At 36.8% G+C, this 56184-nt stretch carries 47 protein-coding genes and 1 tRNA gene; 16 read left to right on the plus strand and 32 right to left on the minus strand.

Annotation, left to right across the window (positions count from 1 at the left end; genetic code table 11):
- Nucleotides 1-110 precede the first annotated feature (110 nt).
- The 10 genes from MR062_RS16395 to MR062_RS16440 all read right to left on the minus strand — a co-directional run bounded on the left by MR062_RS16395 (nt 111) and on the right by MR062_RS16440 (nt 8484).
- Nucleotides 111-184 (minus strand) — tRNA-Thr (locus MR062_RS16395).
- Between the two features lie 100 nt (nt 185-284).
- Nucleotides 285-587 carry a ribosome hibernation-promoting factor, HPF/YfiA family gene (gene hpf, locus MR062_RS16400; protein ID WP_242206261.1) on the minus strand — a complete coding sequence of 101 codons (303 nt, stop codon included), beginning with the start codon at nt 585-587 and terminating at the stop codon, nt 285-287.
- A gap of 37 nt (nt 588-624) precedes the next feature.
- The gene (locus tag MR062_RS16405; protein WP_242206263.1) at nt 625-1518 is read right to left on the minus strand and encodes a tyrosine-type recombinase/integrase; all 894 of its coding nucleotides are present in this window, start codon (nt 1516-1518) and stop codon (nt 625-627) included.
- 131 nt (nt 1519-1649) lie between these two features.
- Entirely contained in the window at nt 1650-1844 is a 195-nt protein-coding gene (rpsU, locus tag MR062_RS16410; protein ID WP_242206265.1) for a 30S ribosomal protein S21, read from the minus strand.
- Nucleotides 1845-2033: 189 nt separating this feature from the next.
- The gene (locus MR062_RS16415) at nt 2034-3197 is read right to left on the minus strand and encodes an acyl-CoA dehydrogenase family protein (RefSeq protein ID WP_242206267.1); all 1164 of its coding nucleotides are present in this window, start codon (nt 3195-3197) and stop codon (nt 2034-2036) included.
- 5 nt (nt 3198-3202) lie between these two features.
- Complete coding sequence (locus tag MR062_RS16420; RefSeq protein ID WP_242206269.1) at nt 3203-4084, minus strand: ComEA family DNA-binding protein; 882 nt, start codon at nt 4082-4084, stop codon at nt 3203-3205.
- An 8-nt stretch (nt 4085-4092) separates the two neighbouring features.
- Nucleotides 4093-5793 (minus strand): alanine/glycine:cation symporter family protein, encoded by a 1701-nt coding sequence (locus MR062_RS16425; RefSeq protein WP_242206272.1) that lies wholly within the window; start codon nt 5791-5793, stop codon nt 4093-4095.
- Nucleotides 5794-5898: 105 nt separating this feature from the next.
- Nucleotides 5899-6921 (minus strand): potassium channel family protein, encoded by a 1023-nt coding sequence (locus MR062_RS16430; protein ID WP_242206273.1) that lies wholly within the window; start codon nt 6919-6921, stop codon nt 5899-5901.
- A 4-nt stretch (nt 6922-6925) separates the two neighbouring features.
- Complete coding sequence (locus tag MR062_RS16435) at nt 6926-7150, minus strand: PspC domain-containing protein (RefSeq protein ID WP_242206276.1); 225 nt, start codon at nt 7148-7150, stop codon at nt 6926-6928.
- Between the two features lie 50 nt (nt 7151-7200).
- Nucleotides 7201-8484 (minus strand): DUF2851 family protein, encoded by a 1284-nt coding sequence (locus MR062_RS16440; RefSeq protein ID WP_242206277.1) that lies wholly within the window; start codon nt 8482-8484, stop codon nt 7201-7203.
- A gap of 187 nt (nt 8485-8671) precedes the next feature.
- Between MR062_RS16440 and MR062_RS16445 the strand changes: the two genes are divergently transcribed.
- Nucleotides 8672-9067 (plus strand): DUF2721 domain-containing protein, encoded by a 396-nt coding sequence (locus tag MR062_RS16445; RefSeq protein ID WP_242206279.1) that lies wholly within the window; start codon nt 8672-8674, stop codon nt 9065-9067.
- Between the two features lie 43 nt (nt 9068-9110).
- On the opposite strand, the gene MR062_RS16450 is transcribed toward MR062_RS16445, so the two are convergent.
- Entirely contained in the window at nt 9111-11750 is a 2640-nt protein-coding gene (locus MR062_RS16450) for a valine--tRNA ligase (protein WP_242206281.1), read from the minus strand.
- 275 nt (nt 11751-12025) lie between these two features.
- On the opposite strand from MR062_RS16450, the gene MR062_RS16455 reads away from it, so the two are divergent.
- Nucleotides 12026-12445, plus strand: a complete 420-nt coding sequence (locus tag MR062_RS16455; RefSeq protein ID WP_242206283.1) for a DUF1573 domain-containing protein — start codon at nt 12026-12028, stop codon at nt 12443-12445.
- A gap of 235 nt (nt 12446-12680) precedes the next feature.
- Here MR062_RS16455 and MR062_RS16460 read toward each other — a convergent pair whose 3' ends face one another.
- The 5 genes from MR062_RS16460 to MR062_RS16480 form a co-directional block, all read right to left on the minus strand.
- A complete protein-coding gene (locus MR062_RS16460; RefSeq protein WP_242206286.1) occupies nt 12681-14216 on the minus strand; it encodes a sulfatase in 1536 nt (511 codons plus the stop codon).
- A 32-nt stretch (nt 14217-14248) separates the two neighbouring features.
- Nucleotides 14249-17554: a VCBS repeat-containing protein gene (locus MR062_RS16465; protein ID WP_242206288.1), complete on the minus strand. Its 3306-nt coding sequence runs from the start codon at nt 17552-17554 to the stop codon at nt 14249-14251.
- A 193-nt stretch (nt 17555-17747) separates the two neighbouring features.
- A complete protein-coding gene (locus MR062_RS16470) occupies nt 17748-19220 on the minus strand; it encodes a RagB/SusD family nutrient uptake outer membrane protein (RefSeq protein ID WP_242206290.1) in 1473 nt (490 codons plus the stop codon).
- Between the two features lie 11 nt (nt 19221-19231).
- A complete protein-coding gene (locus MR062_RS16475) occupies nt 19232-22507 on the minus strand; it encodes a SusC/RagA family TonB-linked outer membrane protein (protein ID WP_242206292.1) in 3276 nt (1091 codons plus the stop codon).
- 272 nt (nt 22508-22779) lie between these two features.
- A complete protein-coding gene (locus tag MR062_RS16480; protein WP_242206293.1) occupies nt 22780-23943 on the minus strand; it encodes a FecR family protein in 1164 nt (387 codons plus the stop codon).
- 126 nt (nt 23944-24069) lie between these two features.
- On the opposite strand from MR062_RS16480, the gene MR062_RS16485 reads away from it, so the two are divergent.
- Nucleotides 24070-24663 (plus strand): RNA polymerase sigma factor, encoded by a 594-nt coding sequence (locus MR062_RS16485; RefSeq protein ID WP_242206295.1) that lies wholly within the window; start codon nt 24070-24072, stop codon nt 24661-24663.
- A 75-nt stretch (nt 24664-24738) separates the two neighbouring features.
- On the opposite strand, the gene MR062_RS16490 is transcribed toward MR062_RS16485, so the two are convergent.
- Nucleotides 24739-26085, minus strand: a complete 1347-nt coding sequence (locus tag MR062_RS16490; protein ID WP_242206297.1) for a retropepsin-like aspartic protease — start codon at nt 26083-26085, stop codon at nt 24739-24741.
- A 127-nt stretch (nt 26086-26212) separates the two neighbouring features.
- Here MR062_RS16490 and MR062_RS16495 point away from each other — a divergent pair, with 127 nt between their 5' ends.
- The 5 genes from MR062_RS16495 to MR062_RS16515 all read left to right on the plus strand — a co-directional run bounded on the left by MR062_RS16495 (nt 26213) and on the right by MR062_RS16515 (nt 30650).
- On the plus strand, nt 26213-27403 hold the full coding sequence (locus tag MR062_RS16495; protein ID WP_242206299.1) for a pyridoxal phosphate-dependent aminotransferase: 1191 nt from the start codon (nt 26213-26215) through the stop codon (nt 27401-27403).
- The gene (gene murB / locus MR062_RS16500; RefSeq protein WP_242206300.1) at nt 27403-28416 is read left to right on the plus strand and encodes a UDP-N-acetylmuramate dehydrogenase; all 1014 of its coding nucleotides are present in this window, start codon (nt 27403-27405) and stop codon (nt 28414-28416) included. Before MR062_RS16495 ends, murB begins: the two co-directional genes overlap by 1 nt.
- 79 nt (nt 28417-28495) lie before the next feature.
- Nucleotides 28496-29029, plus strand: a complete 534-nt coding sequence (locus MR062_RS16505; RefSeq protein WP_242206302.1) for an RNA polymerase sigma factor — start codon at nt 28496-28498, stop codon at nt 29027-29029.
- An 8-nt stretch (nt 29030-29037) separates the two neighbouring features.
- Entirely contained in the window at nt 29038-29847 is an 810-nt protein-coding gene (locus MR062_RS16510; protein WP_242206304.1) for an anti-sigma factor, read from the plus strand.
- A gap of 245 nt (nt 29848-30092) precedes the next feature.
- Nucleotides 30093-30650 carry a thioredoxin family protein gene (locus tag MR062_RS16515; protein ID WP_242206306.1) on the plus strand — a complete coding sequence of 186 codons (558 nt, stop codon included), beginning with the start codon at nt 30093-30095 and terminating at the stop codon, nt 30648-30650.
- A gap of 21 nt (nt 30651-30671) precedes the next feature.
- On the opposite strand, the gene MR062_RS16520 is transcribed toward MR062_RS16515, so the two are convergent.
- The 5 genes from MR062_RS16520 to MR062_RS16540 all read right to left on the minus strand — a co-directional run bounded on the left by MR062_RS16520 (nt 30672) and on the right by MR062_RS16540 (nt 33785).
- Nucleotides 30672-31022: a HepT-like ribonuclease domain-containing protein gene (locus MR062_RS16520; protein WP_242206308.1), complete on the minus strand. Its 351-nt coding sequence runs from the start codon at nt 31020-31022 to the stop codon at nt 30672-30674.
- Complete coding sequence (locus tag MR062_RS16525; RefSeq protein ID WP_242206310.1) at nt 31015-31314, minus strand: nucleotidyltransferase family protein; 300 nt, start codon at nt 31312-31314, stop codon at nt 31015-31017. Before MR062_RS16525 ends, MR062_RS16520 begins: the two co-directional genes overlap by 8 nt.
- 91 nt (nt 31315-31405) lie before the next feature.
- Nucleotides 31406-31891 (minus strand): GNAT family N-acetyltransferase, encoded by a 486-nt coding sequence (locus MR062_RS16530; protein WP_242206312.1) that lies wholly within the window; start codon nt 31889-31891, stop codon nt 31406-31408.
- On the minus strand, nt 31892-32437 hold the full coding sequence (locus MR062_RS16535) for a YfiT family bacillithiol transferase (RefSeq protein WP_242206314.1): 546 nt from the start codon (nt 32435-32437) through the stop codon (nt 31892-31894).
- Between the two features lie 415 nt (nt 32438-32852).
- Complete coding sequence (locus MR062_RS16540; protein ID WP_242206317.1) at nt 32853-33785, minus strand: peptidylprolyl isomerase; 933 nt, start codon at nt 33783-33785, stop codon at nt 32853-32855.
- Nucleotides 33786-33931: 146 nt separating this feature from the next.
- Between MR062_RS16540 and MR062_RS16545 the strand changes: the two genes are divergently transcribed.
- Nucleotides 33932-35542, plus strand: a complete 1611-nt coding sequence (locus MR062_RS16545; protein ID WP_242206319.1) for a sulfatase family protein — start codon at nt 33932-33934, stop codon at nt 35540-35542.
- A gap of 38 nt (nt 35543-35580) precedes the next feature.
- Here the strand turns inward: MR062_RS16545 and MR062_RS16550 are convergent, their stop codons facing one another.
- Complete coding sequence (locus MR062_RS16550; protein ID WP_242206321.1) at nt 35581-37785, minus strand: ATP-dependent DNA helicase RecQ; 2205 nt, start codon at nt 37783-37785, stop codon at nt 35581-35583.
- Nucleotides 37786-38171: 386 nt separating this feature from the next.
- Between MR062_RS16550 and MR062_RS16555 the strand changes: the two genes are divergently transcribed.
- From MR062_RS16555 to MR062_RS16575, 5 genes are all read left to right on the plus strand, one after another.
- Nucleotides 38172-39089 carry a KpsF/GutQ family sugar-phosphate isomerase gene (locus MR062_RS16555; protein ID WP_394800549.1) on the plus strand — a complete coding sequence of 306 codons (918 nt, stop codon included), beginning with the start codon at nt 38172-38174 and terminating at the stop codon, nt 39087-39089.
- A complete protein-coding gene (tatC, locus tag MR062_RS16560) occupies nt 39089-39919 on the plus strand; it encodes a twin-arginine translocase subunit TatC (protein WP_242206325.1) in 831 nt (276 codons plus the stop codon). The genes MR062_RS16555 and tatC overlap by 1 nt, the downstream gene beginning before the upstream one ends.
- Nucleotides 39912-40262 carry a carboxymuconolactone decarboxylase family protein gene (locus tag MR062_RS16565; protein WP_242206327.1) on the plus strand — a complete coding sequence of 117 codons (351 nt, stop codon included), beginning with the start codon at nt 39912-39914 and terminating at the stop codon, nt 40260-40262. Before tatC ends, MR062_RS16565 begins: the two co-directional genes overlap by 8 nt.
- Nucleotides 40263-40353: 91 nt before the next feature.
- On the plus strand, nt 40354-41094 hold the full coding sequence (gene lptB / locus MR062_RS16570) for an LPS export ABC transporter ATP-binding protein (RefSeq protein WP_242206328.1): 741 nt from the start codon (nt 40354-40356) through the stop codon (nt 41092-41094).
- 795 nt (nt 41095-41889) lie between these two features.
- Nucleotides 41890-42201 (plus strand): GIY-YIG nuclease family protein, encoded by a 312-nt coding sequence (locus MR062_RS16575; RefSeq protein WP_242206330.1) that lies wholly within the window; start codon nt 41890-41892, stop codon nt 42199-42201.
- A gap of 41 nt (nt 42202-42242) precedes the next feature.
- Here the strand turns inward: MR062_RS16575 and MR062_RS16580 are convergent, their stop codons facing one another.
- Together MR062_RS16580 and MR062_RS16585 are read right to left on the minus strand one after the other, a co-directional pair.
- On the minus strand, nt 42243-43133 hold the full coding sequence (locus tag MR062_RS16580) for a DUF808 domain-containing protein (protein WP_242206333.1): 891 nt from the start codon (nt 43131-43133) through the stop codon (nt 42243-42245).
- 10 nt (nt 43134-43143) lie between these two features.
- Nucleotides 43144-43875 (minus strand): CDP-alcohol phosphatidyltransferase family protein, encoded by a 732-nt coding sequence (locus MR062_RS16585; RefSeq protein ID WP_242206335.1) that lies wholly within the window; start codon nt 43873-43875, stop codon nt 43144-43146.
- A 333-nt stretch (nt 43876-44208) separates the two neighbouring features.
- On the opposite strand from MR062_RS16585, the gene MR062_RS16590 reads away from it, so the two are divergent.
- Nucleotides 44209-45279, plus strand: a complete 1071-nt coding sequence (locus MR062_RS16590) for a putative type IX sorting system protein PorV2 (RefSeq protein ID WP_394800548.1) — start codon at nt 44209-44211, stop codon at nt 45277-45279.
- Nucleotides 45280-45435: 156 nt separating this feature from the next.
- Nucleotides 45436-46635 (plus strand): lipoprotein N-acyltransferase Lnb domain-containing protein, encoded by a 1200-nt coding sequence (locus MR062_RS16595; protein WP_242206336.1) that lies wholly within the window; start codon nt 45436-45438, stop codon nt 46633-46635.
- A gap of 423 nt (nt 46636-47058) precedes the next feature.
- On the opposite strand, the gene MR062_RS16600 is transcribed toward MR062_RS16595, so the two are convergent.
- From MR062_RS16600 to MR062_RS16630, 7 genes are all read right to left on the minus strand, one after another.
- On the minus strand, nt 47059-48450 hold the full coding sequence (locus tag MR062_RS16600) for an exopolysaccharide biosynthesis polyprenyl glycosylphosphotransferase (protein WP_242206338.1): 1392 nt from the start codon (nt 48448-48450) through the stop codon (nt 47059-47061).
- Nucleotides 48451-48509: 59 nt separating this feature from the next.
- Nucleotides 48510-49523 carry a glycosyltransferase family 4 protein gene (locus MR062_RS16605; RefSeq protein ID WP_242206340.1) on the minus strand — a complete coding sequence of 338 codons (1014 nt, stop codon included), beginning with the start codon at nt 49521-49523 and terminating at the stop codon, nt 48510-48512.
- A complete protein-coding gene (locus MR062_RS16610; RefSeq protein WP_242206342.1) occupies nt 49483-50838 on the minus strand; it encodes an O-antigen ligase family protein in 1356 nt (451 codons plus the stop codon). The genes MR062_RS16605 and MR062_RS16610 overlap by 41 nt, the downstream gene beginning before the upstream one ends.
- A 97-nt stretch (nt 50839-50935) precedes the next feature.
- Nucleotides 50936-51742, minus strand: a complete 807-nt coding sequence (locus tag MR062_RS16615) for a transglutaminase-like domain-containing protein (RefSeq protein ID WP_242206344.1) — start codon at nt 51740-51742, stop codon at nt 50936-50938.
- 53 nt (nt 51743-51795) lie between these two features.
- The gene (locus MR062_RS16620) at nt 51796-52932 is read right to left on the minus strand and encodes a glycosyltransferase family 4 protein (RefSeq protein ID WP_242206347.1); all 1137 of its coding nucleotides are present in this window, start codon (nt 52930-52932) and stop codon (nt 51796-51798) included.
- Between the two features lie 519 nt (nt 52933-53451).
- Complete coding sequence (locus MR062_RS16625; protein WP_242206349.1) at nt 53452-54582, minus strand: glycosyltransferase family 4 protein; 1131 nt, start codon at nt 54580-54582, stop codon at nt 53452-53454.
- The gene (locus MR062_RS16630) at nt 54575-55906 is read right to left on the minus strand and encodes a glycosyltransferase family 2 protein (protein ID WP_242206352.1); all 1332 of its coding nucleotides are present in this window, start codon (nt 55904-55906) and stop codon (nt 54575-54577) included. Before MR062_RS16630 ends, MR062_RS16625 begins: the two co-directional genes overlap by 8 nt.
- Nucleotides 55907-56184: the final 278 nt, after the last annotated feature.

Genomic DNA, 56184 nt, shown 5'->3' on the forward strand with positions numbered 1-56184 from the left:
CTCCAGAGGGACTCCCTTCGACTACGCTCAGGATAAACTTCTCGTCCTAGTTACTTTAATTTCTATATTTAACTAAGCCATCCTTCCAACTCTATCTTCAAAATTTCAAGAGCCTCCAGAGGGACTCGAACCCACGACCTGCTGATTACAAATCAGCTGCTCTAGCCAGCTGAGCTATGGAGGCTTTTCATTACTTTTTTCTCACAAAAAAAGCCCGCTATTTCTAACGGACTGCAAATGTATATATTTATTTTTTTATTCAAAACATTTTTCGTAAAATTTTATCAGGAATGTGTCCTTAGTTTTTCTTTTCGTTTTATAAGCTGTCTTTCTAATGACGAAACAGCCATGTCTGCACCTTCCTCAAAGCTTTTACATTGCTTTTTTACCACAAAACTGTCCCCCGGGACACTAACTCTAGCTTCAAAAATTTTGTTTTCCTTGTCACTTGTATTTTCTACCTTTAAATACACGTCCGATTTTATGACCTTATCATAAAATAATTCTAACTTATCCATGCGTTTTTGAATAAAATCCAACAATTTTTTGTCAGCATTAAAATTTACCGATTGCGTGTTTACTTTCATACTTCTACTTTTTTTGGTTAGACAATAAATGTGAATGCTATTTTTTGCTCCTTGGGTGCGCTTTAATGTGTACCTTCTTCAACTCTGAAATGCTATTATGAGTGTACACTTGAGTCGCAGCTAAACTAGAATGTCCAAGAAGTTCTTTAACAGCATTTAGATCGGCACCTTGGTTTAATAAGTGGGTTGCAAAAGAGTGCCTTAATATGTGTGGACTCTTTTTTACTTTAGAAGATGCTTTACTAAAATAATCATTTATTATTCTGTACACAAGTGTTTCATAAATTTTTGCTCCTTTTTTTGTCAAAAATAAGATGTCTTCATCGACAATTTGCTCTAAACCTTTTCTATAGCTTAAGTATTCGCTTAATGTTTTTAAAGTAGAATCCAATAACGGAACAATGCGCTCTTTATTTCTTTTACCTAATACCTTTAAGGTTTTATTTTGAAAGTTTACACTGCTCAACTTTAAATTGACAAGCTCTATTCTACGAATGCCCGTTGAATAAAACAGCTCTATAATTAGTTTATCCCTAACACCTTCAAAACTTTGATCAAAAACGAAATCGTCCAATACGGCATTAACCTCGGTTTTTGAAAACGGCACTTGCACTTTTTTTGATGTCTTTAAGGCTTTATGCTTAGCTAATGGATTTGTTTTTAGCGCTCCTATTTTAAGCAAGAACTTATAATAAGTGTTTAGCGCAGAAATTTTCCTGTTAATGCTTCGATTGGAAAGCCCCTGTTCTACAAGTGCGACAATCCAGTTTCTAATCTGAACATAAACAACCTGGTTGATGTTTTCAGAATCAAATTCTATTTTAATAAACTCCGAAAAACTTTCAATATCTTTAGTGTATGCTTTTACTGTTAAAGCCGAATAGTTTTTTTCTAACAACAAATAATCTGTAAAGGCCTTTAAGGAGTTCAAAAGTGTAACATTTAAAATTGAAGGTTCAAGTTAGGAAAAACAACGCTTAAAAACCAACATTATAAAACGTTGTTATATTTTGGGCAAAAAAAATCCCGCTGTTAGCGGGATTATATATGGTCTTATATGCATTAAATCTCTTCTGCATCTCTTAAGCTTTGGATATATTGCGCTTTTTGTATTTGCGCTCTACGCTCCACAGAAGGCTTTGTAAATTGCTTACGTTGCTGCAACTGACGCTTAACTCCTGTTCTGTCGAACTTACGCTTAAAACGCTTTAACGCTCTATCTATATTCTCTCCTTCTTTAATTGGAATTATTAACATAGTGTCTTAACCTCCTCTCTTTTAGATTTTGTGGGTGCAAATATAATTAATAATTGAAAATGAACAATTAAAAATTTAATAATTATTTTAATCCTAAATTCCCATCTTAACTTCTATCCTATAATACATTACTTCAACTCCACTTAGTGATTACAGAACAACTTATTACCCAGCAACCATTAACTTAAACTAAGTCATTGGCTTATACTCCTTTTTATCAAAAATAATCTTAGCTAAAATCTCCCGAAGTATTTCCGAGGTACCTCCTCCTATAGGCCCTAGCCTACTATCGCGCAACAAACGCGCCATAGGGTAATCTTCCATATAACCATAACCTCCTAAAAACTGCAGGCACTGGTAAATCACTTTATCGGCCATTTTAGTCGATTTTAATTTGGATATGGTCGCTTCTTTCACGACATATTCCCCTTTGTTCAATCGAGAGGCCACCATATAGTTGTAGTTTTTGCACAACTCTATATCGGCATACAATTCTACAGCATTATGACGCAAGGCCTGAAATTGGTCTATGGCTTTCCCAAACGCTTTGCGCTCGGACATATATTGCAAGGCATAATCCAAAGCATATTCGGCACGGGCATGGGCATTAACCCCCATAACCAAGCGCTCTAATGAAAAGTGTTGTACAATATAACCAAAGCCTTTATTTTCTTCGCCCAACAAATTAGCTACAGGTACTTTTACATTATCGAAAGCAATTTCTCCAGTATCTGAAGCACGCCATCCCAGTTTATCCAATTTGGTAGCCGACACGCCTTTTGTATCTCTATCTATAACAAACATACTCAAGCCTTTATTACCCAATTCAGGGTTGGTCTTTGCCGCTACAACAAGATAGTCACTGTAAACCCCATTGGTAATAAAAGTTTTGGAACCATTAATAATATAATGGTCTCCTTCTTTTACGGCTGTTGTTCGCATACCCGCCACATCACTACCACCAAAAGGTTCTGTTATACACAAGCAACCTATTTTATCGCCCGTAATACTTGGCGCTAAGTAATTTTGTTTTATCGTTTCGCTACCCTCTGCATTAAGGTGCGTCATGGATAAATACACATGTGCCCAAATGGCTGCCGCAAAACCTCCCGAATTTATTTTCTGAAGCTCTTCCAACAAAATAACCGTATAGAACACATCTAAATTTAAACCACCATAAGCTTCGGGATAATTAATTCCAAAAAATCCCATATCTCCAAACTTCTTCCAGATAAACCGATCTATGGTTCCTGTCTTTTCCCAAGTTTCTATATGCGGAACGACTTCTTTCTTTAAAAAATCCTGAAGGCTCTTTCTAAAGAGGCTATGCTCTTCTGTGAAGTAATTACTCATCTGTTCTAATTTTCGAGCGACAAATATAATTTAATTATATCGAATTTATTAACTGGAAAGTCCTTAACTTTTTGTAATTCTTCTAGGTTTTGAAAACCATCCTTTAAGGTTCGCTCCTCTATAATAGCAGAAGCCAAATCGTAATCGATATGTTGTACGGTAACCAATTGCGCTACCGTAGCCTTATTTAAATCTATTCTTTCTATGGATCTTGGTGTTTTTACCGTAAAGCGATTTGTAATGCGGGAAATAACTTCTGGGGAGAGGCCATACACATCCTGTAGCTGTACATCTGCAATAAAACCACCAACAAACTTATTTCTAAATTTAATGATACGTTCAGACAGCACTTTACCAACACCGTTTACCTTTTGCAATTGTTTTGCCGTAGCGGTATTTAAATCTTCTTTTTGGGCGGTACTTTTGTATTGGTCTTTATACCCTTTATTATCATTAAGTGAAGTTTTGGGATTTGTTATCCATTCCGGAAATTTAAAATAAGGTGACATGGCTGCCAACAGCGAATCGGATATCTTGGTTACCTCCTGGAATTGCTTTGCAGAATTAATCCACCTATTAGCTTTTCTAAAAGCCAATAGCCTATCAATTTCTTCATTGCTCATTCCTAAAGTGCTCCCTTTATAATCGGTAATATAATTGGGATTGAATGGATACATCTTAGAAGCTATAGCTGTTTTTTCAATTTGCCTAAGCGAATCGATTTCCTTTGAAAACACATCATAGGCTTCTTGATTGTATGCAACTGCTTCGGGGTGTAAATCAATAAAGTAGTAACTCACTTGAAGTGTCACTATAAGCAATACCAATAAAAAAATCCCATTCCGCTGTTGTTTTGTTAACGTGAAATGGGATTTTAAATTGTTCATATTAAAAATTAGCTTTTTAAAGCTTCTCTTTTCAATTTAATAGCATCGGTATAACGCTTTAATTGCTTCTTAACAACTGGCATTAACAGGTACAATCCTACCATATTAGGGAATACCATCGCAAAAATCATCGCATCGGAGAAGTCCCAAATAGACTTCATACTAGCCGCTGCCCCTATTACAACAAACGTTAAGAATAAAACCTTATAGGTTAAATCTGCTTTTTTACCTCTTCCAAAAAGAAACTTCCATGATTGCAATCCGTAATAACTCCATGAAATCATCGTTGAAACGGCAAACAGGAATACCGCCACAGTTAAGAACACATTTGAAAACGGAATATACTCTGCAAAAGCTTTAGCCGTAATACCAGCACCTTCATAAGACACTCCATCTATTAATACTGCTCCCAGGCCATCACCGCCATACTGGAAATAGCCTCCAAAATTAAAAATGATAATCACCAAAGCTGTCATGGTACAAATAACCACGGTATCTATAAAAGGCTCTAATAAAGCCACTAGACCTTCACTAGCCGAATATTTTGTTTTTACAGCCGAGTGCGCAATAGATGCCGAACCTGCCCCTGCTTCATTAGAAAAAGCAGCTCTTTTAAACCCAACCAATAAAACTCCAATAAAACCGCCTACTCCAATAGCTTTAGGATTAAACGCCTCTTCTACTATTAACCCAATAGCATCATCTATTAAACTAAAGTTTGCAAAAATGATATATAGACAGCACAAAATATATAGCACCGCCATAAAAGGCACTATTTTTTCAGTAACTGAGGCAATCCTTTTGATTCCTCCAATAATTATAATACCTACTAAAAAGGCTATAACCAATCCTATTACGGTACCTGCCATAGTGCTTTCCAAACCTAAAAGTTCCTTTACAACAATGGTTGCTTGGTTAGATTGTGCCGCATTACCGCCACCAAAAGAACCTCCAATACAGAATATTGCAAACAAAACCGCAGCAAGCTTTCCTAATCTCTTAAAGCCCTTTTCCTTTAAACCTTTGGTTAGGTAATACATAGGTCCGCCGTAAACCGTTCCATCTTCTCCAACATCCCTGTAGTGCACCCCTAAAGTACATTCAACAAATTTGGTTGACATTCCTAAAAGCCCACAGACAATCATCCAAAAGGTAGCTCCTGGCCCTCCTAAAGCTATTGCTAGTGCCACACCTGCTATATTACCATTGCCTACGGTACCAGATACCGCAGTTGCTAATGCTTGAAAGTGGGACACCTCGCCGTGCGAACTTTCATCCCTTATGGTCTTTTTTATGTCGCCATCGATTTCTAAATCACTATGTAAACTTTCTATATTTTCAATATGCTCTTCAATATCGTCTACCTTATTAATGTCTACACCTTGAGCAACACCCTCTTCGCCATATAAAATTTTTGCACCATGTTTTTCTATATCCTCGTACTTTCCTCTAACCACACTTATCGCCGTCCAAAAGTGTCTAATATTGGGAAACTTAAAATATAAGGTAAAAAATGCCGCACTAAAAACTAATAATATCAGTACAAATGGAGTTTCCCCAATCTGAAAAAAGATTACGTTAGAGAAAAAATCGGAAACAGGCTTAAAGGCTTCATCTATTTGTTGGTCTATTCCTTTTTCTACTGCTTCTTGTGCGAATGTTATTAATGGTAAAATGATTGCTAGTATGGAAAGAAGATACTTCTTCATATGAAATTAAAATTAGTTAGTGTATGAAACTTTTGATTTTAAAAAACGGCAAGATGGTAAAAATTATTGATTTTTTAAAACATAAGCTGTTAAAATGAGAAAAAGCTAATCTATATTATAAACAGCATTTAAAGCTTCTATCTGTTCTGGACGCCCTAAAACAATTAATCTAGAGTTTGGAGCCAACTCCAGCTCTGCTTCTGGGTTAACGATATATTCGCCTTTTTCATCTTTATAGCCAATAACCGTGCAGCCCGTCTTTTTTCGTAAATCTAAATCTTTAATGGTTTTCCCGGATGTATCGGTGTGGAGCTTTTCTACAGCCACTTCTTCTATATTGATATTATTTTTACCTACAATATTAAGATTATCCACAAACTCCATTAAGCCAGGGACCACCACCAGGGATGCCATGTGGTTACCTCCTATATTATCGGGAAGGATAACATTATTGGCTCCTGCGAATTTAAGTTTATCGTAAGATGATTCGCTTGAAGCACGACTTATAATATTTATGGTTTTATTTAATTGCCTGGCAGAAAGCACTACAAATAAATTATCGGCATCACTAGGTAATGCCGAGATAAAATTGGAAGCTCGATCTACCCCTGCCTGCACGAGCACTTCATCTTCATTGGCATTCCCTATAATATAAGGTACACCATCTATTTGCAGCCGCTCTTCCATTTCCCTGTTCTTCTCAATGACCACAAACGCTTTTTTATGTGTCATTAATTTTTTTACAGCCTGTCTTCCGTTTCTTCCATAGCCGCAAACCACTACATGTTTTTTAAAGCCATCAATTTGTTTTTGCATCCTTCTATGTTTTAATTCTTCAATTCCATTTCTACTTAAAATATATTCTGTTATTACAGACAAAGCATACCCCACAATAACCATACTGGCCAATATTAAAAAAATAGTAAAAATTTTAGATTCATCATCTAACGGTACTACTTCTCCAAAACCAACGGTAGTCATGGTTATTACAGTCATATAAAAGGCATCGACCCAAGAATAGCCCGATATCATAACATATCCCGCCACACCAATTAACATAATAACACCCAATAAAAATAAGGCAGTATATATCTTAGTCCTAAAAAAACGAATTAATGGATTGGTCATAAATTTACAGATCGAAAACCGATGAGCGTTTGGTATAAATTAAATCTTTAATACGCATCCAAAATGCCAAAAACAAATATAATGCAAAACCAAACCCCAAGGTTACAAACGTTAGGTACATAAAAGATGTACGCACTACCTTGGCCCTAATACCCAAGCGGTCTGCAATACGCTGGCACACATAATAGCCATGCTTTTGGAAAAACAATAATGGTTTGTAAACATTCATGTCGCAATTTACTGTTTCCTTTTTTAGTTTAAAAGTTATTATGTAAGAAGTTAATAGGCTATTGCTTTATTTAAAAGACTATTCCCAACGGCGCAACCTAGACACCTATTTTTATCGCAATACGATTTTTTTAACTCAATGAATGCTTGGGAATGCAAAGCCGATGTCGCTATTGGATTCAACTTATGAAAGGCCTCAACAACACTATTCTTTTCCAATTTTATTTCTGATATGAGATTTAAAATTACCTCATCTGCAGATACACCTTGCTGTTTAGCGTAGCAATGTTTTATAGGGATAATGGTGTTAATGAGCAATAAATCTACAAATCCCCTTGAAACGGTTTTTATAGATGATCTTGATTCCTTTTGAAACGTATAATGGTTTTCCCAAAATGAGGACGCAGAGATATTGAACAGCTCATAAAAGGCATCCAAGGTTTGTAGTTCTATAATTTTAGAAAATAAGTTTTGATACTGATGGTATATGCCTGCCAATTGCGACAAACGAATGGTTGGAAAATTTAAAGGGCGCAACCTAAAAAATTGCAATGACAACACCTTTGTATTATCCAGTTTAAACTTTTGCTTAAGTAACCGATACTCTATAACCAAGTTATAGTAATATCCATTTTCGATAATGTCTTCCAACAAACCAGATTGACCAAAAAACAAAGCTTCCAAACATAGCCTATTCGATTGTACTTTTCTAACTATAGAAAAATCGATAGTATTGGCCATACTTAAAAAGGCCTCACCATTAACCTTCAATCCAAAATTTTTGGACAACATTTTAAACAACACAGCTTCCCAATCATTTTTTGAAGCTTCGAGCAATGCTTCAATAGCCGCCGTCTTTTGTTCCAAACGTTCAAAATACAAACGTTCCAACCAGTTATTCAGTATAAAATTATCGACATAGGGAAAATCACTTTCACAATTAATCCAATTTCCTTGACTACCTAGTAACGCTTTGTAATTATCTAAAACTGCTTCTGATGTATAATCCTTAAGCTCCAATGTAGGTATTATGGTTTTATCGTTTCTAAATACTTCGGTATCATGCTCCCAGACCACATGTAAAATAACATTGTCGTAATTTTTATCCTGCTCGTGGTTATGCAAAAACCAATCGGATGACTTTACATGGATTTCTACATTACCGGCCCAAAGTTGCTCCCCAACAATTAATTGGGCATTAAAAAAATCGGGGCCCGCATTATGGTTATGTTGTCCCACCGATTTTATAATAATAGCCTCTCCCCCAGCGGTTCTTAAATTGGTAAGTTCAAACTTTTTATGCCTCCAAATGTAGTGTAAATATTTTTCTTGCATACCGCAAGATAATACTTACTTTAAAGATTTGCAAGTTCGTTTTTTAAAAGAGTAAAAATCTTTAACTGTCCTTCTGGTGACAAGGCGGCTTCATGTGCATTCGACCTTACATTATACAACCTTAGTTGTTTGTTCCTTAACTTTAGCCTTAATTGACAATATTGCTAAATTTGCAAAAACTTATTTTATGGAACAGCTTACCTTAACCACACCGGCCTTACTTTTTTCTGCCATCTCATTAATTATGCTGGCTTATACCAACAGATTTTTAGCCTATGCTACAGTAATTAGAAGTTTGCATGACAAATACGTTCAAAAAAAGGATTCTGTTTTAATTGCCCAAATAGAAAACATAAAACAACGCTTATACCTAACCCGTTCTATGCAAATTTTTGGAATCACCAGCTTACTGCTTTGCGTACTAACTATGTTTTTAATTTACATACAGCAACACACCATAGCTATTTGGGTATTTGGACTGGCTTTGCTTTTGCTTATCTTATCCCTTGTACTTTTAATTGTTGAAATCCAAATTTCGGTAAAAGCACTAGAGTACCATATTAGTGATATTGAGAATAATTAAGGTTTGGTGTCTTCGACAACCTTAGACACCAAACTATACTTATTTAGCTTAAACTCGCCAAACTTGCTTTAAGAGTTTCTATTTTTGCCAAAGCATCGGCTTCTTTTTTGCGCTCTCCAGCTACAACTTGTTCTGGCGCATTATTTACAAAGCGCTCATTAGCCAATTTCTTTTGTACCGACTTTAAGAACCCTTCGGTATAATTAAGCTCCTCGGTTAACTTATTAATTTCTTCTTCAACATTTATGGTGTCTAATGAAATGGGGACAAAATATTCATTGGATTTTACACGGAAACTCATTGCCCCGTCTATTTTGTCTTCAGAATATGATAGGTTTTCTACATGCCCCAACTTTTTGATGACCTCATCAAAACCGTTTGTAGCGTTTTCATTATTAATAACAACCAAATCTATCGCATCCTTAAACGGCATATTTTTTTCTTTCCGAATCGTCCTTATACCCGAAACCACTTCCGAAGCAAAATCGAATTGATTGACAAGCGCTTCGTTGGCCTCTTCTATCTTAGGGTACTTAGCAATGATCAAAGCATTTTCTGGCGTACGCTCCTTTATGGTTTGCCAAATCTCTTCAGTAATAAATGGCATAAAAGGATGTAATATTTTTAAGTTATCTTCAAAAATGGCAATAAGTTGATGGTATGTCTTGGCATCAATAGGTTGCCCGTAAGCTGGTTTTACGATCTCCAATAACCAGCCACAGAAATCATCATAAATCAATTTATAGATAGCCATTAATGCATCACTTAAACGGTACTTGCTATAATGGTCTTCAATTTCTGCCAAAACTTGGTTAAACCTAGCCTTATACCATGCTAAAGCAATCGTACTGTGTTCTGGTTGTTCGATTTCTTCAGACGCCTCCCAAAGCGTGGTTAAATAAAATGCGCTCCATACTTTGTTGCCCAATCCCCTACCTTGCTGGCAAAGCGCTTCATCGAACAACAAATCGTTACCTGCCGCCGAACTCAACAATAAGCCTACACGAACACCATCTGCTCCATAGTCTTCAATCAATTTCAGGGCATCTGGAGAATTACCTAAAGATTTGGACATTTTACGACGCTGTTTGTCGCGCACCAAGCCTGTTAAATATACATTTTCAAAAGGACGCTCGCCTTTGTATTCATAGCCAGCAATAATCATACGGGCCACCCAGAAAAATAAAATATCCGGTCCTGTTACCAAGTCATTAGTTGGGTAGTAATATTTTATCTCTTCGTTTTCAGGGTTTCTAATACCATCAAAAACACTCATTGGCCATAACCAAGAGGAGAACCAGGTATCCAAGGCATCTTCATCCTGCCTCAAATTGGCTATGGTTAACTCATGATTATTGGTTTTCGCTTTGGCCAGTTCCAGAGCTTGCTCTTTGGTTTCGGCCACAACAAAATCTTCCTTGCCATCACCATAGTAATACGCAGGTATTTGTTGTCCCCACCATAACTGACGCGAAATATTCCAATCGCGAATATTCTCCATCCAATGGCGATAGGTATTTTCAAATTTTTTAGGGAATAATTTTACTTCTCTATCCTCTCCCAAAACCGCCTCTATTGCCGGCTTGGCCAACGCTTCCATCTTTAGGAACCATTGGTCTGACAGCCTTGGCTCTATAACACATTTGGTCCTTTCGGAAGTCCCTACCTTATTGGTATGCTGCTCTATTTTAACCAAATAGCCCTTTGCTTCCAGCTCTTTTGTTATTTCTTTTCTTACTACAAAACGATCTTTCCCCTGATAGTGCAATCCGTAGGAGTTTAAGGTAGCATCATCATTAAAAATGTCTATCACCTCTAAGTTGTGCTTATCACCCAAAGCCTTGTCATTTTCGTCATGTGCAGGGGTTACTTTCAAACATCCCGTCCCAAATTCAACATCAACATAATCATCTTCAATAATTGGGATTTCCCTTTCACATAAAGGTACTATGGCTTTTTTACCTTTTAAATGCGTAAAACGTTCATCATTTGGGTTTATACAAATTGCAGTATCGCCTAAAATGGTTTCTGGTCTTGTGGTGGCAATCGTTACTTTGTCATCTGCCCCTACAATTTCATACTGTAAATAGTATAGGTTCCCTTGGCGTTCTTCGTAGATCACCTCTTCATCGGACAAGGTTGTTTTGGCCTCAGGATCCCAATTAACCATACGGTAGCCCCTATATATCAATCCTTTGTTGTATAGGTCTACAAAAACCCTAATAACAGACTCAGACAATGCTGGATCCATCGTAAACGCTGTTCTTTCCCAATCACAAGAAGCACCTAACTTCTTTAACTGCTCTAGAATAATACCTCCATATTCATGCTTCCACTCCCAGGCATGTTTTAAAAACTCCTCTCTGGTTAAATCATTCTTATTAATGCCCTGCTCTTTTAGCTTTGCAACCACCTTTGCTTCGGTTGCAATAGAGGCATGGTCTGTTCCCGGCACCCAACAGGCATTTTTGCCTTGTAACCTGGCACGTCGAATTAACACATCCTGTATGGTATTGTTAAGCATATGTCCCATGTGCAATACCCCTGTAACATTGGGCGGTGGTATAACAATAGTGTAAGGTTCCCGTTCGTCTGGTGTAGAATGAAAATAATCATGTTTCATCCAGTAATCGTACCATTTACCTTCTACCTGGCTTGCATCATATTTTGATGGAATTTGCATACTTTGGAATAGTTTTTGACATTAATTTGCAAAAGTACTCATATTTCTTTAGCTGTGAAATGAGCATTATTAAAATATTTTATCTAAAATTCAACACAAAAACAGCAAAATGCAGAATATACTTTTAATAGTGTTGAATATGTTAATACACGTGCATTATATCTAATATTTTTGCTGTTTGCCAAAAAAGTAAGTATGTTTGACTTGGTTTTGAAACCGAAATACTATAAAATAGACTTTATAAATATTAAATTAATTAACTAAAATATAAAGAGATGAAACAATTAATTACAATGGTTTGTATCGGTTTATTGAGTTTTTCAATCCATGCACAAGCCAAAATTGAATTCAAAACAGAAACTATTGATTATGGTACTATTGAAAAAGGCGCTAATGGTGTTCGTGTTTTTGAATTCACCAATACAGGAGACGAGCCTCTTATTATATCTCAAGTAAAATCAAGTTGTGGTTGTACCATCCCCAAAAAACCAAAGGATCCTATTTTACCTGGTAAAACCGGTGAAATTGAAGTGAAGTACGACACCAATAGAGTAAACCCCATTAGAAAGACCATAACCGTTATTTCTAATGCCGAAACACCTACCGTAGCCCTAAAAATTAAAGGTTTGGTTATAGACCCCAATAAAGAAAGTGTACTGGAAAAGAAAGATAAAAAAAGCATTGTGCAACAATAAACCTAAAAATAAAGATAAAGCAAACCCGAATAGAGATCTATTCGGGTTTTTTGTTGCTCTAAAGATGATATACCTGCATAAATAAAACTCTCTAATAGCACAGCTGTCTTTTAATTAATTGATATGCCAAATTATTTGTTTATTTACATATACCTCAACTCACTTTCTAGCAAACCTCGCTAGTCAAAAAATAATTTAATGACGTCAAGCACTAAAGTTTTTTTGATTTAAAGTTCTAAGGTTTTATCAATTCCAATGGTTGTCCATTTTTTTCAGGATATAATGCGCTTTTATCTTTCATTTCAACAATCAAAGCTTCCATCATCAACTTAAGTTGCTTAACATTTTTATCAGATAAATTATTGAACTCAAACGGATCCTCCTTTAAATTATAAAGCTCATAGTCTGGGGAGCCATCAATTTGAAAATGATATATAATCTTCCAATCCGATTTAACCATACTTGTAAAATAACTGGAACGATGACTATGGGGAAAATGATTAAGAAATAATTCATTACGTTTATGATTCTTTCGATTGCTCAATTGATCCTGCAGAGAGAATCCATCTAAAATATACCCTTCTTTTTTATTCACTTTGGCCACTCTACACAGTGTTGGAAATATATCGAGGATAGTTCCCATTTGTTGCTGAATGGCATTTTGTTTAATTATGGTTTCTTTTTGACAAAAAGCATCTTTATTTGGTGTAATCCATGATGCTATAAATGGAACTCTCATACCACCTTCCCAATGATTCCCTTTTTTACCTTTTATTGGTGATGAACTACTATAGCCTTCTTTGACAGGTAAAGGTGCATCCGAGCCATTGTCCCCCAGAAATAGAATTAAGGTATTCTCGCCCAATCCCAACTTTTTAACATGCTGTATAATATCACCAAGAGATTTATCTATTCCTTCAATTAAAGTTGCATAGGCTTGTGCATTTGGCGATTTACCAGAGTCCTTATAGTGATCACTAAAACGAGGATCTGATTGAAAAGGGGCATGGACCGCATAATGCGCCATATTAAGAAAAAAAGGCTTTCCTTCTTCCTTTGCCTTTGTTATTTCAAATATCGCTTCTAATGTTAATGCCTCTGTGAGAAATATATCTTTACCATGGTATTTTTCTAAACCCTCTACAGCTCTTGCCTTATTACCTGCTATATGCCCAAATCCATCTGCACCAAAATAACTACCTGGTTGACCTATAGAACTACCGCCAATATTGATATCGAAACCTAAATTAAGTGGATCTTCTCCTTCGCTGTTAAAAGGTCCAAAGTGCGCTTTGCCCACATGAATTGTCCTATAGCCCTGTTGTTGCAAAACTCGTGGAAGTGTAACCGATGCTTTGGTTAGTCCCTTCCAGTTCCAATCTTTGGGGCCAAATTCATTTTTATTATTTTCTTCAGACTTAATCCAATTGGTTGCTTTGTGTCGTGCAGAGTTCTGGCCCGTAAGGATTGAAATTCGTGTTGGAGAACAAACAGAATGGGCATAAAAGTTTGTAAATCGAATACCTTGTTTGGCAAACATTTCCATATTGGGCGTTCTGTAAAAATCATTTAACGAATGTTTCTCTGGTTTTCCATCAGAACCTGTTAAAAAGGGAACTGAAGTATCCATTAGTCCCATATCATCTACAAGAAAAACGATAATGTTTGGAGGGATACTTTCTCTTGATTGACCCACACATGGTGTTAAGCTTAGTAATGTTACAAACATTAAAGCTATAAGTTCTATTTTCAGTTTCAATTTATGTTGCATAATACATCTTATACTTTATTAATAAATAATTCCTAGTTATGGTCAAAAGCATAAAATTTTAACGATTCATTGTTTCTCACAAAAACCAGTCTATCCTTTCCGTTAGCACCTTTTAACATATTCACTTGCTTCACTTGTCCATCGACCAACAAACCACTGTGAAAAGCAGGCAAAGCTTTAAAAGTAGAGTCTCCTCCTTTGAGGAACAATCCATAACTGGCATCATTCCGAGGAGTTTCAACTTCCGATCCATATAAATTTCCAGCAACTATAATATCAAGATATCCGTCTTTATCAAAATCGAAATTTAAAATACTATTAATTGATGACAGCTGCGATTTTTTATCTAACGGGACACCCTTCATTTTTTGTTCATTTCCTGCATTTTCAAAATACATACTCGAAAAATTTGAAGCCTTATAATTTAAAGCACTACCTAAGTTATTAGTACCATAAACCTGTACCAAAGTAGCTTTTCCAAAGGCATCATACGACTTAAATTTATCCTTAATAAAGGGCATTTCATTAGAGGAACACTGCCGTCCTCTTAACGGGTATAAATCACCCCCATTATAATAACCAAGAACTATATCCAAATCGCCCGAATCATCGAAGTCTTTAGTGTAGATATCGAAAGTTTCTTCTTTTGATGCTTTGTATTTATAATTTAACCCAAGGTTACCGCATACCAAGTCTACATCACCATCGTTATCGAAATCTGCTGCTGAGACACTGTTCCACCAACCTACTTCTTCATTCAAACCATATCTATCCGTTTGATCTGCAAAGGCTCCATCTTCATTAATAAAAATTTTAATAGGCATCCACTCTCCAACAATCACTATATCTATCAATTGATCTTCATTTATATAGGCCCAAGCTGCATCTGTAACCATTCCTAAATCCTTAAGATCTGTAAATATCTCTTTTGAAGCATCAACAAAACTTATGCTTCTATCTTCTGACCTGTTTTCTAATAAATAACTATCAGCCGGGTACGGGTACCTTTTTGGTATTTGTCGCCCTCCAACAAACAAATCTTCATCCCCATCATTATCATAATCAAAAGCTCGCACACATGATCCACTGGTAAAAAATTCTGGAAGGGCTCCAGTTGTTCTTACAAATCTTCCATTATCATTTTCATACAGCCTGTCTTGGTAATGCTCTGAATTTTCTTCACGTTCATTTCCACCACTAACCACATATAAGTCTAAATCTCCATCATTATCTGCATCAAAAAAAGTTGCGCCTACATCTTCAAAATCCCTGTCCTTAAAAAAATCAAGATTGTTTTTGGCTTCTTTAAAAGAACCGTCATTATCTTGAATAAATATCTTTCCCGAATGACCGAGGGCTCCTCCAATATAAAAATCATCCATACCATCTGAATTTAAATCTCCAACTGCAAAAGCAGGCCCTTGTTCAGACATTTTATGTGGCAATAGGCTTTCCTGTTCAAAATCATTATAACTATTTTCCTCATGCCTATATTGAATCAAATCTGTTGATATTTCTTTAAATAGTTTATCTTCATCAACAGCCCCTACATTATCAACAACATATGCATTCTTATAATCTATTAGAAGTGTTTGATTAGCTTTTACACCATTAAATGTTTGAACTTTCCCATCATTCCAAACCACCCTAATTTCTTCAACCACATTTGCTTTATCCAATCCAAAATGCAAACAATTTCCAACAGAAGATTGAAAACCTCTAGTATTATAGTGCTCCTTCATTTGTTGGTTGCCACCACTGCTTACATATACTTTTGTTCCAACACCCATTGTATTACCTTTGGGACCGTTTAACCTTAATTTCAAATAATTCCTGCCACCTTTTTCTGATTCATTGTTTTTATAGACATGAGCGAAATCATCCATATTATTAACAACAATATCTACATCGCCGTCATTATCAAAATCTGCATAGGCTGCCCCATTGGAGGCAGTAAGTATACTGTCCAATTGTTGAATGCCATTTACTTTAGAAAAAGTTAGATCTCCTTGGTTCATAAAAAAATAATTGGTCTTCTTTCTTGTTGGCATCTTAGCCATTATATGGGATATATAGGCTTCTTTATTTATTGTCTTATTTTTTGAAAGTTCTTCTCTTACTTTCTTATGATACTTTAGAAAATCATTATTTCTAAAATCCCTCTTTATTCCATTAGAAATAAAAATGTCCTGCCAGCCATCATTATTCATATCAAAGAATAAAGGGGCCCAACTCCAGTCTGTATTGGAAATATTCGCTAGGTGTGCGGTCTCAGAAAAAAACGGGGTTTCTTTATCTAAACCAGTTCCATTGTTTGTTTGAAGTGTATTGAACATATATTGATAATGCAGGCCTAAATCAACATGGTTATAAAACCTGTCTATATCCATACCACTCATACTGGTTTTTATACCGTAGTTATCTTCGGAAACCATATCGACACTCATAATATCCAGCAAGCCATCATTATTGTAATCTGCGGCGTCATTCCCCATGGAGAAAAATGAGATATGATTAGTAGCTTCTTTAATTTTTTCTGAAAAGGTCCCGTTGCGGTTATTAAGATATAAATGGTCTTTTCCTGAAAAATCATGACTTACATATACATCTGGCCAATTATCATTATTAAAATCACCAATAGCTAAACCCAACCCATATCCCAATCGGTTATTGATAATTCCTTTTTCTTCGGTTACGTCAATAAACTTAGAATTATCATTTATATAAAGACGCTCTCCACTTAATTCTCCTTTAGTCTTAAGGTAATGCTCTAATTGTGCATCACCATATATTTCTACATCATGATTAATTAAAAACATGTCCAAATCACCATCCTGGTCATAATCAAAAAAGGCAGCTTGAGTAGAAAACTCTTCTATATCGAGAAGATAGTCTTTCGCCATTTCTTTAAAAATTGGCACACCATTTTTATCGTTCCCCTGGTTTACAAAAAGTTCATTACGTCTTTTATTGGGGTCTTTAAATTTACCTGAAGCACATACATAAATATCTAAAAGCCCATCGGAGTTAATATCTACTGTCGTTACCCCTGTTGGAAAAACAGCCTTTCCTTGTACCCCTGAAGTATTAGTCACATCATCAAATTTAAGATTGCCTTTGTTGAGATATAACTTGTTTGAATCTAAGTTTGATATAAAATAAATATCTGGAAGCTCATCATTATTAAAATCACCTACTGCAACACCAGCCCCATTATAATAATATTCGTAAAAGAGCCCATTCATATATAAGGTTTCTTTTAGATCATTTCTAAAAAAGATATTGGTTTGCTCTGGACTGCAAAAAGAAAATGAAGGCACATTATTAGCGTGTTTCAATTTCTCTTTTTTTCTGCAGGAGAAAAGCGTGATTACCATTAAAAATAAACTATAAAAAAAACACCTTGTCAAATTCATTAAGCCTAATTTTATTATTAAGAATGGGCGTGCAGCAACCACAATTCATTTCCAATAATTAAATGAAAGACCAGAAGCATTTTTGCTAATGGTCTTTCAAATTAATCACTATAATTTAATATCCAGGATTCTGTTCAATACTTCCCTCCGAAATCTCCACCTCTCTTGCCGGTACTGGCATTAAAACATGGTGCGATTGTATATTGGCTCCAGGCACATCCAACCACGGTTCTTGGGCGTTTTGAATAGTCTCTACGAAAATACCCCACCTCAACAGGTCGAATTTCCTAATACCTTCAAAACCAAGTTCCGTGGCACGTTCTTTTCGCAATGCTGTTCTAAATTCATCTTGTGTTAAGCCCGAAAGAGGTGGCAATCCAGCACGTTCTCTCACTTTATTTATAAATGGATAAGCGTTGGTTGGGCCATTCAATTCATTTTCCGCTTCAGCCCTCATTAGCAGAACATCTGAATAACGAATCACATAGGTATTCTGGCTTCCATTATTACCTCTTGGTGAATCACCTCCTATGTTCAAGTATTTTCCAGTAATTGGCCCTGCCCCTGGGGATCTTGGAGATTCCAATACGTTACCATTTAATTCGGTTACATAGCTTATATCTTTTCTATTATCACCTGGTTCAAACATATCTAAATAATCACTAGTAGGAAGCATATTTTCCCATCCTCCACCAATAGCATTGACACCTCCTACTTCGGTATCCCGGGAGGCCACCCAGCTCTGCTTAAAATCGGGACGTTCATCTTGTTGAAACTGAATATCAAATACATTTTCATTAACACTTCCTCCGTCCAACCCTGGCAACAATACATATTCTGCATTTTGAGACCATAAAGCTTCATAATCTGCCACCAAGCCGTACTGTCCAGAAGCTATAACTTCTTCTGCTCTGTTATTGGCATCGGCCCATTCGTTTTGCGTTAAATGCACACGTGCCAACATGGCTGTAGCGGCTCCTTTTGTAGCCCTACCTGCATCTGTACTTCCATAACTTAAAGGCAATACTGCAATTGCATCTGTGAGGTCTTGCTCAATTAAATTATAAACTTCTGCAACAGTGTTACGGGTAATCCCTACTAAGTCATCGGGTTGGGCAACTGTGGTTAATATAGGAACACCCCCATAAACCCTTACCAACTCGAAGTAATAAAATGCTCTTAAAAATTTCGCTTCACCAATTAATCTCGATTTCAAGTTTTCATTCATGCTCACTGCCGGCACAAATTCAATCACACTATTGGCCAATGCCACTCCTTGATAATTTTGTTGCCACATGACAGTTGCATCTCCATTGTTAGCATTTAAATCAAGAAACCATGATACTGGCCGTTTATTATGCTGTCCCTGGAATGCGATATCACTAGGAGTAAACCCATAATAGAATGAGATAATACTGTTATGCAGTCTAGTATAAGCGGCTGTTGTAGCTGCAATTGCATCAGATTCGCTTTCAGGAAAACTACCAGGCACTAAGAAATCCAAAGGTTCTTCTGTTATTATGTCTTCGCATGATATCAGTGCTATACTGCTCATTAGAAATACTATATATAATTTTATTCTTCTCATCTTAATTTTTTTTAGAATGTTAAATTCAAACCAACTGTCCATGTTTTAGCTGAAGGGTCTTGTGCTTGGTCATAACCCCTTCTAATATTACTATTTCCCCTATTAATTTCGGGATCATATCCACTATAGTTGTCAAACAGCAATAAATTGGTTCCTGAAATATACAATCTAGCCTTACTAAAAGGTAGTTTAGAAAGTTTTTCTATTGGAAGATTATAGCCTAGGCTTATATTTCTCAATCGCAAAAAGGACCCATCTTCCAAAACACCTGTTTCAGAAACTATCTCACTTCTAAAAATACCCCTTACTGAAGGCACATCGGTATCCGTGTTACTAGGAGTCCAACGGTTAGCAAATTTTTTAAATACATTATTATCAAACGCTGTATTAACTCTGGAATCTGTTTCGTTAAAAATATCATTCCCCACTGTAAAGGCCCAATACATTGAAAAGTCAAAGTTTTTAAATCGAATGGTATTATTAATCCCGCCATAAAAATCAGGGTTCGGGTCTCCTATAATTCGCTGATCTAAATTATCTATAACTCCATCTGGAACTCCATCTGGTCCACTAATATCCTCAAAACGCTTTCCTCCAGGAAACACTCCTCTACCATTTAGACCAGCTGCATCTATCTCTTCCTGTGTATGCCATATTCCATTACGCACAAAACCATAGAAAGCACCTAAAGGTTGCCCTACCTCAATAACTGCCGACGGAACATTTACCACCCCTCCAAATCTATTGATTAACACTTGCCCATCTTCATCTGGTATAGATAAAACCTTATTCTTGTTTGTTGAAATATTAAAACTTGTTTCCCAAGTAAAATCCTTAGAATCAACATTAACTGAATTAACAAACAATTCAAACCCTTGGTTTTCTACGGTACCAAAGTTTGTAGGTATTGATGAGTTTGGCACTCCTGCCAGCCATAGAATATCTTCAGATGTAAACAAATCACGGGTTTTCTTCTTATAATAATCTAAGGTCACCCTTAATCTATTATTGAAGAACCCCATATCTACGCCAACATCCAACTGGTCTGTAGACTCAAATTTTAGTTTATCGTTACCTAAACGATTAAGTCCTATACCGTTAGAAATACCTCCACTATTACCAAATAAATAAGTAAAACCAGCTCCCAAACGCGCTAGAGATGACCCTCCTGCTGCGGGGTTACCCAATGTTCCAAAACTTGATCTAAATTTTAAATCACTAAACACATTTAAGTCCTTAATAAATTTTTCTTTAGATGCCGTCCAAGCTATTGCTACAGAAGGGAAAAACCCATATTTTTCACTAGCGGCAAATGCAGTCGCTCCATCTCTTCTACCGCTAAGTGTTAATCTATACTTCCCGTCAAAATTGTAATTTAACCTAAACAACATAGATTCTATACCTGATTCGGAAGCATTCGATTCTGCTCTAAATCTATCGGTACCTGCATCAATATTATTAAATGTAAAAAAATCGGTAGTAAAACCTCTTACACCAACGAGACTCCCTGAATTAAAAAAGCGTTGTCTTGTGTATCCTGCAAGTGCATTTATATTGTGTTTCCCTAAACTAACATTATAATTAAGGGTTTGCTCAATTAAGGTGCTTAGAAATTCTGAATTACTAATGGTTGCTGTGCCCCCTATATTTTGCTGACCAAATAATGTTGAAGGTGCATAATTTTCACTTTTAGAAAGTGATAAATCAGTCCCATAACTTAATTTATATTTTAAATTTTTAAATAGTTCTAATTCAGCATATATCGTTCCATAAATACGAGATCTTGTATTCTCATTTATAGACTTTGTAGGTCCTCCTATTGGATTTTCAGCACTTAATTCACTACTTACAGTTTGTATTGTGAACTCCCCATTTTCATCCCGCACCGGAAGTGTTGGAAAGTAGCCCCCAATGTTTATAATATCACTACTTCCGGGGAGTGTATAATTTCTAGTGATTACAATGGAGTTTCCAATTTTCAATTTCTCTCCTAGTTTAAAATCGCCATTCAATCGTATTTGATATCTTTTTAAATTACCTTCAAAATAAATACCGTCTTGATCAAAATGGTTGGCAGACAAATAATATTGTGCATTATCATTTCCTCCAGAAATTGACAAGGTATTGCTAAAGGTAAGTGCATTATTGCGATATACTTCTTTTTGCCAATTTGTACCTTCTCCTAAAGATTCTGGGTTGGGGTAAGCATCTGTATTTTGCACCTCATTTTGAAAAGCGCCATACTCAGCAGCATTTAAGAACGGAATTAATCGTAAAGGAGATGAAGTAGAAACAAAGGAATCATACTTCAAAGTCATTTTTCCTTTTTTACCTCTTTTTGTTGTAATTAATACCACCCCAGCAGAAGCTCTAGACCCATAAAGCGCCGTAGCAGATGCATCTTTTAGAATTTCAACAGATTCTATATCTTGAATATTTAAATCTGAAGTATTTCCTGTCCCAATAAGACCATCAATAACAAATAACGGATTGCTATTCCCTGTAATGGAATTGGTACCTCTTATTCTTATTGATGCAGCTGCTCCTGGCTGTGAAGACGTTGGCACAACCTGTAAGCCAGCCGCCCTTCCTCTTAGGGCATCATCCAACCTAACGGATGGCGTTTCAGCTATTTCCTCAGATTTAATTGAGGTTACAGAACCTGTTAAATCGGATTTTTTCACAGTACCATATGCTACCACAACAACTTCTTCTAACTCAGCTGCATCTTCTTGTAAAGTAACAGCAATATCTGTTTTACCATCAATAGTCACTTCCTGTGACAAAAACCCAACGTAGGATATCACCAAAACAGCTTTTTCATTACTTACGCTTAAGGAAAATTTCCCGTCAAAATCGGTTTGCGTCCCATTAGTTGTCCCTTTTTCAAGAATACTTGTTCCGGGCAATGGTTGACCGTTTTGATCGGTAACTGTTCCCGATATTTCGGGGTTTTGATTTTTTATTTTTTCTTTAACCGGTCTTTCCTGGACTAAAACCGTATTATTTTCGGTAACCATTATTTTAAAGTTCCCTGTAGACAAGCTCTTCCTTAATAGCTCGTTTGTTTTTATCTTTCCCTTATTTAAAAACACCTTTGGAAAACTATCAAAGACACCTTCTTGATAAATAAATTTATAATCGGTTTGATCCATAATAAGATCAAACACTTCATCAACAGTTAAGGTTATATCTGCCTTAATTCTAATATTTGAATTTTGGGACAACACTCCTGTTGGACTAAAGCTAAAAGCTGTCATGCAACATAGAAAAATAATGGCTTTCATGACAATTGTTAATAGTTTATTTCTAAAATATATTAGAACATTCTTTAAGTTAATTTCCATAAATTTGTCAAGTTATTAGTTAGTTAAACTTCTTAATTAATTAGTGATCAAAAAAGGGGGATTTGAGTTTTGTACTTTCCACGGTTTTAACTCGATTCCCTTTTGCTTATTTACTTTTTGTTATTTATTTTTTCATAGGCTTACAATTTAAATTATTATTAATTCCTTTTATTCATATCGAATTTCAGAAGAAACTTCTACTATTTGGTTCTTTATTTTAGTACAACTGTATTACCTATAATTTCATATTCCTTAAGCACACTTAACGTTTTAATGGTCATCAAAATCTCTTCAATATCCTGATCTTTTCCTAAAACACCCTTAAACGTTATAGTCTCTAGTTCTTTATTTTCAAAAACAACATCTATATCATACCATCTAGAAATCACTTTCATAATATCTTTTAATGGTTTTCCTTTAAAACTGAACACACCATTTTTCCAGGAAATGACTTCTTCCACATCAACCATGGAAACCTCAATACCCATGGTTCTTACATTTAAGTTAGATTGCTCACTTGGAACCAAATCCTGTCTTGCACCCCCCACCTCTACAACGACCTTACCTTCAACTAAAGTCGTATACACATTAAATTCGTCTTTATACGCTTTAACGTTAAATTCCGTTCCAAAAACTTCAATATCTTGGGAACTGTTATGTACTTTAAATTTATCGCCATTGTGTTCTGAACTTGGAGATACATCAAAATAAGCCTCACCATATACCAACTCTACTTGACGTGTTTCTCCGTCAATAAAACTTACCGGATATTTTAACTGGGATTCTGAATTTAACCAAACCTCTGTACCATCTGATAGCACAAGATTGAATTGTCCTCCCCTGGGTATTGTCAAATAGTTATATTTTAACTCTTTTGTTTTTCCACTCTCCTTTTTATAGACAATTTGTTCGCCATTACTGTTGGCTCTAGACGTTTGTATAAAAGCTCCTTTTTCCAAGGCTATTTGTGAACCATCCTCTAAGGTCAAAGTTGCTTTGTCTGTACCCGGCACAATGGTTTCATTAACTATGGATGGCTCATGTAATTCATAAGATTCTCCTGCCCTGTTCAAAAATAGAGTAAGCCCAACAACAAGCAATACAGAAGCCGCAGCAACATATTTATAAATAGGTTGTTTTTTAATTTTATAAACAAAAGCCCTTTCCTTTCTTATTGCCTGTAACAGTCTTCCTATAGCCAGATCTGTTTCAGGATCGTTCATGTTACAATGAATAGCAAAATGAGTCTTAACAAATTCCTTAAACAATACTTTATTGGATTCCTCTTCGATCCACTTTGAAAGTAAGTCGAGATCAGATACCGTTGCCGAGTTCGTTAAGTATTTAACTATTATTTTTTCAATCTTTGGAGTCATTCTTCTAAACATTCATTTACCCTATAGCAAAGCAGAATTTAAAAACCCTTGCTTTTTTTATAAGTTTTTTTAGTTTTTATTTAATTTTTATGACATTTACATAAAGTTTGATGTATTTTAACCGTTATGATGTCTTCAAAATTTGAAAATCCGTCGGTGCTCATATCGCATTTAAAGCGAGGTAATGAAGAAGCCTACAAGTATTTAATGACAACCTACCACAGGTTGCTCTTTAATTATGCGATTAGCTTGACCAACGACCGGGCGATGGCGCAAGATGTCGTCCAAGAGGTATTTTTAAATATTTGGAGAGATAGAAAAAAACTACACGAATCCTATGCATTGAAGAATTACATCTTTAAGATGACCTATAATAAGTTCATCAACCAGTACCATAAAAATAGAGCTATTTCTTCTATTGAACGTGCTTATATGGAGGCATTAGATGAATCTATTGATGATAACAATACCGAATTACTGGAACGAAAATTAGCATTAATCACTGAAGGCATTTCTAATTTGCCTGCCAAATGCAAAGAAACGTTCCTTTTAAGCAAAAAAGAAGGGCTCACCAATATTGAAATTGCGGCATACTTAAATGTTTCCACAAAAACAGTGGAAGGCCACTTGACCAAAGCATATAGTTTACTTAGAGAACGTGTTGGCCATAAAATAAAACATTTGCTTTTTTTGCTATTTGGCAAAACAAAAAGGGCCTAAACTCCCCCCCTTTTAGCTTATTTTTTTAAAGAGAGGTACGACGCATAAAGCTAATATTGAATGCCTTATTCTTATTTATAAATCCTCAAACACATCCTCCAAAACAAACGAAAACCCCATAACAACGCCATCCCTATCTATTTTTAATCGAATTCGCTTTCCGGCATCATCATAGAACATCTGCGTTATATTTTGCAAAGTAAATTGATGGGCTTGTTTGCCATTAATAGACAAGATAATATCACCTAACTTAAGCCCTGCCTTTTCTGCTGGAGAGCCCTGCCTTAATTCAACAATACTGTAAGCTGGCTTTAGAGATAATTTATAGCGGGCATCAAAAACAATACGTGTTCCGTTTCTATTTTCTGCACTAGAAGCAGTAGCATCGCCGGTTTGAATAGACTCGTCCTTTTCCCTAACCAACCTTACACCTTCGTGAGCTAGCTCTATGCCACTTTTATTGTAAGTAAACTTGCTTTTAAAATAACTGTTCTTTTTTAGGATAATTAATGCATGCTGATAGTCTATGATAAGGTTAAACCGTTTTAAGATATTTCCAGAAATACTACCATTTCTATCCTTAAACCGTCTTGCATACGAAATTGATGACGAATCGGGAAATGCCACATTTACATTTTTTAAGGTAAAGTCTTGCAACGAAAAAGCTTTAACCCTTGAACGCTTTCCGTACACACTTCCACTTAGACCATGCCCTAAAAAATCATTAAAAAACTTATCGCCAGATTTTATACCCAAGGTGTCATCCTCAAAAAGCCACAGCGCATCACTACCTCCGGAGTCAATCAATAGTTTTATAGGAATATCCTTGTCGTTAATATTAACCAAAGCATTAATGTAAGGTTTGTTATTATAAAACTCCAAATGCAGCATAACACATTTTTTGCAGTATTTATATTCATAGGCTCTAGGTTCGGTAAGTCGGATATATTTTCGCGAATAATTTATTTCCACAACCAGGTTCCTTAATAAATCGAACCCTATAATACCATGTATAGGAATCCCTAACCTTTGTCCGAAATTTAAATCTGAATTGTAAACCGCATAAATATCCTGATTTAAGTTAATGGCATCACCAACCTTAATGACGTTACCTGTAGATTTTAAAGCTTCTACTTCTTCTCCTTCGCCTAAGCCCCTGAGGTTTATCCGCTGGGTATTCTTAATTTTTAAGGAATCCGTAATATTTAAAATATTGAAAATTATAGGCTTACTTACTCCTGTATCCAATAAAAAAGACAACTCAACTCCATTTACCTCCACAGGAATAACAATTAGGTTGTTAATAAACTTAAACTTAACCTTATCTGATTTGCCTTTATTTTGAACGGTAAACCTACTCTGTGAAAAAGCCGTCTGGGTTATACAGAAGATAATTAAAATGAATTTTAATGCGTTTTGCATAAATATAAAACAAAATTTACCCAATCAATTTACGAATCTTTAAAATAGCGCTGTCATTTAAGCCCTTTTTTTAAAAAAAATTTAAGATAATTTTCTCAAATTTGCATTCTCAAATAAAACTAAAACTATGCCGAACATATCCAACAAAGGAGCATCAATGCCAGAATCGCCCATACGAAAGCTGGTTCCTTATGCAGAAAACGCTATAAAAGAAGGTAAAACCATATACCATTTAAATATTGGACAACCCGATATAAAAACACCTGAGGTTGCACTGAATGCAGTAAAGAACCAATCGTTGGAGATATTGGCTTACTCACGATCTGAAGGTTCTGAAGCCTATCGCACAAAAATTGCCCAGTATTACCAAAAAAATGATATTCAAGTAAATCATGACGATATTATTGTAACCACGGGGGGAAGCGAGGCACTTTTGTTCGCCTTTGGCTCTATTATGGATGCAGACGATGAAGTGATTATTCCAGAGCCCTTTTATGCCAATTATAATGGATTTTCAACTGCATCGGGCATTAATATTGTTCCAGTAATTTCTAAAATTGAAGATAATTTTGCACTCCCGCCAATAGAGGAGTTCGAAAAACTAATCACCTCAAAGACCAAAGCTATTTTAATATGTAACCCTGGAAACCCTACAGGCTACCTCTATTCAAAAGAAGAAATTACAAAATTGGCAAACCTTGTTAAAAAGCACGATTTGTTCTTATTAGCAGATGAAGTTTATCGTGAGTTTGCATACGATGGCCACCAACATTACTCCGTAATGCAAGCAGAAGGCATTGAAGACCATGCCATCATGATCGACTCGGTATCCAAACGCTATAGCATGTGTGGTGCAAGGGTTGGATGCTTAGTTTCCAAAAACAAAACCGTAATACAAACCGCCCTCAAATTTGCACAAGCCCGTTTAAGTCCACCAACATTTGCCCAAATAGCCAGTGAAGCCGCTTTAGAAACACCGCAAAGTTACTTCGATGATGTTATTGAAGAATATGTAGAGCGTCGTAACACCTTAATACAGGAATTGGAAAAAATAGAAGGGGTAAAAGTAGCAAAACCCAACGGTGCTTTTTATTGCGTGGTAGAATTGCCTATAAAAAATGCCGACCATTTTGCACAGTGGCTTTTAGAACATTTCGATATTGATGGTGAGACCGTTATGGTTGCTCCTGCAGCTGGATTTTACTCTACGCCAAATGTAGGGCTAAACCAAATTCGCATTGCCTACGTACTTAAAAAAGAAAGTTTAATAAAAGCCGTAAGCATTATAAAGAAAGCCTTAACAGTTTATAAAGACTAGTGTACATACAACATAACATATCCCTAAAATCCTATAATACTTTTGGTATAGATGTTACTGCCAAATATTTCATTTCAGTATCTAGTATTGAGGATTTAAAAACCGTATTACAGTTAAAAGACCATCCCAACAAGCTCTTTTTAGGCGGAGGCAGCAATATATTGCTTACCAAAGACCAAGAGGCGCTTGTAATACACTTAAACATTAAAGGCATTGAAATTGTTTCTGAAGTTGAAGATGCAGTGACCGTTAAAGCCTGTGCTGGCGAAAACTGGCATGAATTTGTATTATGGTGCCTTAATAAAGGTTATGGTGGCATTGAAAACTTATCACTTATTCCTGGCAATGTAGGCACTGCACCAATACAAAACATTGGCGCCTATGGTGTGGAGCTCAAAGATACTTTTGTGTCTTGTGAAGCCTTATCTATTACCAACAACACACTTAAGACCTTCTCTAAAGCTGATTGTAATTTTGACTATAGAAATTCCATATTCAAACAACAAGCCAAAGGAAAATACGTTATTACTAGCGTTACATTTAAGCTAAGCAAGAAAAACCATAAGATTCATGCTAATTATGGGGCCATTGCTTCGCAATTAGAACTTATGAAAGTGAACACACCAACCATTACAGATATTTCCAATGCCGTTATAGCAATAAGGGAAAGTAAGCTACCTAACCCCAAAGAAATTGGAAATAGCGGTAGTTTTTTTAAAAACCCCGTGATACCAAAAACGCAGTACCAGTCGTTATTGCAATCCTTTAATGACATGCCTAGCTATCCTGTTTCTAATGACGAAGTAAAGGTACCGGCCGGTTGGCTTATTGAAAAAGCCGGATTTAAAGGCAAGCGATTTGGTAATTACGGTGTCCATAAAAAACAAGCTTTGGTTTTGGTTAATTATGGCAACGCTAAAGGAGAAGACATTCTAGGCCTATCAAGGTTAATTCAAAAAACAATAGAAAGGATTTTTGGTATTCCTATTGAAGCCGAAGTAAATATTCTGTAAAAAGTGTAAAAAGAAATTTCTACATTTGAAATAATCTAAGTATTATTACAAACCATACGTTAAACCTATTTTATTCATCTTGATTTCAGCAATAGAAAAAGAAATAGTTACGTTACTCAAAATTGGCGATAAACGTGCCATTACTTTGCTGTACAACAATTACGCCGATGCTCTTTATGGCGTTATTAAAAAGATTATTTCAGACGACGAAATCGCTCAAGATGTTCTTCAAGAGAGTTTTGTAAAAATATGGCGTTATGCCAAAAAATACGATGCCTCTAAAGCAAAACTGTTTACTTGGCTTTATAGAATTGCCTACAATACGGCTATAGACAAAGTTCGATCCTTAAAAAATAAAACCGAGAAGGAAGTCCAAATCGAGGTTTCTTCCGTATATAAGATAACATCGAACACCTTAAATCAGGATGTGTTAGATATAAAGAAACACTTAAAAACTATAGACGAAAAATATCAAATTGTAATTAATGCGCTCTTTTTTGAGGGTATGACACAGCAAGAAGCTAGCGACGAATTAGATATTCCGCTAGGTACTATAAAATCGAGATTAAAAATTGGATTACGTGAATTGAAAAAAATTTACGATCCTCAATAAAAAATGTCATGGATGAAAAAATAAATACTTTTTTAGACTCTGGGCTTTTAGAAAAATATCTAACAGGCACGACCACTGTTGCCGAAACAGAACAGGTTGAGACCTACATCTCAAAATATCCAGAGGTACAAAATGCATACAACACCATGCAATTTAACCTAGAGGTTATTGCAAAAAGCAATGCCGTTGAAGCCCCTAAAGGCATCTTAAATACTATTTTAGATGAACTTGATGACGCCCCTGTTGTTAACATAAGCACATTCCAAAAATATAAATCTTGGTATAAAATAGGTGTAGCGGCCTGTGTGGCTTCAATTATTTTTGCCGGCACAAGCTTTATGTTCTTTAAGCAAAACCAAAAGCTTAACAACTATAACGATCTCTTAAGTGAAGAAAACCAAACTGTTGTTGACGAGCTTTTTGATTTGAGAAGTGATATTGAAAAGAACAATAAAAAACTGGATGCGGTAATGCAACAGTTTGTAAAGCTTAACGACCCGGAAACTTACAAGTACATTATCCAAGGGAACAGTCGCGCTAAAGATTTAAAAACGGTGGCTTACATTAACCCAAGAGAGAAGACCTCTATGATTGATGTGGTTTCCCTTCCAAAACTACCCGAAGAACAATGTTACCAAATATGGGCCGAACTACAAGGTAAAATGGTAAGCTTGGGTATTTTAACAGAGGAAGACAGGCAGTTAAGGGCTATTCCTTATACAGAAGATGCTTTAGCCCTAAACATCACCATAGAGCCTAAAGGAGGGAACTCTATAGCGTCGCTAGACAATTCGGTAGCACACATAAGCTTACAATAAAAAAAATAGAAAAAGAAAAATTTTATATTAAAAAGCCCCGATACAAAATGTATTGGGGCTTTTTAGTAAAAAACTGTTAATCAGTTCCTAACGACTTTATAATTTTTATTAAGCTTACGAGCTAAAACTCCCGCTTGCCAAATTCACCATAGATAAGCTAATCTTTACAATAAAAATAGACTTTAAGCATTACTCATTTTTAAAATGTATAGATTATCCCGAACTTTGTAAAAACTATTTTTATTATGGCCAGAACACCTTCAAATATGCTTCCTCTAGGAACCCTTGCACCAGACTTTTCACTTCCAGACACCGTAAGTGATGCTATTTTGGATTTAAATGAGCTAAAAGGAACCAAAGGCACAGTAATTATGTTTATTTGTAACCACTGTCCTTTTGTGGTCCATGTGAACAAAGCATTGGTTGCCCTTGCCCACGATTATGCAATAAAAGGCATTGGTTTTATTGCCATTTCAAGCAATGATGTCGAGAACTACCCGCAGGACAGCCCAGAAAACATGAAGGCGCATGCTAAAATTGAAGGCTACCCATTTCCATATTTATATGATGAGAGTCAAGCCGTTGCTAAAGCCTATGACGCTGCATGCACACCCGATTTATATGTTTTTGATGAGGATTTGAAATTAGCCTACAGAGGTCAACTTGACGATTCCAGACCAGGAAATGACATCCCTGTAACAGGCAACGATTTAAGATATGCCCTAGATTGCCTATTGGAAAACAAAGTTAATACCAGACCACAAAAACCTAGTATTGGTTGTAATATTAAGTGGAAAGTTTAAAAATTATTATTTAACGATTCGTTATTTATTTTCCAAAATAAGCTTATCTACATCTGATTTTAATTTTGGAAGATGACTTATAATTATGGACCAAATATTTTCATCAGATATATTATCATAAGCATGAATTACTTGATTTCGTAATCCAACAATTGCCTTAGAATTTGAAATAATCTCTGCAAAGGAAGCGTCTCTTTTTATAATTCTATTAACTGCTTCACCTATTATTTCTAAATTTCTTTCTACTGCCCTTTTTAGCATTTTATTATTTTGATACTCATGGAAACTTTTATCTGTGCTTTCAAAATACAGATTTACTTCTTCAACTGCCATTTTTATATCAAAAAGCCATTTTAAGATTCGTTCATCCATAAATCAACTCTTTACTTTTATCTATGGATTTGATAAGGATTGGGTTCTTTAGAGTTTGTTCCTCAACAAGGTCTACTTCCCTTTTGAAAATGTTTTTAAGTTTTTCTTTTAGAGACATATAATTGTCAAAATATTGCTCTAAGCCAATTTTCCGAAACTTTACCAAAAAATCAATATCACTGTTTTTTGTGAATTGATTTCCAGTAGCAGAACCAAACAAATAGAGCTTCTCTACAAGATGATTTTCACACAGCGACTTAATTAATTTTTTATTATGTTCGGTTATAATCATATATCAAATTTAAGATATTTTAATTAAGGTTCCCAATCTTTGGCATTATGGAAGTTAGCTATATGATAATCGTTATAGAATCGAACTCTAATTACTCTAGCTGCAACTGCCAAATACCAATAGTCTGCCAGGTATTAAATTTAAAACCAACCTCTTTTAATTCAGCAACTTGCTTAAATTCAAATTTTTCATGCAGCTTTATACTGGCATCATTAGGTATGGTAAGCACCCCCAAGACCGTATGGTACTGCGCTTGTTTGAGTTGTTTTATTAATTCGGCATAAAGTTGGGTTCCAATATGTTTACCTTGGGCATCATGCTTTACGTAGACCGTCGACTCCACAACATGATCGTAAGCAGGTTTTGGCCTAAATCGACTGCCATAGGCATAGCCTAAAATACCTTTGTCGTCTTCAAAAACCAAAAAAGGATAGGTTGCGTTTATGGTATTCATTTTTTTCTGAAAGGCTTCCAAGGACAATGGAGCGATATCGAAAGTTACCGCTGTATTAAGGACATAATAATTATAAATATCCAACAGATCTTGGGCATCATTTATATGAACTGGTCTAATCATTTAAATCCAACCGTTTCGTTTCAATAAGTTCTCTATATGGGCATAATGGTGATTGCTATGCCAGGCATAAATGCCAACATTTAGTTTAAGCGGCACTTCACTATTGGTTTCGGGGTGGATAAAACTTTTGTTCCATTGGGCTTCGCTCAACCCTTTCAGTAAGTATACCAACTTATAATGCAAAGCCTTTAAATGTTCTAACGACATGGGTATGAGTGCTGTTTTGCTATCATGAAGCTCTGCCCAATTCGCTTCGTTATAAGCCTTAATTACTGGCTTATCTTCTGTTAAGGCCCATTTAAAACGCGTATAACTATGATGATGGCTATCAGACAAATGGTGTACCACCTGGCGCACCGTCCACCCACCTGGACGGTATGGCGTATCTAATTGCGCTTTTGATAATGGCTTGACCAAAGCTTCTAGCCGCAATGGGAATTGTTCTAAAACTTTAATCCATGCTTCTATTTGTGCTTTGGTTATAGTATCTGGACGCTCGAATCTTCCGATAGGATAACGTAATTGCTCTAACTCTTGATTTTCCATATTATAAATATAAAAAAAAGGCTATCTAAAAAAGATAGCCTTTCAATATTATTTTCAATTATCAGCTAGTGTCGTGTCAACCCTGAAACTTCGAGTAAAATAATGATGGATTTTGGAGTGGTCCGAGGCGAAAAGCACAGGCATAGCCATAGCTATAGCGAGCATTTCCAACGATGTACCGCTTCAAAAGGCACATCATAAACCGACTTTTTGGGATTGATAAGACACTAGGTTTTTACTTTGCTTAGATAATGTCCAACATTTACAACGACGACAAGGGTAAGCGACTCACACAATTCCGAATGCTTCAGAATTGGTTCGCAGTCAACACTCGTCTATCCCCATAAAGACCCTTCGGCTATGCTCAGGGTAAGCGACTCACACAATTCCGAATGCTTCGGAATTGGTTCGCTGCTTATTTTACACCCATAAGTTCAACATCAAAAATAAGTGTTGCGTTTGGCGGAATAACACCCCCTGCACCAGCACTGCCATAAGCCAAATGGCTAGGGATTACAAAGCGCGCCTTGTCGCCTACTTTTAGCAAACCAATGCCTTCATCCCAACCTGGGATGACCTGTCCAACTCCTAAAGCAAAATCGATAGGTTGGTTACGCTTGTACGATGAATCGAACACTGTACCATCTGCCAACTGGCCTTTATAATGTACGGAAACGGTCTTACCTTTTTCAGCTTTAACACCATCGCCATTTTGGATGATTTGATAGCGCAAACCACTATCGGTTTTATCAAATCCAGTTGCTAATTTTTCCATTTCGGCTTCGGCCTTTGCTTTTTCTTCTGCTATTCTTTTTTCTCTTGCCCCTTCAAAAGTCCTAAAGGCTTCAACGGCATTAAAAGCTTCGGCTTCTGCTCCAATTCGTAATATTTCCAAAGTCTCAATAACATCACCTTGTGCAATGGCATCTACAACGTCCTGACCAGTTTGTACTTTACCAAAAACCGTATGGTTATTATCCAACCAAGGCGTTTCCACATGGGTTATAAAAAACTGACTTCCGTTAGTACCAGGCCCTGCATTGGCCATAGATAATACCCCAGGACCATCATGCTTTAAATCTGGATGAAACTCGTCATCAAATTTATATCCCGGATTACCAGTACCAGTACCTTGTGGGCAGCCCCCTTGAATCATAAAATCTGGAATAACCCTATGGAATTTCAAACCATCGTAATATGGTGTTCCCTGTGGTTTTACAGCATTTTCTAAATTCCCTTCTGCTAAAGCTACAAAGTTACCCACTGTGCCCGGGGTTCTTTGGTACTCTAAAGCAACTAGTATTTCTCCTTTTGTTGTATTGAATTTTGCGTATAATCCGTCTTGCATCATTTTGTTTTTTAAATGGACTGCAAAGATAGCTATTGCTTTTATATCTATAAAATGATGACAAAAATTATTAGGAAAGTGTTATATTTTGTAAAGTATGTATCGCAAAATAGCCTTATTTTAGCAATAACTTAAAAATACATTCAATGCGTTCAATCTCTTGGTATTTGGTAATCACAATAGGTTCCTTACTATTTATTGGTCAAAGTTGTTCAAAAACAAAAAAAACGCCCCAACAACGACCTAATATCGTTTTTATAATGTCGGACGACCATGCCTATCAAGCCATTAGCGCCTATAACGACAAGCTCATCCAAACACCTAATATAGACCGAATTGCTAACGAAGGCATGTTATTCACCAATGCTTCGGTTACCAATTCCATTTGTGCCCCTTCAAGAGCTGTTATTCTTACGGGAAAACATTCGCATATTAATGGTAAAATAGATAATCTATCGCCTTTTGATACCACAAACGTTACCTTCCCCCAATTATTTCAAAAAGCAGGATACCAAACGGCTATGTTTGGCAAACTACATTTTGGAAACAATCCCAAAGGGTTCGATGAATTTAAAATACTGCCCGGACAAGGGGATTACTACAATCCTAAATTTATAACCTCTAAAGGAGACACCATTGTTAATGGTTATGTTACCGATATTATTACAGACCTAACTTTAGATTGGCTAGAAAAAAGAAGGGACACCGCCAAACCCTTTTTATTAATGTATTTGCACAAAGCTCCTCACCGTAGTTGGCTCCCTGCCCAAAGGCATTATAAGGCATTTACACAAAAGAAATTCCCTATACCCGCTACATTATTCGATGATTATAACACTAGGGGTGCAGCAGCAAAAACTGCCGAAATGAATATTTTAAAACACATGCATTTAGGGTACGACAATAAGTTAAGCAAAGAAACTATTGACGAATTAAATATTGAATATAGCGGATTACATAACCGTCCTATCAACCGCATGACGGAAGCCCAAAGAGCAAGTTGGGACTCAATTTACGATCCTATAAATAACGACTTTAAAGCACAGTACCAAACAATGAACGATTCCACCTTAATGGTTTGGAAATACCAACGTTACATGCAGGATTACTTAGGATGTATTGCTTCGGTTGATGAAAATGTAGGCCGTTTATTAAATTATCTGGACGATCAAAAATTAAGCAACAATACCGTTGTGGTTTATACTTCAGATCAGGGATTTTATTTAGGGGAACACGGTTGGTTTGACAAGCGTTTGATGTACAACGAATCCTTTAAAACACCATTGCTCATTAAATGGCCAAATGAAATTACTCCAGGAACCACAGAAACCGAACTCGTACAAAACCTAGATTTTGCCCAAACCTTTTTAGAAATGGCAGGCATTAATACACCAAACGATATGCAAGGCAAGAGTTTGGTTCCGCTATTAAGAGGTAAAAAAGAATTATGGGACAGGGATGCTGTTTATTACCATTATTATGAGTACCCAGCCGAACACGCCGTAAAACGGCATTACGGCATTGCTACTAAAAAATACAAACTCATTCATTTTTATTACGATGTAGATGAATGGGAACTCTACGACAGGGATAAAGACCCTAATGAAATAAACAATGTATACCTGGATCCAGATTATGCTTCAATTGTAAAGGAACTAAAAACGAAACTTAAGAATATTAGGAAAAATTATAAAGACTCCGATAGTTTAAACAACCATTACATCCAAATATATAAAGACAAAGGGTACATTAAATAACATACCCTTTGTCTAAAAAATTCAGTTTAATTAATGCCTTAATTGGCTACTTCACTTATAAATTTAATACGATACAGCCTTAATTCCTCATCGTCATAATCGCCTTCAAACTCATCAATGGCCGCATCGATGCTATCGGTTTCTGAATCCATAAAGTAATCGTGAATTTCTTCCTGCTGGTCTTCATCTAAAATATCGTCAATCCAATAGTCTATATTTAATTTGGTGCCCGAATAAACAATAGCCTCCATTTCCTTTATAAAGTCTTCCATACTCATGCCTTTGGAAGAGGCTATATCATCAAGCGGCAGTTTTCTATCAATATTCTGTATGATATATAATTTATTGGCCGAGTTACTCCCTGTGGATTTAACAACCAAATCATCTGGTCTAATAATATCATTATCTTCCACGTATTGGGCTATCATAGCCACAAAGTCCTTTCCGTACTTTTTGGCCTTACCATCACCAACCCCGTGAACATTACCAAGTTCTGCTATAGTAGTTGGATATTTTAAAGCCATATCTTCCAATGAAGGATCTTGAAAAATCACAAACGGCGGCACACCCAACTTTTTGGCATTCTTTTTACGCAATTCTTTAAGCATACCCATTAGTACTTCATCGGCTACGGCACCTCCACCCTTGGCTGCTGTAATAATGCTACCATCATCTTGTCCGCCATCAAAAACATGATCTTCGGTCATCATAAACGATACTGGAGCATCTATAAAGGCTCTTCCTTCACCCGACAACCTTATTACACCATATGTTTCTATATCCTTTTTAAGATAACCCGCCACTAAAAGTTGCCTTAACAAAGCCATCCAATACTTTTTCTCTTTGGCTTTTCCCAAACCAAAAAATGGTTGTTCGTTGGTTTTATGGGAGTTTATTAATGCATTCTCCTTTCCAACAATTACCATCACCAAATCTTTGGCTTTGTATTTTTCATTAGTGCTTTTAACGGTTTCGAGCAATAACTTAACATCATCTTTGGCCTCATGCTTCTTTTTAGGATGCCTTACATTGTCATCCATATCACCACCTTCTCCTGTTTCGTTATCAAACTCTTCACCAAAATAATGCAGTATGAATTTTCTTCTGGAAATGGATGTTTCGGCAAAAGCCACCACTTCCTGTAACAAGGCATGACCTATTTCCTGCTCTGCCACAGGCTTTCCAGACATGAACTTTTCCAGTTTTTCTATATCTTTATATGAATAGAACGCCAAACAATGGCCTTCGCCACCATCACGTCCGGCACGTCCCGTTTCCTGATAATAACTTTCGATACTTTTGGGAATATCGTGATGGATAACAAATCGCACATCGGGTTTATCGATACCCATACCAAAAGCAATAGTAGCCACGACAACATCTACATCTTCCATAAGGAACATATCCTGATAACTCGATCTTGACTTGGCATCCAGCCCTGCATGATAAGGCACAGCTTTAATACCATTTACCTGCAAGACCTGCGCTAACTCTTCAACACGCTTTCTACTCAAACAATAGACAATACCCGACTTACCTTGGTTTTGTTTAACAAACCTTATAATATCTGCGTCTACCTGTTTGGTTTTTGGCCGTACTTCATAATATAAATTAGGCCTATTGAATGACGCCTTAAATACGGTTGCCTTTTGAATACCTAAATTTTTAATAATATCCTCTTGAACCTTTGGCGTCGCTGTAGCCGTTAATGCTATAATTGGGATATTCTCCCCTATTCTTCCTATTATATGCCTAAGGTTTCTGTATTCCGGCCTAAAGTCATGACCCCACTCACTTATACAGTGTGCTTCATCTATGGCCATAAATGATATTTTTACCGAACGTAAAAAGTCAACATTTTCTTCTTTGGTCAACGACTCTGGCGCTACATAAAGCAATTTGGTAACGCCATTAACGATATCTTCCTTTACGCGCCTGACCTCTGTTTTATTTAGTGAAGAATTTAATACATGGGCAACGCCCTCTTCATTAGATACACCTCTTATGGCATCCACCTGGTTTTTCATTAATGCGATTAAAGGAGACACCACTATAGCCGTTCCTTCTTGCATTAAGGCTGGCAATTGATAGCATAAGGATTTCCCTCCCCCAGTAGGCATAATAACAAAGGTGTTATCCCCAGATAAAATGCTCTCTACAACTCCTTCTTGCAGTCCTTTGAATTTGTTAAACCCAAAATACTTTTTTAACGCGGCATGCAAGTCACTTTTTGCTATTAACATGAAACATGATAAATTTATTTGAACATACTAAAATACACTAAACTATTAAAATAGTAATAATAAATTTAGTAATATATTTAGAGATCCCTCAATGATTTTTTTGTTAGTTTTCTTCCGTAAAAACTAAATCTAGCATCTAAAAAATTGCAAAACTTAGTTTCACTTCAGTAACCACTACATCAGTCCATATAATTTTTTCATTTGCTTTTTATGAATTTTCAAATGAAAAAATTCATGTACTTTTGTAACGGAAATTTCAAATCAAATAAGATTTATTTGAATAATAATTTTAAAGATAACAAAATCTTTAAAAGCTTCAACTAAAAAGTAAATAAATTTTGAGCCAAAAACAGTCTATCATTAGTACAGCAAAGCATACTATTGAAATGGAAAGTCAAGCCATTTCAAATTTATCAAACCTAGTGGATGAAGATTTCGCCAATGCTGTAACTTTAATATACCAATCTAAAGGCAGGGTTATCATTACCGGTATAGGAAAAAGCGCTATAATAGCAAGCAAAATTGTAGCTACTTTAAATTCTACCGGTACCCCAGCTATTTTTATGCATGCTGCCGATGCCATTCATGGCGATTTAGGATTAATTCTAGAAGACGATGTCGTTATCTGTATCTCCAAAAGCGGTAATACCCCAGAGATAAAAGTCTTAGTCCCCCTAATTAAGAGAGCTAAAAACAAGATGATTGCCATAACAGGCAACACCGATTCATTTTTAGCCCAACAAGCCGATTATGTGTTAAACGGTTATGTAGAAAAAGAAGCCTGTCCTAACAATCTGGCCCCAACGACCAGTACAACAGCCCAATTGGTTATTGGGGATGCGCTTGCCGTTTGTTTGTTGGAACTAAGAGGTTTTTCGAGTAGGGATTTTGCAAAATACCATCCTGGCGGTGCTTTAGGCAAAAAATTATATTTAAGGGTACAGGACATTGCTTCGGTAAACCAAAAACCTAAAGTAAGCAGTGACACCAATATTAAAGAGGTTATCGTAGAAATTACCGAAAAAATGTTGGGCGTTACAGCAGTTGTAGAACAAAATAAAATTATTGGTATCATTACCGATGGTGATTTACGTAGAATGCTTGCCAAAGCAGACGACTTTTCACAATTAACGGCCAAGGATATTATGAGCAGCAACCCCAAACGAATTGAAGCAGATGCCATGGCGGTAGATGCAAAAAATGTTATGGAAAACAATGGCATTTCACAACTTTTGGTTGAAGAACAAGGGCTTTATGCGGGAGTTATCCATCTTCACGACCTTATAAAAGAAGGAATTATATAATGGCAAAACAAAAAAAGAACATCAACGAGATGTCATTTCTAGATCATCTAGAAGATTTACGCTGGCATTTAATTAGAATTGTAGTTGCCGTAGTATCGGTAGCTACCTTAGCTTTTATTTTTAGTCGATTTATTTTTGACGACATCATTTTTGCGCCAAAAGACATGAGCTTTCCTACCTATAAAATGTTGTGCAAAGCAGCTACCTATATTAATGTGAACACCACATTTTGCGCAGAGGAAATCCCCATGATTATACAAAACAGGACAATGGCAGGGCAATTTTCGGCAGATATCTGGACGGCTATTCTGGCAGGTTTTATTATTTCGTTCCCTTATGTCATTTACCAACTATGGAAGTTTGTAAGCCCGGGCTTACACGAAAACGAACGTAAGCACTCTAGAGGATTTATTATTATTTCTTCACTGCTGTTCTTTATTGGCGTATTATTTGGCTACTACGTTATAACCCCCTTATCAATAAACTTTTTAGCCAATTACAGTGTATCAACAGTAGTAGACAATCAAATTGATATAAGCTCATACATTGCATTAGTACGCTCTTCAGCATTAGCATCGGGCCTAATTTTTGAGTTGCCAATCATTATTTACTTTTTAACCAAGATTGGTTTGGTTACCCCTGAAGTGTTAAGAAAATATAGAAAGTATGCCTTGGTTATTGTATTAATACTTTCAGCAGTCATAACACCGCCAGACATTGCCAGTCAGGTTATTGTAGCCATTCCTATTTTAATCTTATATCAAGTTAGTATTTATATTTCTAAAGTTGTGGTTAGAAACCAAAGTAAAAAAGAAATACAACATGTCTGATATCGTAAAGGAGTTTAACGATTACCGTTCTAAAATGAACGATAAAATTCTCGCTGATAACAATAAGATTATCAAGCGTATTTTCAATTTAGATACCAATGCTTACACTGAAGGCGCCCTGGATGTAAAAACAAAAGAGTTATTGGGGTTGGTAGCCTCGGCTGTTTTACGTTGCGATGATTGCATTAAATACCATTTAGAAACCAGTTACAACATAGGGTTAAAAAAAGAAGAAGTCATTGAAGCTTTAAGTATTGCCACTTTGGTTGGTGGCACTATCGTTATCCCGCATTTGCGCCGAGCCTACGAGTTTTGGGATGCGTTGGAGTCTCAAGGCGAATAACCAATATATCTAGTTAAACAAATTATAAAATAAAGTATCTGCTATCGTAGTGCATATGATTTTACTATTTTTAGCGTTCAGTATATAACTTATGATTTTAAGAGCCGAAAATTTAATGAAGTCCTACAGCGGACGAAAAGTAGTAAAGGATGTTTCCCTAGAAGTTAAACAAGGGGAAATCGTTGGACTTCTGGGCCCCAATGGTGCAGGAAAGACCACATCGTTCTATATGATTGTTGGTTTAATAAAACCCAATGGAGGCCATATCTTTCTTGATAACACTGAAATCACAAAATATCCCATGTATAAGCGTGCCCAAAACGGTATTGGGTATTTAGCACAGGAAGCTTCGGTATTTAGAAAATTAAGTATTGAAGACAATATTTTAAGCGTATTGCAGCTTACCAAATTGAGCAAAAAAGAGCAGCACCTTAAAATGGAATCGCTTATAGAAGAATTTGGATTGGGGCATATTCGCAAGAACCGTGGTGATTTATTATCAGGTGGTGAGCGTCGCCGTACCGAAATTGCGCGTGCATTGGCTACAGACCCAAATTTTATTTTACTAGACGAACCTTTTGCCGGGGTAGACCCCGTGGCTGTTGAAGATATTCAACGTATCGTGGCCCAGCTTACCAAAAAGAACATTGGCATCTTAATTACCGACCATAACGTACAGGAAACCCTTGCCATTACAGACCGAACCTATTTAATGTTTGAGGGTAGCATCCTTAAAGCTGGCGAACCCGAAGAACTGGCTAACGATGAGATGGTTCGTAAAGTGTATTTAGGACAGAATTTCGAGCTGCGTAAGAAGAAGATTAGGGATTAAGTTTTGCTCTTCGTTTGCTGTTAAAATATCCAGCAGTTTGTTAAGATGATGATTTAGTTTCTATCATTACATCTACTATAAAAAGCCTGTCATTCCTGCGTGTCACACTGAGCCTGTCGAAGTGAAGGCAAGAATCCACAACTCACAACACTATTAAGATTGACCTGTCATTCCTGCGTGTTACGCTGAGCTTGTCGAAGTGTAGGCAGGAATCCACATTAATAAACATCATTAAAATTAACTGTCATTCCTGCGTGCCACACTGAGCCTGTCGAAGTGAAGGCAGGAATCCACAACCCCATCTCATTCAAAAACAATAGCTTCACCAAGCTTTATTTATAATATTATTCTTAGTTTTAGCACTGCTTGTCATTCCTGCGTGTCACGCTGAGCCTGTCGAAGCGCAGGCAGGAATCCACATTCATAAACATCATTAAAATTAACTGTCATTCCTGCGTGCCACACTGAGCCTGTCGAAGCGGAGGCAAGAATCCACAACTCACAACACTATTAAGATTGACCTGTCATTCCCGCGCGTTACGCTGAGCCTGCCGAAGCGGAGGCAAGAATCCACAACTCCATCTCATTCAAAAAACAATAGCTTTACCAATCTTTATTTGTAATATTATTCTTAGTTTTAACACTGCTTGTCATTCCCGCGTGTCACACTTAGCCTGTCGAAGCGAAGGCAGGAATCCACATTCATAAACATCATTAAAATTAACTGTCATTCCTGCGTGTCACGCTGAGCCTGTCGAAGTGAAGGCAGGAATCCACTTGTTAGCCATAATACTTATGTACAAAACCATACACCAATACTACCTATACATTTTAACCAATAAAAGAAATGGCACATTATACATTGGTGTTACAAACAATTTAGAACGAAGAATGTTTGAACACAAAAACAAACATATTGAAGGCTTTACCCAAAAATACGGTTTAAACCAATTGGTCTATTTTGAAACCTACCAATATATAAACGATGCCATTAAAAGGGAAAAGAACATGAAAAAATGGAAAAGGCAATGGAAAATTAAACTGATTGAAAAAGAAAATCCAAATTGGCATGATCTTTCTAAAGATTGGACTTACCTTATCGAATAATGGATTCCAGCCTGCGCAGGAATGACAATCAAATCACTCATTCATTCTCTTTTTTTTCCTTTGAATAGTTTGATAAAAACTTTAAAAAGTTTCACCACTAAAAGCGCCACACACCCTACCAACAGACCAAGTATAAAGTCTTTTATAAAGCCAGGGAAGCTTTCCAAAACATGATGAAAATAGGGTATTTTATGCCCAAAGATACCTCCGGCCACCAATAACAAAGCAATAGTCCCTATTACCGAAAGGCTTTTTATCACCCAAGGCAAGGCATTAATTAAAAATTGCCCTATAACTTTTAAAGCACTATTCTTATTGGATGCATGTAAAGTAACCAATTTTAAACCTAAATCATCCATTCTAACAATTAAGGCTACAATACCGTAAACGCCAACAGTAGCAATAATTGCCACAATAGACACTACCAAAACCTGAAATAAAATAGACTTGCCCAATACCGTACCCAAAGCAATAATTACAATTTCTACAGATAGGATAAAATCCGTAAAAATAGCCGACTTAATTTTTTGCTTTTCGATTTCTAACACATGCTCTTCATCACCTATATCACCAATATGCACTTCTTTTTCATGATCATGAGGCACAAAAAAATCATATATTTTTTCCACACCTTCAAATGCCAAATAAACCCCTCCCAAGACCAATGCTAAGGTAACAGCCCATGGCGCAAAAGCGCTTAATAAAAAAGCTATAGGGAGTATGATAAGCTTGTTAAGAAAGGAGCCTTTAGTTATGGCCCATAATACAGGAAGCTCTCTTGAAGACACAAAACCTGTTGCCTTTTCGGCATTCACTGCCAAATCATCTCCTAAGATACCTGCTGTCTTCTTAGTTGTAATCTTACTCATTACTACAACATCATCCATTAATGTAGCTATATCATCCAACAATGCAAAAAAACCAGATGCCATGAAAATTATATTAAGATTTGGAGATTAAATTATCTAGAACCGACATGGCTATATAAAGCAATATAAGCAACGGAATGGCTGCAAATTGCAAAACAATTAACAGCACCATACAAAGCATAATAAAAATGTAACGGGTGGCATTACCTTTAAAACTGTAATCCTTAAATTTTAAAGCGAACAGTTTAATACCCGAATTTAAAAGATAAGCACTTAGTAAAGTCACCCCAATTAAAAACCATTTATTTAAAATAATAGCATTAATAGCATCATTATTCTGAAACTCCATAATAAGGGGCAATGATAAGATGAACAAGGCATTGGCAGGCGTTGGCAAGCCTTTAAAATAGCTCTGTTGCTCGGTATCGATATTAAAATTGGCCAGTCGGTAGGCTGAAGCTAAAGTGATTAATAAACCAAAGCAAGAAAAAACGGATACACCAAATAAGATATCAGATGTATCATTTACACCCCAATCTAGTTCCACAAGTTCTAACAACTTATACATTACAATGCCAGGCACCAAACCACTGGTCACCATATCGGCCAAAGAATCGAGTTGCAGGCCCAATTCACTTTGAACCTTTAATTTTCTGGCAGCCAGCCCATCAAAAAAATCAAAGAAAATACCTAAAAAGACAAAGAAAGCCGCTGCAACAAAATTGCTATGCACAGCATATATAACGCCAATACATCCACAGAACAAATTCAAAAGGGTCAAGGCATTAGGTATATGTCGCTTCATATTTTTGATTGTAAATTTCTAGTTTCTAATTAATTTGAAAAGCCCCTAAGCTCTCTTTTCTGTTTACCGAACACTGATCACTAAACACTAACACTTCCGTCATCCGTCATCGGTCTTCCGTCTTCTTCCCTCCGTTAAGACACAAAGCCACTAATCTCTCTTTTCTGATCACTGACCACTGATTACCGAACACCAAACACTACAACTGTCAACTAAAAAAGGTTGTGTAAAAATAACAAACAAATAGGGTCTAATCCAAGTAGAAAACAATATCTATTCTAAATTGAAGTTTATAGAATGTAAATTATGTGCATATTTGTAAAAAATTTGTGTTTGAAAGCTTATCTCACTACCATACTATGCTTTGCTACCCTTCTATTGAGTGCTCAAACCACTAGAAAATACTCTAATGAGTTTATGAACATAGGGGTCGATGCAGCCGCATTGGGGATGAGCAGTGCCGTGACAGCGCATACTGCCGATGTAAACTCCGGCTATTGGAACCCCGCAGGATTATTAGCGATTGAAGACAACCAATTGGCTTTAATGCATTCCAGCTACTTCGCCAATATTGCCAATTACGACTATGCTGCTTTTGCGATGCCTTTGGATGATAGAAGTGCTATTGGCGTTTCCTTAATCCGTTTTGCTGTAGATGACATTTTAAATACCACCCAACTTATCGACGAACAGGGCAATATTAATTACGACCGTATAAGCCTGTTTTCTACTGCCGATTATGGCTTAACCTTTTCCTATGCCAGGGCCTTACCTGTCGAAGGACTTAACTACGGAGTTAACGCCAAGGTGATCCGTAGAATTATTGGCGACTTTGCCTCGTCGTGGGGCTTCGGATTGGATGTTGGCATTCAGTTTGAAACGGACAACGATTGGAAATTTGGAGCCATGGCAAGGGATATCACGACCACCTTTAACGCATGGGCTATTGATGAAGCCGAATTTGAAACCATTAGGGATGCTGTTGAAGGCCAAAACCAAGAACTACCGGAAACTACCGAAATCACCATTCCAAAACTACAATTAGGAGTCTCAAAACTGTTGACCTTCAACTACGATTACACCCTACTCACCGCTGTAAACCTAAATGTGCGCTTCGAAGAAAATAACGATATTTTTTCAACATCATTTGCAAGCATTAATCCAGCCTTAGGCTTTGAGTTTGGCTATATAGACATGGTATATTTACGTGCCGGCATGGGCAATTTTCAAAACGAACGCCAATTCGACAATACCGAACAGCTTACCTTCCAGCCAAGCTTTGGCGTTGGCTTTAAGTATAATGGTATCCAAATAGATTATGCCTTTACCGATATAGGCGACCAGAGCGTTGCCCTATATTCCAATGTGTTTTCCCTAAAACTTGATTTTAGTATTTTTAGGTGATGAATTTGTTTAAACTTTTTTACTTTGAAGAAAAATAACATCAATCCATTTGGTCTCGATACGATTCCGATAACTATCGCAATCACTCGACCTGACATCTACATATTCAAAAATTGTCAATTCGAGTGGTTTTTCAAAGAAAAACTGTATCGAGAATTGTATTCTTTTAAAGATTTGAATTATTTCCGCAGAAAATTACTTCTCCTTGTAAGCTTAATATTTGCCTTTAATGTGCAGGGACAGCAAAAGAAACTATCTCCAGAAGCCGAAATTAGTGTGCTCACCATTGGACCGGGTGCCACCTTAAACGATGCGTTTGGACATAGCGCCTTCAGAATAAAAGATTATATAAAAGGGCTTGACCTAGTTTTTAATTATGGGGTCTACGATTTTAACACACCTAACTTCTATCTCAAGTTCGCTCAAGGAAAACTTAATTATTTAATTGGGTTGGATTATTACGAAGATTTTTATGAAAGCTATATCGCCCAAAACAGAACTATAAAAGAACAGGTTTTAAACCTATCACAAACCGAAAAACAAAAACTGTTCGATTATCTCGCAAATAATTATAAGCCAGAAAACCGGGCCTACCTCTACGACTTCTTTTACGATAATTGTGCAACCAAGATAAAAGATGTACTCCAAGAGGCCACCAGTAATAGCATTACATTTAAAACACCTAAAAATTTTGAAGCCAAGACCTTTAGAAGCCTAATTCACGAAAACCTTGATTTGAATTCTTGGGGAGCAGTGGGTATTGATGTAGCCTTAGGATCTGTTATCGACAGACAAGCCACACCAGAACAACATATGTTTCTACCCAAAAATATTTATCGCTTTTTTGGGGCTGCAACCGTTAAAACAGACAATAACAAAACATTAGTAAAGCAAAAACGTGTCCTTTTCGAAAAAATGGAGCAACCCAAGCAAAATGACTTTTTTACAAGTCCGCTGTTTGTTTTTGGTGTTCTTGGGGTATTTATTCTATGGCTCACTTACAAAGACTTTAAAAATAAAAAACGGACGCTTTGGTTAGACGTTTTATTGTTTAGCATAACAGGTATTATTGGCGTTTTTATTTTATTGTTATGGTTTGCTACCGACCATACGGGCACACATCAAAATTACAACCTCTTATGGGCTTTTGCACTTAACCTTTTGGTGATACCGCAACTATTAAAAAAACAACCCGCTAAATGGTTTATCAAGTACCTTAAATTTTTAATCATCCTATTATGCTTACTTACCCTGCATTGGATTATTGGCGTACAGGTATTTGCTATTGGGTTAATACCCTTTTTCATCGCCCTATTACTTAGGTATATATATTTGGTTAAACATTATAGGTTATAAGCTTTAGCTTTATTACTGAAGACAAACCAACCCCAACACCACAAACAACAAGAGCAAACTGAGCACCGAACACCGAACACTGATCACTGCAAACTGAATACTGAATACTGATCACTGAATACTGAATACTGCCCACTGCTCCCGTCTCCCGTCATCGGTCATCCGTCATCAATCACCCAACCTATATTCACTCGTCAGGCCACCAAATACTGCAAACTAAACACTGAATACTGAGACTGAACACAGAATACCGAACACTGATCACTGCAAACTGAATACTGAATACTGAATACTGAACACTGAACACTGCTCCCGTCTCCCGTCATCGGTCATCCGTCATCAATCACCCATCATCACTCACCCAACTTACATGCGCTCAACAACACGTCAAACACTGAACACCGAACACCAAACACTAAACCACTACTGCCCCCTAAAGAAAATAACCGTACTTATGGTTTTTAATAAAATGTTGAAGTCCAGAAAAAAACTACGATGCTTGATATAATACAAGTCGTATTGCAATTTAAGCAAGCTATCGTCTACCGAAGCTCCGTAGCGCGTTTTCACTTGGGCCCATCCAGTAAGTCCGGGTTTTATAATATGTCGGGTTTCATAAAAAGGCAACACTTGCGATAGCTCCCTAACAAAGTACGGGCGTTCAGGCCGAGGCCCAATCAAACTCATATCACCCTTTAGGATATTTACAAATTGAGGAAACTCATCCAATCGGGTATTGCGCAAAAACTTCCCGAAAAAGGTTATTCTAGAATCATTTTTCTTGGCCCAGACCGCCCCATTATGCTCTGCATTCTTGATCATGGTTCGGAATTTTACCATCTTAAACACATCGCCATTTTTCCCTATACGGTCCTGAACAAAAAACAAAGGGCCTCTATTACCTATTAGGTTGCCTAAAAAAATGAATGGCACCAATACCACACCAACCAAAACACCAATTATAGATATAAGAACATCCATTAAACGCCTAAAAAACAGGTAGAGTTTGTTTTGGCTACTTCGGCTAAACGGAAAGTATTTATAAAAGTCCTTACCCACATACTGAACAGGAACCCTACGGGTCATCTCTTCGTAAACCTGGGTATATTCCTTAATAGAAAAACCCGTTTCGAGCAAGGTAATGAGTTTATGATAAATATCTGAAGTGATGTTTTCCGAATTATAGCTAGCAACGACTATTTCCTTAACATCATGTTCCTTAATAACTTTATGGATCTCGCTGGGGTGAAATTCTGGCACACCAAAAAAACGTATCCCTTCTTGCTGTTCGGCTTCACAATTAATAAAGCCTATAATCTTATAATTGGGATCGGCCTCCCAAAACGCCTTAATAATCGACTCGATATTAGACACCTCACCTACCAAGAGCACTTTTTTATAAAACCTAGGGGACACAATAAAGGTTAAATACATAAAACGCCACAAAAGCAAAGCACTTAAAATAGCGAAATAAAAGTAGAGTATCTGCAAGCGGTTTGCAGGTAAAAAAGGCGTATAAAAAGGGGTTAATAAATAAACCAAAACGGTCACCGAAACCGTAAGCACGATATTGGAAACCACCTGTTCCATTTTACTGGATTTCTGCAAATCGTACAATTCAAAAACAGTTCCAAATACAGATATATATAGGACAAGCACCAAAACCCAGGTCCAGTTTTCTTTGGTAATACTAAAATAATCGAAATCGAAAAGGTTACCTACCAGGTAAAGCAGTCCAAGTACAAATACCAGATCAAAAACCCGAAGCAAGACTTTCCGTTCAGATATATTAAAATGAATATTTTGGTTAGACATGTTAGTAAGGGTAAATAGCAATGTATAAATATAACACCTTATGCCGACAAGACCACATATTATTTTAAAACATTAATCCATTGTGTTTTTATATGGTTCCAGTCGAATGCCGCCACTTTTTGGTGTGCATTCAAAACCATTTTATTGGTTCTTTCAGAATTAGACATAAGGCCTTTTATAGCTTCAGTAAAAGCTTGTTCATCATCGGGAGCAACAAGAATACCGTCTTTTTCATGATCAATTAAAAAAGGCATCCCTCCAACCTTAGTCGAGACTATAGGAAGCCCCAAGGCCATAGCTTCAATAACACTAACAGGCATATTGTCAAAATTAGTGGTGTTTATAAACACATTATAATCATTTGAAAGGGCTATCCATTCCGGTTTACTTAACTTACCCGTAAACTTAACCTCTACCTGCAATGCCTTTGCTAACTGTTTGGTGTCTTCTAAGCTACCATCACCACTATCTGGTCCCACCATACAAAGCGACGCTTTAATACCGCTTTCCTTTAACCTTTTCAATACCCTTACGGCCAATTTGGGATTATATAGTTTTGAAAACGAACGTACCCAAAGCATTTGTACATCTTCAATCGCTCTGTCTTTAAAAGGATAATCATTTAGGGTTATGGTATTGGGGATATACTCAAGATTTGAATAGCCATACCGCTCAAAAACATTCTTTAAATAATTTGAAGGAGCTATGTTAGTATGGGCATGTTTAAATATTAAACGACTCAAGTAAGGATTATACCCCAAACGCTTTGGTAAATTCCCACCTCGCAAAATAGGAATATAATTTACCCCTAAAACCCTACAAACTAGGGAAATAATAAGGGCATAATAAAAATTATAAGTACTATAGGTGTCAATAAGCACATATCGAACCCGTTTTCTATAATGAATACAGGCATAAACCATGTGCAACAAGCGGTATATTTTATTTTCCTTATTGGAGGCATAAAACACTGGTCCTACTACATCCTCTAACAATGGGCCAAGGGTGTCTATTCCAGTAAGGTTCTTGTTGCTAGCCTTTAATTTGTTTCCTATATAAAGCAGGTTTACCATAAGTTAATTTTAATAAAGATAAGGCATAGATAAAAGCAGGAGCCGCAATACGCATGGAAGAGTGATTAATGGTTAAAAACCAAAAACACAAAAAGGCATAAAAATAATAATTACTCTTATTACGCGACCTAATATCAAAAGGCTTAAAAATCAAAATCAAAACAATCATAACACCCAAAATACCATGTTCTGCCAAAATTCTACTTATTTCACTATGGGAGGTAACGCCCTGCCCTTCAATTTCAAAACGCATGTCTTTGGCCCGACTGGATCCAATCCCCAAAAAGGGACTGGAAATAAACCCTTCCAACTCGTTCATAAATAAGGCTACGCGCCCCGTAGTCAGATCTTCCTTTTCTCTCCCCAAATGGTCCTTATTGGCATAACGCAGATCAATAAACCCTTCCGATTGTTTAGAACTGATTACCCATGTTGCCATTAAACTAAAACAAAAAAGCAGGAATACCATAAAAATTTCATTCTTCTTGCGCTTCGAAGCCTTAAAAAAATAAACCACTAAAAAAGCGATAATGGCAAGAACAGCCGTTACAACCCCACCTCGGCTAAAGGTAACCACCGCCCGATAGGATATTAAAACCAGTATAACTGTGTTTAAAATCTTTAACACCAATGTTGGTGATTTCGTAAAAAGACGAACCGTCATAATAAACATACCCAATCCTAAAACAGTCGCAACCTGATTGGGCCCAAAACCACCAGAAGCGGCGCGGTTTGATGCCGTACTGGACAACACTTCCTTAATACTTGGGGTATAAAAATAAATATAGGCGGTATGGGCAATAATGGGCAATACCATATACAACAACACTTCAGAGAGTTGCTTATTGCTTATCTTTTTATCGTACATGTACAAAGCCGCAAGCCCTAAACAAACTGGTCCAGATAAGACAAAAGCGATGTTGGTTCTAAAATTGGCATCGAAACTCAAAGTAGTGGAAGCCACAAAAATAGAGGGCACCAAAAACATTAAATAGATGAAATACGGATAGGCCTTACCCGAAACCCCCCTATAGAACATCCCCATCACAACAAATAAAATCACCAAATACTTCGACGCCTCATAAGCTATCGCTCCCTTGGTCATACGTAACAAAACCTCGGCCCCCACAAAATACGCACAGGCTTTTAAGACCTCTATCGTTTTTAAATTATCGGGAGCCATAATAATACGATACATAAAAAAAAGTAACGCCAGGGCAAAGTACAACTTGGCCAGGGTCTCATTAAAATAAATGAGCATACCCATTAAAACATGCAACCCAATGGCCCCTATGTAAGATATATTATACTTCAATAATCGCTAGATAATTATCAGGTTCTAATCAGGTAAATATAAAACAATCCTTAGGAACAATAGAAGTAGACCAAAAAGATTACAACTAATGTATGCTCTAGGCAAAGATGCGTTTATAATTGTCCAAAGGAAAACGATAATGGTAACTTCGGTTTAAAATATACAACAAAAAATGGATCGTAAAAATTGGCAAAAAAGGCTTGAAACGCCTTAAAAAAGCATCATAGGTTTTATTGGAATAATCACAAATTAAAAAAGGAACCGTTTTAGGATTAAAAAAACTGTTCTCAATCGCATGGGGCGCTACCAATCTAATGCTGCTAAAATATTCAAAACGAACTGGCTTATGGGCTCTCAGCAATCGATAAACACCTATTACAGATAGCGGCAAATCATCTTCAGAATAAAACATAATGCATCTGGATACATCTATTAAAACCCATTGACCTAATTCTTTAATAAAAACCTCATTAAAAGAGTGCCCCCCAAAACATTTATCAAACGGTGCCCGTATAACGCCCCATTCCCGCACCTGAATATCGTTGATAACGCAAAAATTATTAAAGACCTGGGCTATATCGCTACACACCCCAACCCGACCATTCAACATCTTTCTCAGAGCTGTCTCAGACGGTTCACTCAAACCGGCCCCACCCTTAATATGGGTACGTAACCAAATACACAATTGCTTAACACAGTCCAGATCGGTTTCTGGATTGCGATCCTTAAATATAAGCGCATTGATCTTGTAAAAATAAGAGGGAATATCCTGTTTGCTATTTGCCGAATTGTAAGTACAGTGTTTAATGGCTTCGGCATTCGAATTCCTTGATAGCAAGCGAAATCGTGTGACATACAAAAACGGATGACGCTTTAAGGTCCAAAGTACTTTTTTAACAACCATCAAATAGTTAGAATTAATAGCCTATCATTGGGAAACCTTTTAAAAGATATAAATTATTTACCAAATAACAAAATTTCGCTACTAATCTGGCCATTATAATAACTATAAGTAAACTTCTCAATACCTTTTGTTCCCCTACGTATCATATCCATATAGTTGGTATTGGACAGACCTAAAAAATGCTCTATGGCCACAACCAGATTTTCTACGGTTACAGAATCCAGTAAAAATCCATTGTCAAGATGCCTAATATAATACCCTATCGCAGAAATATTGGATACAATAGGCATGCATCCGTAATTCATGGCTTCAGCAATAACCTTAGGGAACCCTTCCGAAGCAGACGGCAAAACAATAGCATGACTTTCCATATAAATAGCATGAACAGCGTTACGGGGCAACAAACCATGAAATACAATATTCAAATCTATGGCACTAGCTTTGTGCTTATACAAACCAATCGAACGACCGTCACCAACAATATGCACGGTACCAATTTTAGACTTACTTTGGGGAGATAGCCTATCCAGTGCATCAAACAAGATACCAATACCTTTTGCCTCTTCAATACGTCCCACAAAACAAAAATCGACCCTATTATTAGCCAATTGTTTTTCAAGAACAATCTGCTGCGCAACAGCAACTTCATCTAAGGTCAAACACGGATTTTCAAAAGTCAAACAGTGCTTAGGCTGATGCTCCCACACCCCGTTTATGGTCACTGCTCTATGCTGAAGCTTTAATAGCCAGCGCTGAAATCGATAAGAAAATTTAGGATGTGCCTGCCCCCAATTACCGGCATATTTAAACCAGCCTTGTTTAACACTGCAGCACATCAAATAAGGAATAACAAAAACACCAATACCAGTAGGCGCCCTAAATTGAAAATAATCACACTGCTTTAGCGCCTTACCTACTGTATACAAAATACGGGGAGCCTGTTTCAATATTAAAAGTTTATCCCATAAACCATGACCACCCACAGCCGGAATGGGAATAAACTTGATCCTGCCTGAGGTATAGGGCAACATATTAGAGGGAACATCGCCCGAATGTAACATAGCCACATGAAAAATCTCATCGAACACCTCTAACAGATGATTAATCTCTGTTACAGTAGCTCCCAAACCTACCACTGTACCATCCGTAGTCATGTAATGTTCAGTATGTGATATAATGGCAAGTTTCATCAGCGATGTTAATGTTTTTAAAAATCGGCTTTAATCCCATGTCCTAAAACCAATCCTTACCTGGTGTATCCAATAATTAGTTTCAGTAAGATAGTTACAAGGCCCAAGAACAAAGGTGCTATTTTTATTTAAACTTAAAAATTATTTTTAAACTTTACCTATCAGCCTCCTGTCATTCAGAGCGAAGCGAAGAATCTCTCCTGTCATTCAGAGCAAGCATAGCCACATATACTACGAACACTTTTTTAATATCGAAGAAGCAATAAAAAGAGAAAAGGAAATTAAGGGCTGGAGTCGTTCCAAAAAAGAAAACCTAATAAAGGACTTCAACCCTAATTGGACATTCTTAAACAATTCAATCTAAAGATTCTTCAGTCGGCCAAAAAGCCTCCTTCTGAATGACAAAACCCATTGCCATTCAGAGCGCCCCTGTCATTCAGAGCAAGCGCAGCGAAGCGAAGAATCTCTTGTCATTCAGAGCGCAGCGAACCTGCCTGCCGATAGGCAGGGAATCTCATGTCATTCAGAGCGCAGCGAAGCATCTCCTCCCTCAATAACACCAACATACCGCTGCACAAGCGCACGCCATTGATGTTCTTCAGCCCATTCATAGGCTTGCTTTTTAAATGCTCCCTTTTTTTCCAAAATCATAGAAACCGCACGAACAAAAGCCTGGGCATCATTCCCATCGATAAGCACACCAGATCTACCGTCGGCAATAGCATCTTCAACACCCGCCCCCTTAGCTCCAATAGCCGGCACCCCCATGGCATTAGCTTCCAATATGGCGATGCCAAACCCTTCCACATCACCACGCTCGGTTGCTGTACTTAACATGACAAATAGATCCGTTCCTGCAAGCACTTGCTTTAGCCGGGCTTCATCTAGAACGCCGTGAAAGGTCACATGCGATACAACCCCTAAATCTTCAGCTACTGACTTAAAAGCAGGCATTTCTGTTGAAATCCCCACACAATGGTAATGTAAGTCCGGATACACCTTTAAAAGTTCTGGCAAATGCTTAATAACATGCATCTGTCCCTTTCTTTCTGAAATTCGCCCAACAGTAGTAAGTACAGGTGTGCCCTTTAAGCTTATTTCAGGATCTTCTTCAACGGCCCATCTCCTTAAATCAATCCCATTGGGAATAACAATAACGTCCCGCTTCAAATGACTTACCAATTGTTTTGTAAAGCGCGATACCGCAACAATGGCATCAAAACGCTTTAAAGCCATATCTACAGATTTCCTTAATAATACCGATTTAAAATTCACTTCAGAACCATGAATAACGGCCAAGATTTTACACTTACAGAAAACACTACACAAAGCCACATTCCAAAGCGAAAACTTGCCCGTGGCAATAACATATGGTGCGTGCCTCACAGCCTTAAAAGTAGTAGCAATACGCCTTAAGTACATTAAGAACCGCCAGCTTTTGCTTTTTATTCTATCGACACGAAAAGGTAATCTGCCATCAAAAGCCCTTTCCTCTTCTCCCAATTTAGAGCGTTCATCAGTTATAACACACACCTCATAGCCATGTTCATATAAATGTTGTGCTAAATGATACGCATGATTGCCTATGCCACCGGGTTGTGGCGGAAACTCAGAACTTACTATAACGATATGTGCATTCGTTTCAATCATTCAAAGATTCTATTAAAGGCCCTTGTTTTAGCTTCCTACTTGACAATCTCCAGGAGCTAAACACCTGAAAACATACCACAGGTAATATTAAAACACTAATAATGGCACCAACAACCAGTAAAGGACGGTGCTTTTTAAATTGATATGGAAAAATCGACAATGGCACTGTTCTTAATAAAGCCAAACGGGCTGCAGCATTACCAAAATAACGCCTGTAAAAATAAAGTACACTGGGAATTGGCCTTGGGGCAAAAAACTTAGAAGGCCTAAAGGCATCCCAACTCCCTAACTCCCGCAAGCCTCCCGTACCAGCTTTCACATCAACACATGATGCTTTGGGGTTCGAGACACTCTTAATCCCAGACAAATAGACCCGTAATCCAAACTCACCATCTCCCATACGTTGCTTTTCAAACTGGCGATCAAATAAGCCCACAGTTTTAAAAACATGTTTGTATAACATGGCATTTCCTGTTGCAAATTGAGACGCAACAGCAAAAAAGGATCGTGCTTTGGGAATGGACTTACCCGCAGGATAAAACACCCCGGCCGATACCTCAGCACCAAAAAAGTCCAAACATTTAAGATGGTTCGAAATCCAATCGGGTTGCACCCTAACATCATCTTCAGATAGGGCGATCAACGTGCCTTTTGCTCGCTTTATGGCCGTATTCCGCGCCAACCAAAGGGCTTTTTCTTCTTGTCTTATAAGTTGAATATCCAGGTTAAAAGCTTTGTAGAAATCAGCATCAAAAGGAGTGGATTGATCCACTACAATAACCTCAAAATTTTGATAATCCTGCTGTTCCAAATCCTCTAAAACGGCTTTTAAATAATGGTATCGATTTAAGGTGGGAATAACAACGCTAACTTTCGGACAGGTCTCCAGCATAGGGGAATCATAAGCGTCCCAATTTGAATACCCCACAGTATAAGCTCCTGCCTGTAATTGTTTGATACATCGCGTAGCATACCAGGATCGTATTTCTACAAACGGATTCCGAAAGGATATCAACCGTAACAACAACACATAAAGGACCCATGCCGGATGAAAATATTTACGTATAAAGTGATAATTATCCCGAACGGACAACGCTTCAAACACGGTATACGCTGGAACCTCTCCTACAAAACCGCACTGTATAGCCTGCCACGACAAATCGTAAGCCTTCGCCACTGCCGACTCATAGCGATCATCAGGTTTCAATTGGGTTACCACCTCATCTGGTAACAGATCGGCTTTAGGAAACACCGATGCACCATGCTTTAAATAAAGTTGAAAATAATGTGTTGGTTGTAAATAACGAAGAAAGTGGAATAGCATACAGCTTTATATTTGTTTCCTTATAAATTTCTGAAACTTGGCCCAAATTACATATGAATCTTCAAAAAAACTAATTTACGTTATATCATTCAAAATAATCCTGTCATTCAGTCCCTGTCATCCAAAGTATCCCTTGTCATTCAGAGCGAAGTGGACTTCCTATATTAGACTGGACATAAAGATGAGAGAATATGCTTGCTAGTTATTAACTTAGCAATTATGAGAAGTAAACCCAAACATTACACTTTAGAATTTAAACAAAAGGCAGTGGAGTTGAG

Origin of the sequence: Aestuariivivens insulae (genome assembly GCF_022662195.1) — a bacterium.
GTDB lineage: Bacteria > Bacteroidota > Bacteroidia > Flavobacteriales > Flavobacteriaceae > Aestuariivivens > Aestuariivivens insulae.

Excerpts from the sequence above, each read along its gene's own strand:
- hpf (WP_242206261.1), bottom strand. The coding sequence starts at position 587 with ATGAAAGTAAACACGCAATCGGTAAATTTTAATGCTGACAAAAAATTG.
- rpsU (WP_242206265.1), bottom strand. The coding sequence starts at position 1,844 with ATGTTAATAATTCCAATTAAAGAAGGAGAGAATATAGATAGAGCGTTA.
- MR062_RS16415 (WP_242206267.1), bottom strand. The coding sequence starts at position 3,197 with ATGAGTAATTACTTCACAGAAGAGCATAGCCTCTTTAGAAAGAGCCTT.
- MR062_RS16420 (WP_242206269.1), bottom strand. The coding sequence starts at position 4,084 with ATGAACAATTTAAAATCCCATTTCACGTTAACAAAACAACAGCGGAAT.
- MR062_RS16425 (WP_242206272.1), bottom strand. The coding sequence starts at position 5,793 with ATGAAGAAGTATCTTCTTTCCATACTAGCAATCATTTTACCATTAATA.
- MR062_RS16430 (WP_242206273.1), bottom strand. The coding sequence starts at position 6,921 with ATGACCAATCCATTAATTCGTTTTTTTAGGACTAAGATATATACTGCC.
- MR062_RS16435 (WP_242206276.1), bottom strand. The coding sequence starts at position 7,150 with ATGAATGTTTACAAACCATTATTGTTTTTCCAAAAGCATGGCTATTAT.
- MR062_RS16440 (WP_242206277.1), bottom strand. The coding sequence starts at position 8,484 with ATGCAAGAAAAATATTTACACTACATTTGGAGGCATAAAAAGTTTGAA.
- MR062_RS16445 (WP_242206279.1), top strand. The coding sequence starts at position 8,672 with ATGGAACAGCTTACCTTAACCACACCGGCCTTACTTTTTTCTGCCATC.
- MR062_RS16450 (WP_242206281.1), bottom strand. The coding sequence starts at position 11,750 with ATGCAAATTCCATCAAAATATGATGCAAGCCAGGTAGAAGGTAAATGG.
- MR062_RS16455 (WP_242206283.1), top strand. The coding sequence starts at position 12,026 with ATGAAACAATTAATTACAATGGTTTGTATCGGTTTATTGAGTTTTTCA.
- MR062_RS16460 (WP_242206286.1), bottom strand. The coding sequence starts at position 14,216 with ATGCAACATAAATTGAAACTGAAAATAGAACTTATAGCTTTAATGTTT.
- MR062_RS16470 (WP_242206290.1), bottom strand. The coding sequence starts at position 19,220 with ATGAGAAGAATAAAATTATATATAGTATTTCTAATGAGCAGTATAGCA.
- MR062_RS16475 (WP_242206292.1), bottom strand. The coding sequence starts at position 22,507 with ATGAAAGCCATTATTTTTCTATGTTGCATGACAGCTTTTAGCTTTAGT.
- MR062_RS16480 (WP_242206293.1), bottom strand. The coding sequence starts at position 23,943 with ATGACTCCAAAGATTGAAAAAATAATAGTTAAATACTTAACGAACTCG.
- MR062_RS16485 (WP_242206295.1), top strand. The coding sequence starts at position 24,070 with ATGATGTCTTCAAAATTTGAAAATCCGTCGGTGCTCATATCGCATTTA.
- MR062_RS16490 (WP_242206297.1), bottom strand. The coding sequence starts at position 26,085 with ATGCAAAACGCATTAAAATTCATTTTAATTATCTTCTGTATAACCCAG.
- MR062_RS16495 (WP_242206299.1), top strand. The coding sequence starts at position 26,213 with ATGCCGAACATATCCAACAAAGGAGCATCAATGCCAGAATCGCCCATA.
- MR062_RS16510 (WP_242206304.1), top strand. The coding sequence starts at position 29,038 with ATGGATGAAAAAATAAATACTTTTTTAGACTCTGGGCTTTTAGAAAAA.
- MR062_RS16515 (WP_242206306.1), top strand. The coding sequence starts at position 30,093 with ATGGCCAGAACACCTTCAAATATGCTTCCTCTAGGAACCCTTGCACCA.
- MR062_RS16520 (WP_242206308.1), bottom strand. The coding sequence starts at position 31,022 with ATGGATGAACGAATCTTAAAATGGCTTTTTGATATAAAAATGGCAGTT.
- MR062_RS16525 (WP_242206310.1), bottom strand. The coding sequence starts at position 31,314 with ATGATTATAACCGAACATAATAAAAAATTAATTAAGTCGCTGTGTGAA.
- MR062_RS16530 (WP_242206312.1), bottom strand. The coding sequence starts at position 31,891 with ATGATTAGACCAGTTCATATAAATGATGCCCAAGATCTGTTGGATATT.
- MR062_RS16535 (WP_242206314.1), bottom strand. The coding sequence starts at position 32,437 with ATGGAAAATCAAGAGTTAGAGCAATTACGTTATCCTATCGGAAGATTC.
- MR062_RS16540 (WP_242206317.1), bottom strand. The coding sequence starts at position 33,785 with ATGCAAGACGGATTATACGCAAAATTCAATACAACAAAAGGAGAAATA.
- MR062_RS16545 (WP_242206319.1), top strand. The coding sequence starts at position 33,932 with ATGCGTTCAATCTCTTGGTATTTGGTAATCACAATAGGTTCCTTACTA.
- MR062_RS16550 (WP_242206321.1), bottom strand. The coding sequence starts at position 37,785 with ATGTTAATAGCAAAAAGTGACTTGCATGCCGCGTTAAAAAAGTATTTT.
- MR062_RS16555 (WP_394800549.1), top strand. The coding sequence starts at position 38,172 with ATGGAAAGTCAAGCCATTTCAAATTTATCAAACCTAGTGGATGAAGAT.
- tatC (WP_242206325.1), top strand. The coding sequence starts at position 39,089 with ATGGCAAAACAAAAAAAGAACATCAACGAGATGTCATTTCTAGATCAT.
- MR062_RS16565 (WP_242206327.1), top strand. The coding sequence starts at position 39,912 with ATGTCTGATATCGTAAAGGAGTTTAACGATTACCGTTCTAAAATGAAC.
- lptB (WP_242206328.1), top strand. The coding sequence starts at position 40,354 with ATGATTTTAAGAGCCGAAAATTTAATGAAGTCCTACAGCGGACGAAAA.
- MR062_RS16575 (WP_242206330.1), top strand. The coding sequence starts at position 41,890 with ATGTACAAAACCATACACCAATACTACCTATACATTTTAACCAATAAA.
- MR062_RS16580 (WP_242206333.1), bottom strand. The coding sequence starts at position 43,133 with ATGGCATCTGGTTTTTTTGCATTGTTGGATGATATAGCTACATTAATG.
- MR062_RS16585 (WP_242206335.1), bottom strand. The coding sequence starts at position 43,875 with ATGAAGCGACATATACCTAATGCCTTGACCCTTTTGAATTTGTTCTGT.
- MR062_RS16600 (WP_242206338.1), bottom strand. The coding sequence starts at position 48,450 with ATGTCTAACCAAAATATTCATTTTAATATATCTGAACGGAAAGTCTTG.
- MR062_RS16605 (WP_242206340.1), bottom strand. The coding sequence starts at position 49,523 with ATGGTAAACCTGCTTTATATAGGAAACAAATTAAAGGCTAGCAACAAG.
- MR062_RS16615 (WP_242206344.1), bottom strand. The coding sequence starts at position 51,742 with ATGGTTGTTAAAAAAGTACTTTGGACCTTAAAGCGTCATCCGTTTTTG.
- MR062_RS16620 (WP_242206347.1), bottom strand. The coding sequence starts at position 52,932 with ATGAAACTTGCCATTATATCACATACTGAACATTACATGACTACGGAT.
- MR062_RS16625 (WP_242206349.1), bottom strand. The coding sequence starts at position 54,582 with ATGATTGAAACGAATGCACATATCGTTATAGTAAGTTCTGAGTTTCCG.
- MR062_RS16630 (WP_242206352.1), bottom strand. The coding sequence starts at position 55,906 with ATGCTATTCCACTTTCTTCGTTATTTACAACCAACACATTATTTTCAA.